This is a genomic window from Belnapia sp. F-4-1, assembly GCF_000802185.1.
Taxonomy (GTDB): Bacteria; Pseudomonadota; Alphaproteobacteria; order Acetobacterales; family Acetobacteraceae; genus Belnapia.
The window spans coordinates 806150-860702 of sequence record NZ_KN676113.1 but is presented as its reverse complement, the minus strand read 5'-3'; the positions used below and the strand labels follow the sequence as shown (position 1 = coordinate 860702).

The window sequence follows — 54553 nt, the reverse complement described above, 5'->3', positions numbered from 1 at the left end:
GACGTGCTGGTCATCGGCGGCGGCGTCCTCGGCCTCTCGACCGCGATGTACCTGGCCCGCGACGGCGCCGACGTGCTGCTGGCCGAGCGCGGCGAGGCCGGCATGGCCGCCAGCACCGCCAATGCCGGCAGCCTCCACGTCCAGCTCCTCACCTACGATTTCGACGGCGAGCAGGAAACGGGCCCCTCCCTCGACCGCCTCCCCCTCGGCCCGCGCAGCATCGCCCTCTGGCGCGAGATCGCCGCCGAGGCGGGGGAGGGGCTTGGCATCCGCACCGAAGGCGGCCTGATGCTGGCCGAGACGGAGGCGCAGTTCCGCTGGCTCCGCGCCAAGGTCGCGGCGGAGCGGGCAAGGGGGATCGAGAGCCACCTCCTCGGCGCCAACGAGCTGCGGAGCCTCGCCCCCTATCTCGGCCCGCACTTCATCGGCGCCGGCTTCGCCCCCGCCGAGGGCCAGATCGACCCGCTGCGCGGCACCCTCTCCCTCCGCCGCCTCGCCGCCCGCGCCGGTGCCCGGCTGCGCGAGGGGGTGGAAGTCCAGGCCATCGCCCGCGAGGGATCGGGCTTCACGGTGACGACGCCGGGCGGCGCCATCCGCGCCGGTCGCGTCGTCAATTGCGCCGGCGCCTATGCCGGCCGCATCGCCGCCATGCTCGGCGTGACGCTGCCGGTGATCGGCTCCGTCCAGCAGGTGATCGCAACCGAGGGCGCGGCGCCCACCATGCGCCACCTCGTCGCCCATGCCGGGCGACACCTCTCGCTGAAGCAGGGCGATGGCGGCCATGTGCTGGTCGGCGGCGGCTGGCCCGGGGTGCTCGATGCGCGGGGCGCTCCGCGCAACCTGCGCCGCTCGATCGAGGGCAATCTCTGGGTCGCCGGCCGTGTCCTGCCCGGCCTTGCGGGCATGCAGGCCATCCGCGCCTGGACCGGCCTCGCGGTGGAGGTGGACCGCGCCCCGTTGCTCGGCGAGGCGCCTGGGGTGCCCGGCCTCTTCCACGCCGTCACCAGCAACGGCTACACCCTGGCCCCCATCGCCGGCCGGATGACGGCGGATGCGGTGTTGGGTCGTGGGGAAGTTCCCCCAGAATTTACCCTGGCGCGATTTGGTTGAGTGGCGAACTCAGGGAAATAGACGAGGGGTTCGGGGAGAATACCTTCTCCCCGATTTTTTCTTTTTCGTGGGAGTGGATCAGATGCAACTCGGCATGGTCGGCCTCGGCCGCATGGGCGGCAACATCGTGCGGCGGCTGCTTCGCGCCGGTCATGACTGCGTGGCCTTTGACCGCGACCCCGCTCCCGGCGCCGTGCTCGCCAAGGAGGGCGCCCGCGCCGTCGACAGCCTGGAGGCCATGGTCGCCGCCATGCAGGCCCCCCGCGCCATCTGGATCATGCTGCCGAACGGCGCCCCGACCGAGGCCGCCATCGACGCGCTCGCCGCCCTGCTCTCCCCCGGCGACGTGCTGATCGACGGCGGCAACAGCATGTGGAAGGACAGCGTCCGCCGCGGCACGGCGCTGCGGGCCAAGGGCCTCCACTTCCTCGATATCGGCACCTCCGGCGGCGTTTGGGGCCTGGAGCGAGGCTATTCGATGATGATTGGCGGCGAGGACGAGGTGGTCCGCCGCCTCGACCCCATCCTCGCCGCGCTTGCCCCCGGCAAGGCCGCCGCCGCCCCGACGCCCGGCTACACCGGCGACCCGCGCCCCGAGCAGGGCTATGTCCATGCCGGCCCCAACGGCGCCGGCCACTTCACCAAGATGATTCACAACGGCATCGAATATGGCATGATGCAGGCCTTCGCCGAGGGCCTCGACATCCTCAAGCACGCCGACAGCGACGTCCTCCCCGAGGACCAGCGCTTCACCCTCAACCTTGCCGAGATCACCGAGGCTTGGCGTCGCGGCAGCGTCGTCGCCTCCTGGCTGCTCGACCTGACGGCCCAGGCGCTCGCCGGCGATCCGCAGCTGGAGAGCTTCTCCGGCCATGTCTCCGACAGCGGCGAGGGACGCTGGACCGTCCAGGCCGCGGTCGAGACGGCGGTCGCCGCCCCCGTCCTCTCCGCGGCGCTCTACACCCGCTTCACCAGCCGTGACGAGGGCCGCTTCAGCGGCAAGGTCCTTTCCGCCCAGCGCAAGGGCTTCGGCGGCCACCTGGAAGCTCCCAAGAAATGAGTCATCTGGTTTTGGTGATGGGCGTCTCCGGCGCCGGCAAGAGCACGGTCGGCACTCTCCTCGCGGAGCGGCTCGGCGTGCCCTTCGCCGATGCCGACAGCTTCCACCCGCCCGCCAACATCGCCAAGATGAGCCGCGGCGAGCCGCTGACGGATGAAGACCGCTGGCCTTGGCTGGATGCCATCGGCGCCTGGCTCGATGCCCATGCGCCGGGCGGGGGCGTCGCCACCTGCTCGGCGCTGAAGCAGGCCTACCGCGACCGCCTGCTTGCCGGCCGCCCGGCGGTGCGCCTGCTCCACCTGAGCGGCGACCCGGCCCTGATCGGCGCCCGCCAGGCGGCACGGCCGGACCACTTCATGCCGCCGAGCCTGATGGCCAGCCAGTTCGCCACGCTGGAGCCGCCGGCACCGGACGACCGCACCATCGTCCTCTCGGTGGAGCCGCTGCCGGAGCAGATCGTGGAGGCGGCGCTCGCGGCCCTGGCCCGGCCGTGAAGCTCCGCTTCATCCTCTGCCACCCCGCGCCGGACCTGCATGGCGAGCTGCGCGAGGGGCTGCTGGCGCGGGAGCTGCGCGCCCTCGGCCATGACGCCGCCGTGCTGCGTGCCGAAGCCTCCGCCGCGCCGCGCAGCGTGGTCTTCGACGGCGGCGTTCCCATCCATTACTTTCCCTCCGACGCGCCGGAGGTCCAGGCGCATCGGCAGGGCTCCACGGCCATGGTGGAGTGGCTGCGCGCCGACGCGCCGGATGCCGTGCTGTTCAAGGGCATGGACTACGACATCGTCGCACAGTGCCTGGAGGCGCTCGACCGCGCGCGCTGCCGCATCGGCTTCGTCATCGGCGGCACCAGCATCCACCGCAACCTGGCCGCGGCGGATTTCGTCCTGGCCGAAAGCGAGGGGCAGATCGAGGCCATCGCGCGCCGCCTCGGCCGCGTCCTGCCGGCGGTGCGGCTGCCGAAGCATATCGACTGGCCAGGCGCCGACGCCGCTTATGCCGCCACCCGTGCACCCGAAGCGAAGGCCTACGACCTTTGCAACGTCGGCAGCTTCGAGCCGCGCAAGAACCAGGCGGCGCTGGCGCCCCTGTTCGCCGGCTGCCGCATCGCACTCGTCGGCGACGGCGAGACCCGCGCCAGGGTTGCCGCCCTAGCCGAGGGCCATCCCCTGGTCCGCCTCACCGGCCACCTGCCCCAGCCGGAGGCATTTCGCGTCATGGCGCAATCCTGGCTGATGGCGCATGCCTCTACCTGGGAGGGAGTACCGCGGGTGATCCTCGAATCGCTCGCCTGCGGCACGCCCGTCATCGCGCATGACTTCGCCATCCAGGCACGGTTCGACACCCCGGCCGTGCGCCTCGTCCCTGCCGAGGCCCTGGTGTCGGCCATCCGCGCCCTGCTGGCCGACCGCCCGGCCCTTCTGGCGCTTGGCGAGGAAGCCCGCCGCTACGCACTGGAGCGGCATGGGCCCGGCCTGCTCGCCCCCGCCGCCGCCACGCTGCTCGCCCTGGCGCAGGGTAGGGAAGCCTAGCGCCGGCTCGACACCGCCATCGCCGCCAGCTGCCGGGCACGCTCCGACTGCTTGCCGAAATCCTCGGCGAGGGCGAGCAGCGAGGCCTGTTGCGGATGCTCGGCGAGCAGCCCCGCCAGCCGCCGGCATTCCTCCGCCTTGACCTTGAACCAGTCCGCATCCCAATGGCTCTCGAACCCGGCGGGCCCCGATTCGGTGTCCGGCATGTCGCCCTGTCCTTTCCGAGAAGTGGAACCAGCGCTCCCCAACGGCCAGGCCGGGCGAAGGTTCGGCCCCCGTTGCGGCATTGCGCCGCGCGGGTGATTTCGCCGGGCCGGAGTTTGCTCTAAGCCGGAAGGCCGAAGCAGGAGCAAGCCCATGGCCCTCGACGCCGCCACCCGCGCCAAGCTGGAACGGATCACCACCGCCACCATCACCACGGTCCTCTTGAAGAAGGGCCTCCGCAACATCTGGCTCCGAGGCACTCCGCCCTTCACGCCGGCCGCCAAGGGCAAGCGCCTCGTCGGCCCCGCCTTCACCCTCCGCTTCGTCCCCGCCCGCGAGGACCTGGCGACGCCCGAGAGCTGGTCCTCGCCGAAATCGACGCGCGCCGCCATCGAGGCCATGCCGGAGGGTGCCATCGTCGTCGCCGATGCGATGGGCGTGACCGATGCCGGCATCTTCGGCGACATCCTCTGCGCGCGCCTCGTGAAGCGCGGCGTCACCGCCCTGGTGACGGATGGCGCGGTGCGCGACGTCGCCGGCGTCATCGGCACCGGCCTGCCCGTCTACTGCTCCGGCGGCGCCGCCCCGCCCTCCGTCGCCGGCCTCACCTTCGTCAACTGGGAGGAGCCGATCGGCTGCGGCGGCGTCGCCGTCTTCCCGGGTGACGTGATCGTCGCCGATGACGACGGCGCCGTCTGCATCCCCGCCGCCTTGGTGGACGAGGTGGCCAATACGGGCGAGGAGCAGGAGCGGCTCGAAGCCTGGATCGTCGGCAAGGTCGAGGCCGGCGAGTCGCTGCCCGGCCTCTACCCGCCGAACGCCGAGAACAAGGCCCGCTACGAGTCCGAGAAGTCGAAGTGAAGCCCACCCCGCCCGGCCCCGCGCACTTCTCCTTCTGGACGGAGGAGAAGCTGCGGATCGCCGATACCGACCTCAACGGCCATATCAACAACGGCGCCTATGGCGCCTTCTTCGAGGCCGGGCGGGGGGAGCTGCTGACCGAGATCGCCGGGCCGCCGCAGACCCGCGTGGTGGCCATGGCGCTGGCCCGCGTCGAGATCGACTACCTGCGCGAGCTGCACTACCCCGGCCGGGTGCGGATCGGCACCTGCGTCGCCCGCATCGGCGGCAGCAGCTTCAGCCTGCAACAGGGCCTCTTCGCCGGCGAGGCCTGCCATGCCGCCGCGCTTTCGGTCATGGTGGTGCTCGACCGCGAGACGCGCCGCGCGGCGGCCATCCCGCCCGCGTTGCGCGCGGCCTTGGAGGCATGGCATCAGGGCCAGTAGCTGATCGCTGCGAAGATGTCGGTGGCCACCGTTCTGAGTAGTTCGCGGCAACACCATGCAAGGATGCCCGGCAAGAAACAGTTTTGGCGAACATTCCGAACCGTTCGTTTCACGGAGCCCACCGGTAGCGAGGCAGCAGGCTGCAGGATTGCAACCGGTTCGGTTCCCAGAATGCCGCTTTCTAAAACGTTATAATATGCATGGTTGCGAGTTGTTTTCGCGATAGTTGCCAAGATCTTCGTTAACAGAATCTATACTGTGAGCTCCCTTGAATTTCTCGACGGCCGCTGAGGCACAACCAATTGCGTTGCCGGGACGTTGGTCGTAGATGTTCGGGCTGGTGGCGGGCAGGAAGTGAATGGCTGCGGGTGTTCAAAAGGTTCCGACCGGAATCGAAGGCTTCGACGACCTGACGCTGGGCGGCCTGCCCCGCGGCCGGCCGACGCTCGTCTGCGGCTCCGCCGGCTGCGGCAAGACTCTCTTCGCATCCACCTTCCTCGCCAAGGGCGCCCGCGACCACGGGGAGAACGGCGTCTTCGTCAGCTTCGAGGAGCGGCCGGACGACATCGTCGACAACGTCGCCTCGCTCGGCTTCGGCTTCGATGAACTCATTGCTGACGGCCGGATCTTCATCGAGCACATCACGATCAACCCGGCCGAGCTTGCCGAGGTCGGCGACTACGACCTCGAAGCCCTCTTCATGCGGTTGGAGCTGGCGGTCGAGGCGGTCGGCGCCAAGCGGATCGTGCTCGACACCATCGAGAGCCTCTTCTCGGCCTTCACCAACGTCGCCGTTCTCCGTGCCGAGATCCGCCGCCTTTTCGACTGGCTCAAGGAAAGGGGGCTGACCGCCGTCATCACCGGCGAGCGCGGCGAGGGCGCGCTCACGCGCCAGGGCCTCGAGGAATACGTATCGGACTGCGTGGTCCTGCTCGACCACCGCGTGGAGAACCAGGTCTCGACCCGGCGCCTGCGGATCGTGAAGTATCGCGGAACCGCGCACGGCACGAACGAGTATCCCTTCCTGATCGCGGCGGACGGCTTCAGCGTCCTGCCGGTCAGCGCGCTCGGCCTCGGGCACATGGTCCATGAAGGGCGCATCTCGAGCGGCATCCCCGACCTCGACGACATGCTGACGGGCGGCGGCTTCCACCGCGGCAGCAGCATCCTGCTCAGTGGCGTTGCCGGCTCGGGGAAGAGCTCGATCGCCGCATCCTTCCTCGCCGCGGCCTGTGCCGCCGGCGAGCGCGCCCTCTACTTCTCCTTCGAGGAGTCCGGGGCGCAGACCGTGCGGAACATGCGGTCCATCGGCCTTGACCTCGGCCGCTATGTCGAGAACGGGCAGCTGTCGATGCACGCATCGCGGCCGACCTTCTACAGCCTGGAGATGCACCTGGCGATCATGCTGCGCGACGTCGCGCGCATGCAGCCCTCCCTCGTCGTGCTCGATCCGATCTCCGCCTTCCTCGATGCCGGCGACCACCGCGACGTGCAGGCCATGCTGCTGCGGGTCATCGACTACCTGAAATCCCATGGCATCACCGGCCTCTTCACGCATCTCTCGCACGAGCATGGGTCCGTGCAGACCGATGCCGGCCTGTCCTCCCTCATGGATGCCTGGGTCCTGCTGCTGAACCGCGAGGCGAACGGCGAATTCAACAGGGAGCTTTACCTCCTCAAGGCGCGCGGCATCTCGCATTCCAACCAGGTGCGGGAGTTCGTGATGACCGATCACGGCATTTCCCTCATCCGGCCCTATCTGGGGGAGCAGGGCGCGTTGACCGGCTCGGCCCGCCGTGCCGAGGAGGCGCGGCTGCGCCGCGAGCAGGCGCAGCGCCGCCTGGATGCCGAGGTGGTCGAGCAGAGGCTGGAGCAGCGCCGCCGCCGCACCCTCGCCCAGATCGATGCACTCCGTGCCGAGCTGGAGGCAGAAGAGCTGGAATTCCGCAGCGTCGCCGAGGGCAGGCGGCGCTTCGATGCGCAGGCGCAGTCCGACAGGCTTGCAATGGCGAAGTCCCGGAGAGCGCAGGCGGCAGATGTCGGAGACGAATGAGATGAATGGGGCGGCACCGCTCCGGCTGACGCTCTACGTGGCCGGGCAGACACCGAAATCCGTCGCCGCCATCCGGAACCTCGAGCGGATCTGCGGCGAGCACCTGGGGCCCGGCCGGTACCTCATCGACGTTATCGACCTGCGCCAATCGCCCCACTTGGCGCGGGAGCACAACATCGTCGCCATCCCCACCCTTGTCCGCCAGCTTCCCGTGCCGATCCAGAAGATCATCGGCGACCTTTCCGACACGCAGAAGGTCCTAGTGAGCCTGCAGATCGACACCAGCCGATGAACGTCGAGGGGGGCGAGGTCGCGGAACTGCGCCAGCGCCTGGCGGAGGCCGAGGAAACCCTGCGGGCCATCCGCGAGGGCGAGGTGGACGCCTTCGTCGTGGATGGCGCGGGAAAGGCGCAGGTCTTCCACCTCGACAGCGGCGACTCCTTCCGGGCCTTCATGGAAGCGATGGACCTGGGTGCCGTTGCTCTCGATGCAGAGCGGCGGCCGGTCTACGCCAACGCTGCCCTCGAGACCCTTCTCGGCTGCTCCGCCGACGCTCTCCAACGCGATGGGCTGTTCCCGGCGCTGGGCCCGGCCGCGCCGAAGGTGCAGGCGCTGCTTGATTCGGCCGCTTCGGGCAAGCTGAGCGCGCCGATCGGCCTCGTCGTCGGCGGACGGGCGCGGCATGTGGTGGTCACCGCTGCGCCCCTCCAACTCGCCTTCGCCGAGGGCTTCGCCCTTACCTTCACCGACATCACCGACCGCGTCGAGGCGGCGGCGGCGGAAGAGAGCGAGCGCATCGGCCGCGCCGTCATGGCCTCCGCCAACGAGGCGGTGCTGGTCTGCGACGAGACCGGCCGCATCACCCATGCCAGCCCCGCGGTCAGCCGCATCCAGGAGGTCTCGCCCGTCGGTCGCGCCTTCGAGGAGGCCTTTCCCCTCGTCTTCGCGCCCGGGGCAGCCACCATGGGCGCCGAGGACCTGGTTGCGATCGCGGCGAGCGGCAGTTCCGTCCGCGGCATCGAAGCCTCCATGGCAGTGGAAGGACACACGCTGGAGCTTCTGATCAACGCCGCGCCGCTGCATGGGTCGGGCGGCAAGGTGCATGGATGCATCTTCACGCTGGTTGATCTCACGGAGAGGAAGGCGCTCGAGAAGCGGCAGGCCCTGCTGATGGGCGAGCTCAACCATCGTATGAAGAACATGCTGGCCCTGGTCATCGCGATCAGCAGCCGGACGCTCGCCACGGCCAGGGACCTGCCCGACTTCCGCGTGCGCTTCACGCAGCGTATCTCGGCCCTTTCCGTGACGCAGAACCTGCTCGCCGAGAAGAGCTGGACCGGCCTCACGGTGGAGGAGCTGATCCGCAACGAGCTCGCGCCCTACGTCGCGCCGCAGGGGCCGCGCGTGACGCTCACCGGGCTTGCCGAGCAGGTCACGCGGGACACGGCCGTCTCGCTCGGCCTGGTCCTGCACGAGCTGATCACCAATGCGGTGAAATACGGCGCGCTGTCGAATGAGGCAGGCCGCGTGGCCGTCACCGGCCAACGGCAGCCCGATGGCAGCTTTGCGATCACCTGGCAGGAAGAGGGCGGCCCGCCGGTGAAGCCCCCCAGGCACCATGGCTTCGGCCAGTCCGTCATCGCGCGCGGCCTGGGCCAGGCATCCGGGAGCGCGCGGGTGGAGTTCCGGCCGGAGGGCGTGCTGTGCCGCATGACCCTCGCGGGCACGAGCCTCGCATAACGCCGCCGCGCTGCCGCGGATGACCGGCGGCTGGACAGGAATGTCCGGATTTCCGCCGCGAACGCTGCCCCCGGCCAAGGCCGCGGTGGATGAGCGGGGTGGCCATGGGCGAGGGGCGCAGCGGCGTCTTGCCCCGGGCCCAGGCACCGTCCACCCTGCAATGATGACGAGGGTCAGTCACGAGGCGCTCTCGCCGGACATCTGTTGACGGGCCCCGACCCAGGAAAGGCTGCCACCCATGAAGCGCCGTACCCTGCTCGCCGCCAGCCTCCTTGCCGCGCCCGCGCCCGCGGCCGAGGCCTGGCCTTCCCGCCCTGTCCGCATCGTCGTTCCCTTCCCGCCGGGCGGCACGGTCGACATCCTCGGCCGCCTCACCGCGAACTGGCTGCAGGAAGCAACGGGGGGCAGTTTCGTCGTCGAGAACCGCTCCGGCGCCGGCGGCAATATCGGCGCCCAGGCCGTGGCCCGTGCCGCGCCGGACGGCACCACCCTGCTGATGGGCTCGCCGGGCACCCAGGCCATCAATGCCCACCTCTACCCGAACCCCGGCTATGACGGCATCGCCGACTTCGCCCCGATCTCGCTGGTGGCGGAAGTACCCAACCTGCTCGCCGCGCATCCCTCCCTCGGCCTCAGGACCATCCCGGACCTCATCGCCCGGGCAAAGGCGGAGCGATTGGCCTATGGCGAGACGAGCATCGGCGGCAGCACGCATCTCTCGGCCGAGCTTTTCCGCCTCCAGGCCGGGATCGAGGGCGAGCACATCACCTATCGCGGCAGCGCGCCGATGCTGGGCGACCTGCTGCCCGGCCGCATCGCCTGGGGCGTCGATAACCTGCCCTCCATCCTGCCGCATGTCCGCGGCGGCGCGCTGACGGCGCTCGGCGTCACCAGCAAGGTCCGCTGGTCCGGCGCGCCGGACATTCCGGCCATCGCGGAAAGCCTGCCCGGCTATGAGGTGACGGCCTGGTTCGGCCTGCTCGCCCCGCGCGGCACGCCACCCGAGGTGATCGCCACGGCGAACGCCGCCCTGCAACGCATGCTGGCCACCCCGGCCGCGGCCCAGCGCCTAGCCGAACTCGGCGCGACGCCCATCCCCGGCACGCCCGAGGCCTACCGCGCCCATATTGCCGCCGAACACGCGAAATGGGGCGATGTCATCCGCCGCGCCGGCATCCGCCTGCAATAAGGTCCATACGGTCTCGTAAAAGGTCCTTATCCCTTCTACACAATCCTGTTATGTCTTAAATAACAGACAAAGCTCGCCGGTCAGTGATTGGCGTGGCGTGTTCTCAACCTGTAGGTGATATCCCCAGGCAGTCCATCACGCCGAAGATCCTTTTCGCCCGCCGGAGGCCATCCATGTCCGCCCTTCGTCAGATCCTCATCGTCGAGGATGACCCCGCTCTGCGTGCCACCTTGGCCGAGCAGATCCTGCTCGACGGTGAGTTCAGCGCCGACGAGGCCCAGAGCGTGGCCGAGGCCGAGGCCATGCTGTCCCGCGCGGATGCGCGCTACGACGCCATCCTGCTCGATATTGGCCTGCCCGATGCCGATGGCCGCGAATTCTGCGCCAGCCTCCGCCGCGCCGGCCGCCACATGCCCGTCATCATGGTGACCGGCGCCGATGGCGAGGAAGACGTCGTCCGCGGTCTCGACTCCGGCGCCAACGACTACATCGCCAAGCCCTTCCGCCCGTCCGAGCTGCTGGCCCGCGTTCGTGCTCAGCTCCGCATGTACGACAACTCCGAGGATGCCAATTTCCTCATCGGCCCCTATGTCTTCCGCCCGAGCCTCCGCCTGCTGACCGAGGCGACGCGCAACCGCAAGATCCGTCTGACCGACAAGGAATGCGCGATCCTGAAATTCCTCTACCGTGCCGGCGGCAAGCCCGTCGCCCGCCAGGTGTTGCTGAACGAGGTCTGGAACTATAGCAGCGCCGTCTCCACCCACACGCTGGAGACGCATGTGTATCGCCTGCGCCAGAAGATCGAGGCGGACCCGGCCCAGCCCCGCCTCATCATCACCGACCATGGCGGCTACAGGCTCGACGCGACGGCATTCTCCTCCGCGGCGCGCTGACGCCGGCCCGCCCCCCCGGCCCGCGCCCTGGAGCGCCAGCACGGCCTGCGCCAGGGCGACGGGATCGAAGGGTTTATGGAAGACGCGCTCCCGTTCAGAGAAGGTGTGGCCGAGAAACAGCTCGGGGCTGCCGGTCTCGTAGACCACCCGCAGCTCCGGCCGCAGGACGCGCGCCTTCTTCGCCAGGACAAGCCCGCTGTCGCCGAGCCCGAGATCGAGGTCGGTCACCAGCACGTCGATGGGCTGCGCTTGGTTCGCAATGATAGCCAGCGCATCCTCGGCATTGTCCGCCTCAAGGAAGTCGAGCCCGACCGCCTCGAAGAAATCGGCGAGGGTGAGACGCACCATGGCGTCGTCCTCGACCAGCAACACCGTCATCCTCCGGGTCCTTCTGCCACCTGAAGTTCCGCGACTTCAGGTTGAGATAATAGACCCGTCCAGGCCGCGAGAGTCATCACGCCCCCGAAAGCCCACACGCACGTTACCCGTATAAGTTGTATGCTTGCTCATGAACAAACGTTCGTTCAGGAAATCGCCTTCGTGATCTGCCGGCCCCGGCCCGCGTCAGGATGTAAGGGTGGATGGGCGGAAACGGCGAAATCCCAACCTCCATGCCGCAAATCTTCGGCGGGATCTTCTGCGCCATCGTGCTTCCCGTCCCGGCCCCGCCGATTCGAGACGGCTACGGCACATGCTGAGCAAGATCGCTGACAGTCTGAATCCCGTTTAGTGAGATAAAAATCGCAATTTGGCCATTGCGAGTCTCGGCCCGGGCTCGACCCAGCCCGCTGCATCGGCTAACACGCGGCCCCTTTCCGCTCGGGGGCACATCCGCTGCAACCCATCATCGGCATCGATTTCGGGACCACCAACAGCGTCGTCGCGCGCCTCCTGCCCGATGGACGTGTCGAGGCCGTCCGCTTCCCCTTCGGCGGCGAGTTGCTCGACGTCTTCCGCACCGTCCTCTGCTTCACCGCCGGGGCGGGCGGCGCCCCGCGCCATGCCGCCGGCCCCGCCGCCATCGAGGCCTATCTCGAAGACCCGCTGGCCAGCCGTCTCATCATGTCGATGAAGTCCTACCTGGCGCAGCGCAGCTTCAGCGAGACGCGTATCCTGACGCGCAGCTTCACGCTGGAGGCGCTGATCGCCCAGTTCCTCCGCGCCCTGCTGCCCGCCGAGCCCGGCGCCCGCATCGTCGCCGGCCGCCCCGTCCGCTTCGCCGGCGACATGCCCGACGACGCGCTGGCCGAAACCCGCCTGCGCGCCGCCTTCGCCGAAGCGGGCTGGGAGGATGTGGACCTCGCCCTCGAGCCGGAAGCCGCCGGATACCGCTTCGCCCATACCCTCGGCGGCGCGGCGACGGTGCTGGTCGGCGATTTCGGCGGCGGCACAAGCGACTTTTCCGTCCTGCGCTACGAGCCGGGCGGCGTCACCGCGCTCGGGCATTCCGGCGTCGGCATCGCCGGCGACAGCTTCGACTACCGCATCATCGACCATGTCGTCTCGCCGCGGCTCGGCCGCAACGACAGCTACCGGGTGATGGGCAAGCCGATGCCGATCCCCGCCGCCTGGTATACCGGCTTCGCCCGCTGGCACCGCCTGTCGCTGATGCGCGCGCCGCGCGTGCTGCGCGACATCGCCGAGGTCGCCCGCACCGCCGACCACCCGGAGCGCCTGCACCACCTCATCACGCTGATCGAGGAGGAGGCCGGCTATGCCCTCTACCGTGCCGTCTCCGGAGTGAAGGCCGCGCTCTCCCGTGCCCCGCAGGCGATGCTTGCCTTCCGTCACGAGGACTTCACGGTGGAGGCGGAGATCGTCCGGGCCGATTTCGAGTCCTGGATCGCCCCCGACCTTGCCCGTCTCGGCGCCGCCATCGACGCGGCGCTGGCCGAGGCCCGCCTGCCACATGAAGCCATCGACCGCGTCTTCCTTACTGGCGGCACCTCCCTAGTCCCCGCCGTCCGCCGCCTCTTCGCGGACCGCTTCGGCGTGGAACGGCTGGCCGGCGGCGGCGAATTCGTCTCGGTCGCGGAGGGGCTGGCGCTGATTGGCCAGGCCCGCGCCACGGCTTGATCCACAGGGCAGGTGGCCTCCGCCGGCGCCAGGCCCCGCCTCAACGCCTGGAAATCCCCAAACTCCAGCCCCGGCCCCCGGCTTCTCAGCCCCTTGACCGTCCCGTAACGGCACGATTCCAGGGATTTGAAGCCTCGCCGGCTCCACATCCCCATGGCCAAGGCGGGCTTACTCGCCTGGGCCGCCCGCCATCATGGGCCGGTTTCGCAACGTCATCGGGTGCGGCGAGATGGCACCTGCAGGAGTAAGAGCAATCACATGAGCCCGGAACAAGCCAGCCTCGTGCAGAACAGCTTTCGCCAGGTGGTGCCAATCAGGGAGAAGGCCGCCGAGCTGTTCTACGGCAGGCTCTTCGAGACCGACCCGACCACGCCGCCGCTCTTCGCCGGCAAGGACATGCGGGAGCAGGGTGCGAAGCTGATGACGACGCTCGGCATGGTGGTCGCCGGGCTCAAGCGGCCAGAGGAGATCGTCCCCGCCGCCCAGGCCCTTGCCCGGCGGCATGTCGCCTATGGCGTGACCGAGGCGCAGTACGCGACGGTTGGCGCGGCGTTGCTGTGGACGCTGCGGCAGGGGCTCGGCGAGGGTTTCACGCCGGAGGTGGAGGCCGCCTGGACGGCCGCCTACACGCTGCTCGCCGGCGTGATGATCGAGGCAGCCAAAGCCGCCTGACCCTTCAGCCCCGAAACCCGGCCAGGACGAAGAGAAGCAGCAGGAAACCGATGAAGGCGGTGCCCTGCAGCACATAGGCGCCAGCGCTCATCCGCTCGTCCTCTGGGCGGGCGGCTGGATGGGCCGAGCGGGCGGCGAGCGGCGTAGCGTGGGACATCACGAAGCTCCGTTTTGGGATGGACCTGCCATCCACACTGCAGCCCCCGTGCCATGCATTTTGCAATTACGCTTGCGGTCAGATCCCGCCGCGCGCCTCGGCGATCTGCGCCTTCATGCGGCGGATGACGGCCGGCATGCCTTCGAAGACGCTCTGGCCGATAAGAAAATGGCCGATACTGACCTCCACCACCTCCGGCATGGCAGCGATGGGGGGCAAGGTCTCATAGGAAAGCCCGTGCCCGGCATGGCATTGCAGCCCGGCCGCCGCCGCGGCCTTGCCGCCCTGGCGCAATCTTGCAAGATGCAATTCACGTTCAGCGGGAAGGGAGTCGGCATAGGCGCCGGTATGAAGTTCAACGGCTTGCGCCCCCATCCGGGCCGCGGCCTCGATCTGCCGCGCATCCGCCTCGACGAAGACCGAGACCTCGATCCCCGCCCCGGCCAGCCGGGCAATTGCATCCTGCAAGGGCCGGCCCGCGGCGATCACGTCGAGCCCACCCTCCGTCGTCAGTTCCTGCCGCTTCTCGGGCACGATGCAGCAGGCGGGCGGGCGCAGGCGAAGCGCGATGCCGACCATCTCCTCCGTCGCCGCCATCTCGAAATTCAGCCGCGTCGCCACCTCGGCCGAGACGCGCTCCAGGTCCCGGTCGCGGACGTGGCGGCGGTCCTCGCGCAGATGCATGGTGATGCCGTCCGCCCCGGCCGCCATGGCGATGCGCGCCGCCTCCACCGGGCAGGGGAAGCTGCCGCCGCGGGCATTCCTCAGCGTCGCCACATGGTCGATGTTCACGGAGAGGCGCATCGGCGTCATGGGCTGGCTTTCCTGCGATGAACGGCGATCTCGGCGGCCAGCCGGAGCGCGGCGATGAGGCTGCCCGGATCGGCCAGGCCCCGCCCGGCGATGTCGAGCGCCGTGCCATGGTCCGGGCTGGTACGGACGATGGAGAGGCCGAGGGTGACGTTCACCCCACCCGCCATGTCGAGCGTCTTGATCGGGATCAGCGCCTGGTCGTGATAAAGGCCGAGCGCCACGTCATAGCCCGGCCGCGCCTTGGCGGTGAACATCGTGTCCGGCGGGATGGGCCCGCGCGCGTCGATCCCCTCGGCCCGCAGCATGGCGACGGCCGGGGCCACGATGTTGCGGTCCTCGGTCCCGATCGTCCCATCCTCCCCCGCATGCGGGTTGAGCCCGGCGATGGCCAGCCGCGGCGCCGCGATGCCGAAATCCTGCCGCAGCCCGGCCGCCGTCAGCCGCGCCGTCTCGGCGATGAGCGCCGGGGTGAGCCGGGCGATAGCCTGCTTCAATGGCTCGTGGATCGTCACCGGCACCACCCTGAGCTCCGGGCAGGCGAGCAGCATCACCGGCGGCCGGCCGGTGCCGGCGATCTCGGCCAGGTACTCGGTATGACCGGGATGGGCGAAGCCGGCGGCGTAGAGGGCGGATTTCTGGATCGGGTTGGTCACCACCCCGGCGGCGCGGCCGGCCTTCGACAGCGCCACCGCCTCGCCGATGGCGGCGATGACGGCGGGGGCATTGGCCGGGTCCAGCCGGCCCGGAACGGCGGGGCGGGGGAGGGGCCGGTGCAGCACCGGCAGCGCCTCGGCGAAGGCCTCGCGCGCTTCCTCGGGCGCGGCGATGCGGCGGACCGGGACGCCCCCGATCCGGTCGGCATCGTCGATCAGGAAGAAGGCCGGGCCGTTGGCACGCAGCGCGGCCCAGGCGCCGGCGGCGATCTCGCCGCCGATGCCGGCGGGCTCGCCCATCGTGAGGGCCAAGGGGGGCAGGTTCATGCCTCCGATGTAGTCCTCCCGATCCCGCCTGCCCAGGTCAGCGCGCCCGCTCGATGTTCCAGATCACCGGGAAGCCGAAGTCGATCACGCCCCGCAGCTCGGCCCGCCAGACCGCCGGGGCCTGGAACTGCCCGTCGAGCGGGAAGGTGACGTTCTCGATGGAGAGCCGCTGCAACTCCGCCGCCAGCTCGCGGCGCTTGGCCGGGTCGCTCTCGGCGGCGAAACGGTCGAGCACCGGCGTCATCTCCGGCACGCAATAGCCCCAGGGCTGGTTGTTCGAGCAATTGTAGCCGATGCCCATGTTGGAGAGCGGATCGGCCATGTCGAAGCCGGTATAGACCACCGAGATGAGGTTCCAGCCGCCCTCCGCGATCGGCTGCCGCCCGACCCAGCGCTGCGCCAGCGAGGACCAGTCGGAGGCCTGGACATCGAGGTTGAAGCCGGCGCGCTTCAGCCGGTCGATGACGACGAGCGCCATCGGGTTGATGAGCGCGCTGTCGGCCGGCTGGAGGTAGACGATGCGCTCGTTGTTGTAGCCGGCCTCGCGCAGCAGGGCGCGGGCGCGCTCGAGGCTCGGCCTGCGGATGGCCTCGCCACCGGCATCGGTGCTGTAGCGCGTGCCGCAGAGATAGACCGAGACGCAGCCCGGGTCCGACATCCCCTCCGGCAGGCCGTGGCTGGCGACGATCTCCTCGCGGTCGAGCGCCGCCTGCAGTGCGCGGCGCATCGGCAGCCTGTCGAAGGGCGGGAGGTAATGGTTGATGCTGACGCCGCCGACGATATGCGCGATGCCGCCGGGACGGGCGATGACGAGGTTCCGGTCGCGGCGGAAGGTCGGCAGGTAGTCGATCGGCGCATATTCGAGATAGTCCACCTCGCCGCGGGTGATGGCCGCCGCCCGCAGCGCGATGTCGGGCAGGGTGACGAACTCCACCCGCTCCATCTTCGCCAGCTTGCCGCCGGCGAGACCATCGGCCGGCTCCGGGCGCGGGACGTAGCGCGGGTTGCGGCGGAAGAAGGTGCGCTCGCCGGGCACCCATTCCTCCTTGATGAAGAGGTAGGGCCCGCTGCCGACCACCTCCGGCACCGCCTGGGTCGGCGGCGTCGCCGAGGCGATGCGCGCCGGCATGATGAAGGGGACATGCACGCTCGGCTTGCCGAGCGCGTCGATCACGCCGCCGAAGGGCCGCGCCAGCTGCAGCACGAAGCGGTTCGGCGCCTCGGCGCGGAACTCCTTCGTCGCCGCGATCAGCCGCCGCCCGATGGCATCCCGCGCACCCCAACGCTTGAGCGAGGCGATGACGTCATCGGCGGTGACCGGCGTGCCGTCGCTGAACTCGAGGCCGGGGCGCAGGGTGAAGGTCCAGGCGAGGCGATCCTCGCTGACCTGCCAGCCCTCCAGCATCTGCGGCCGGTACTCGCCCTTGCCGTCCATGGCGACGAGCGTGTCGTAGACCATGTAGGCGAAGTTGCGGGTGACGAAGGAGGGGCTGGCGATCGGGTCGAGATTTTGCAGCCCGACATTGAGGACGAGGCGCAACGGCCGCTCGCGCGGCTGCGCGGCGGCGGAGAGGGCGAGGCTGCCGGCGGCAAGCGCGCCGAGAAGGAGGCGACGCAGCATCATCCGTCACTCTCCCTCATGCGCCGCGGACCAGGCCTCGGCGACCTCGGTGCCCGTGGCGAACCACACATCGGGGAAGGTCTTGATCCACTGGATCATCTCGCGCAGCAGCGCGACGCGGCTCGGCCGGCCGCTCACCTGCGGGTGCATCACCAGGTTGTAGAGCCCGCCCCAGCGATAGATCTCGCGGAACTCCTCCTGGAAGATCTCGCGGATATGGCTGTTCGGGAAGATCGGCCGCGGCGACTTCACCGAGAACAGCGCATGCGGCGCGTCGTCCAGGCTCCAGTGCCAGGGCAGCTCGATCGGGCCCGGGCTACCGTCCGGCATGACGTGGCGGTAGGGGTTGATGTGGTCGAGCAGGGAGCTGTCGTAGAGGAAGTCGTGCTTCTTCAGCAGCCGGATGAGGTTGTCGCTGGTCTCGCCGGCGGGCGAGCGGTAGCCCTTCGGGACGACGCCGAGGGTGCGCTCCAGCGCCTCCAGCCCCCGCTCCATCTCCTCGACCTCCTTGTCGGGGAAGGCCGGGTCGATCCAGCTGTGGGAGTAGCTGTGATGCGCGATCTCATGCCCCTCGCGCAGGATCATCTCGGCGCGGGCGGTGTGCTTCTCCGCGGTCCAGCCGACGACGAAGAAGGTGGCCTTCACGCCCTCCTGCCGCAGCACCTCGAGGATCATCGGCACGCCGACCTTGGCGCCATAGGCGCCCTGGCTAAGGATGCCGGGGCGGCGGGCATTCTCCGGGTCGCGCGATAGCCAGAGCGTCTCCGCATCGAAGTCGAAGGTCAGCATCACCGCGACCTTGGCGCCGCCCGGCCAGTTCACCCGCATATCGATCATCGGTCGCCCCTTCGATGGTTTCAGCCAGCCTCGCGCGGCGGGTGCCGTGCCGCAAGCCACCCGCCATCGACGGCGATCACCTGCCCGGCGACATAGGCGGCATCCGCCGAGGCGAGGAAGGCGATGACGGCGGCCACCTCCTCCGGCCGCCCGGCGCGGCGCAACGGCGTCGGCTCCAGCACGGCGCGGCGGTAATAGTCGCTGCCGAGATGCCCCTCGGTCATCGCCGTCTCGATGACGCCGGGGGCGACGGCATTGACGAGGATGCCCTCCGGCGCCAGCTCGCCCGCCAGCTGCCGCGTCATCTGCGCGATGCCGGCCTTGGCGACGGCATAGGCGGTGGTGCCGGGATAGCCCGCGATGCCGAAGGTGGAGGAGACGGAGACGATCCGCCCGCCCGGCCGCGCCAGATGCGGAATGGCGGCGCGCGTCAGCCGCAGCACCGAGGTCAGGTTGGTCTCGATGAAGCGCTCGAGAAGGTCGTCATCCGAGTCCAGCAGCGGCTTCGAGCCGCCGATGCCGGCATTGTTGACCAGGATGTCGAGCCGGCCGAAGGCATCGAGCGCGGTGTCGACCACCGCCTCGCCCGCGCCGCGCGCGGCGAGGTCGATGCGCAGCCCGACGCCGCCCACCGCCTCGGCCCGCGCCATCACCTCCGGCGCCCGGTCGGCGAGCAGGACCTGCGCGCCCTCCTCGGCCAGCCGCGCCGCGGTGGCGGCGCCGATGCCGCGCGCGGCACCGGTGACGATGGCGGCACGGCCGGCGAAGCGTCCGGTGGTGTCAGGCAAGCCGGCCTCCATCGACGGGGAGCGCGACGCCGGTGACGAAGCCGGCCTCGGCGCTGAGCAGGAAGAGCACGGCATCCGCCACCTCATCCGCACGGCCGAAACGGCCGAGCGGGTGGCGGGCACGGAAGACGGCCTCGCGCGCGGCGCGGGCCGCCGAATCGCCGGCGCTGGCGAAGGTTTCCTCCAGCATCGGCGTCTCGATCGAGCCGGGGCAGACGCAGTTGACGCGGATGCCCTCCGGCGCATGGGCGACCGCGAGGCTGCGCGTCAGCAGCACCACCGCGCCCTTGCTTGCCGAATAGGCCGGCATGGTGGGCGAGCCGACCAGCCCCGCCGCTGAGGAGAAGGCGACCATGGCCCCGCCGCCGGCCTCGCGCATCAGCGGGAAAGCGGCGCGCGCCGCGAGCCAGGTGCCCTTCACGTTGACGGCGAAGAGCCGGTCCCATTCCGCCTCCTCCACCTCGGTTACCGGGCGGACGGGGCCAAGCATGCCGGCCGCCGTCACGAGCAGGCGGAGCGGGCCGAGGATCGCGGCCTGGGCGACGGCCGCCCCGACATCGGCGGCGCTGGAGGCATCGCCGGCCAGGGTGAGGGCACCGGGGCATTGCGCCGCGGTCTCGGCGAGGCCTGTCGCGTCGCGGTCGAAGAGCATCAGCCGCGCCCCCTCGCCCGCCAGGCCGATGGCGGTGGCGCGGCCGAGGCCGGAGGCGGCGCCGGTGACGAGGGCCACCTGATCGGTGAAGCGGTCGGGCCTCATGCCGGGAGCCCCCGGCAAGCGGCCTGCCCGCCGGGTGCGGCGACGCTGCGATGGTTGAGGGCGAGGAGGATCACGTCCCGCCATCCCGCCAGGCCGGTGCCAACCAAGACCACGTCATGCATCCCCCGTCCCCGCGCCGATGAGCCGTCCCAAGCTAAGCAGCCGCAGCCGGCCTCGGCTAGCCGGGGCCTTGCGCGCCGGCTGGCGAAGGGGGAAGAGCATCGCCAAGATCAAGCCGGGAGAGACCGTCCATGACCGAGATGACCCGCCGCGCCGGCCTTGTGCTGGCGGCCGGCCTGCTGGCCGCGCCTGCACTGGCCCAGGGGGGCTTCCCCAGCCGGCCCGTCACCATCGTCGTGCCCTTCGCCCCGGGCGGCAGCACCGACGTGATGACGCGGCTGATGGCCGAGCGCATGACGGAGGCGCTGGGCCGGCCGGTGCAGGTGGAGAACCGGCCGGGCGGCAACACCATCATCGGCGCCGAATACGTCGCCCGCGCCGAGCCGGACGGGCATACGGTGCTGATGGCGGCGGGCACGACGCTGACCATCAACCCGCTGATCTACCGCCGCCTTGCCTACAAGCCGGAGGATTTCGCGCCGGTCACGCTGGCCTCCACCTTCCCCTTCGCGGTGATCGCACGGAAGGACGGGCCGGCGGATATCGCGGCCCTCGTGGCGGCGGCGAAGGCGCGGCCGGGGCGCATCACCTACGGCACCAACGGGCCGACCACGCTCACCAACATGGCGATGCTGATGGTGCTCGACCGGCTGGGCGTCGAGATGCAGGACGTGACCTATCGCGGCGATGCGGCACAGCTGAACGACTTCCTCGCCGGCACCCTCGACCTGCTGGTGGTGGCCGGGGCCACGGCGCTGCCGGTCCACCGCAACGACCAGGGGCGCATCCTCGGCTGGACCAGCGCGCAGCGCGTGGCCTCGACGCCGGATGTGCCGGCCTTCGCCGAGAGCGTCCCCGGGCTGGTGGCGGAAAGCTGGTTCGGCCTGCTCGCCCCGGCGCGCACGCCGGCGGCGGCGGTGGAGCGGCTGAACGCCGCGGCGGTGCAGGCGCTGCAGGATGCGCGCATCCGCGAGCGGCTGACCAATGACGGGCAGTTCCCGAAGGGCAGCACGCCGGAGGAATTCGCCCGCTTCATGGCGAGCGAGACGGAGCGGTGGCGGCCGATCCTCGGCAAGCTCGACGTGCCGCAGAACTGAGCCCGGCTTGGCGGGCGCTGGCGCGGCGCGTAGCCTGCCGCCGCCAACCAAGGGAGCGTCCGGCACCATGATCCACGTCCTCGCCATCATCACCGCGAAGCCCGGCATGCGGGAGCAGGTGCTCGCCGCCTTCCGCGCCAACATGCCGGCCGTCCATGCCGAGCAGGGCTGCATCGAGTACGGCCCGGCCATCGATGCCGAGGGCATGGGCGCCATCCAGACCCCGGTGGGGCCGGACAGCTTCGTCGTGATCGAGAAGTGGGAAAGCATCGACGCGCTGAAGGCGCATGGCGCCGCGCCGCACATGAAGGAGTATGCGGCGAAGACCAAGGAGATGCTCGCCAGCCGCGTCATCCATGTGCTGACGCCGGCAGCCTAAATCCCCGCGACATCGCTGCGCGGCGTCGCGGGGACCCCGATGGGTCCTCGCTTCCGCAAAACCTTCCGCGGCAAAGCCGCGGAAGGGTATCCGAGGCCTATCGCCTGAGCGCGGCGAGCACCTCTTCCGTGTGCTCGCCAAGCTTCGGCGCGGGGCGCGACGACCAGGGGCGGGCGCGGTCGATGTTGATCGGCAGGCCGAGCACTTTCACGCCGCTCTCCGGCAGGGTCTGCACCATGTCGACGGCGGCGAATTGCTCGCTCCCCGCCAACTCGCCGATATCGTTGACCGGGGCGCAGGGCACGCCGACCGCCTCGAGCGCCGCGATCCAGTGGTCGCGCGCATTCCCGCGCAGCGCCTCGGCGATGAGGGGCAGCAACTCCGTCTTGTTGCGCACGCGGCCGGCGCTGCGGGCGAAGCGCGGGTCCTCGGCCCATTCGGGATGGCCGAGCACCTTCGCCGCGCGGGCGAAGAGCCGGTCATTGCCGGCGGCGAGGCAGAGCGGGCGGTCGGCGGTGTCGAAGACCTGGTAGGGCACGATGACGGCGGCGCCGGTGCCGTGGCGCGTCGGCACCTCGCCCGTTGCGATGTGCTGGTTGACCTGGCCCTCGACCCAGAAGGCGGCGGTCTCCAGCAGCGAGGTGTCGATCAGGCAGCCGCGCCCGGTCTGGTCGCGCTGGCGCAGGCCGGCGAGGGCGCCCACGGCGCAGAACAGGCCCGTCGCCTTGTCGTTGATCGAGGCGCCGCAGAAGGTCGGCGGGTCCTGCGGCCGGCCGGTCATGCTCATCATGCCGCCGAAGGCCTGCAGCAGCGGGTCGAAGCCCGGGCGCATCCGCATCGGTCCCTGGTAGCCGAAGGCCCAGATGGAGCAGTAGACCAGGCGCGGATGGCGCTCGAGCATCGCCTCCGGCCCGATGCCGATCTCGTCCACCACGCCGGGGCGGAGGTTCTGGATCAGGATGTCGGCCGTCTCGCAGAGCGCGTGCAGCGCCTCGATATCGGCCGGGCTCTTCAGGTCCAGGATGACGCTGCGCTTGTTGCGGTTCTGGCTGTGGAAGTAGAGCGAGGTTTCGCCATCCGGCCCGTAGGGAGGGCCCCAGATCCGGGCGTCGTCGCCGCCATCGGGCTTCTCGATCTTGATCACGTCGGCGCCCAGATCGGCCAGGATCACCCCGGCGAGCGGGCCCGCCAGGGCCTGGCCAACCTCGATCACCCTGACGCCTTCCAATGGCAAGCTCATTCCCTGGACCTCCCTCGATAGGTGGCTAAGCATAGGCGGGGACGGCGGGCAGGGGTATCCTCGGCAGCGGAAACGCCAAGGAAACGGTGCCATGAGCAGCGCGAACTCGCATTACGCCCCGGTCCGGGAGGACTGGCTCGCCCGCCATGCCGAGGAGCCGCTCGACCCCGGCCTGCCGATCGTCGACCCGCACCACCACCTGTGGGACCGGCCAGGCTGGCGCTACCTGCTGCCCGAGCTGCTGGCCGACATCAATCAGGGCCACAACATCGTCTCCACCGTCTTCGTGCAGTGCCGCGCGATGCACCGCGCCCATGGGCCGGAAGCCTGGAAGCCGGTCGGCGAGACGGAATTCGTCAACGGCATCGCGGCGATGAGCGCCAGCGGCGACTATGGCCCGGCCCGGATCTGCGAGGGCATCGTCGGCCATGTGAACCTGATGACCGGCGCGGAGGCGCGGGAGGTGCTGCAGGCGCATATCCGCGCCGGCGGCGACCGCTTCCGCGGCATCCGCCACATCACCAGCTGGGACCCCGATCCGGAGGTGATGAACCCGGCCTACCAGCCGCCGCGGGACATCTATTTCCGTGAGGATTTTCGTGCCGGCTTCGCGCAGCTGGCGCCGCTCGGCCTCAGCTTCGATGCCTGGCTCTACCATCCGCAGATCCCGGACCTGACGGCGCTGGCCCGCGCCTTCCCGGAGACGCAGATCGTGCTCGACCATGTCGGCGGGCCGCTCGGCATCAGGGCCTATGCCGGCAAGCGGGATGCGATCTTCACCGAGTGGCGCGCCGCCATGGCCGAGCTGGCGACCTGCCCGAATGTCTCGGTGAAGGTCGGCGGGCTTGGGATGCGCATCAACGGCTTCGGCTTCGATGAGGCGCCGGAGCCGCCGACCTCCGATGCGCTGGTAGCCGCCTGGAAACCCTATGTGGAGGCCACCATCGAGCTTTTCGGCGCCGGGCGCTGCATGTTCGAGAGCAACTTCCCGGTGGACAAGGGCAGCTACGGCTACGGCGTCTTCTGGAACGCCTGCAAGAAGCTGGCCTCCGGCGCCTCCGCCGAGGAGCGCCAGGCGCTCTTCAGCGGGACGGCGAGCCGCTTCTACCGGCTCGCCTTGGCGTAGATGCCCATGGCGTTGTAGGGCGCATAGGGCGGGAAGGCGCCGATCGCCGCCATGTCCACCTCGATCAGCGAGGGGCCGGGGGTGGCGACGGCGCGTTCCACTACGCCGCCTAGCTCGGCGATGGAGGAGACCTTGAAGCCCGGCAGTCCGGCGACGGCGGCAAGCTGCTGGAAGTCCGGCCCCTGCAGGTCGCCGAAGAACATCCGCCCGTCCTGCAGCGCGCCCTGGATGTGCTTGATGACGCCGTAGCCGCGGTCGTTCATCACCATGACGATGAGCTCCGCGCGCTCCTGCACGGCGGTCCAGAGCTCGGTCTGGTTCAGCGCGAAGCCGCCATCGCCGACCATGGCGATGGTCTTGCGGGTGCCCCCCGCCATCGCCGCGCCGATGCCGAGCGGCAGGCCCGGGCCGATGGCCGCGCTCACCGGATGGACCGCGTCGCGCGGGCCGTAGACCGGGAAGATGCGGTTGCCCCAGGAGGAGTTGCTGAGCGTCACGTCGCGGACGAAGAGCGCGTCGCGCGGCAGGGCGGCGCGCAGCGCGGCGGGGAATTCGGCATAGGGGCCGAGCGTGTCACGGTACTCGGCCGTCGCGCGGCGCCGCATCCCGGTGAAGTCGGCGGCGAAGCCGGGTTCAACCGCCATGCGGCCGGCGAGGCGCTCGGCGAGGCCTTGCATCACCAGCGCGGCGTCGCCGCAGACGAAGGCCGTGCTGGGATAGGTGCGGCCATTGGCGCGCGGGTCGACATCCGCCTGGACCAGCGTCTTCGGCAGCTTCAGCGAGAAGTCCATCGTCTCATGCCCGCGCAGACGGCTGCCGACGACGAGCATGGCATCCACCGTGCTGTAGAATTCCTGCACGCGGGGCGAACCGTTGCCGTGCATCCCGCCGAGGGTCATCGGATGGTCCTCGGGGACGATGCCGCGCCCGTTCCAGGAGGAGACGGCACCGAAGCCGAGCTCCATCAGCCGCATCGCTGCGGCGCCGGCCTCCTTCGCGCCATTGCCGAGCCAGAGCATGGGGCGCTTGGCCTGGGATAGGATGGCGGCCGCCTCGTCCAGCGCCGCCGGGTCGGGCGGCAGGGCGGGCGGGATGGGCAGGACCAGCCGGTCCAGCTCCGCCGGGCGGGGGATGGCGGTGCGCTGGATGTCGATCGGGATCTCGATGCTGACCGGGCCGCGGGGCGGCGTCAGGGCCAGGGTCGCGGCGCGCGTCAGCACGCCGAGCGCTTCCTGCGCGGAGCGGATGCGGAAGGCGGATTTGCAGACGGCGGCGAGCATCGCCGTCTGGCCGGGCAGGTCATGCACCGTGCCCATGTCGCGGTCGATGTATTTCGTCGCGGTCTGGCCGGTGATGTGCAGCACGGGACTGCCGGCGAACTGCGCCTCGGCGAGGCCGGGGACGGTATTGGCTGCGCCCGGCCCGGTCGAGGAGAAGACCACGCCGAGATGGCCGGAGGCGCGCGCATAGGCATCCGCCATATGCCCGGCCCCCATCTCGCCGCGGGCCATGACGTAGCGGATGGCATTGCGCCGGCCGATGCCGTCCAGCATCGGGATGTTGTGGACGGAGACGATGCCGAAGCAGGTGGTGACGCCGATGCGCGCCAAAAACTCGGCGACCAGGTCGCCGACGGTGTAGCTGCTGTCTGCCATGTTTCCGCTTCCTCCGGGTTTGGAGGAAGTCTGCCAGCGATCAGGCGGGGAGGAAACGCAGGCCGCTCGCTCGTGCCCCATTCACGGTGAATGCAGCGATGCGGCCATCGGCGCCGCGCTCCGCCAGCGCATCGACCCAGCCCTGGAACAGCGTGCCGGGCGTGCGGATGCGGAAGGCGTCGCCCGCGATCGCCTGCAGGGGCCAGGGGCCGGCGCTGGCGACCGGGCCGCGGACCTGAACGGCGAGGCCGCCTTCCTCCGGCGCGATGGTCCAGGTGGCGCCCAATTCCTCGCAATGCCAGGTGCCGGCTAGGCCCTCCGGCAGGCTGGCCTCGGCCGGGGCGCGGTGGAAGCGGGTGAGGGTGCCGGCATCGGTCTCGAGGGTGAGGCTGTCGCCCTCGGGCAAGCTGACGGTGAAGGGGAAGACGCCGCGCATGGCGGCGAGGCGGCCATCGCCGGTCGGCGCCAGGGGGAAGGGGACGCCGTGCTGCGTCGCGGTCGGCCCTTCGGCGAATTCGACCGTCGTGCCGCTCTCCGGCGCGACCCAGCGGCCGATGAGGCCGTCGGGGCGGGGCATGGGCGGCACGGGGTGGACGCCGGGCGTGCCCTCCAGCGCCGCATCGAGCAGGCGATGGGCGAGGGCATGGGTGTCGATCCCGCCATGGTTGGCGATGGCGATCACCGTCATCTCCCGCTCCGGCACGCGGAGGAAGCAGGTCTTGTAGCCGGGCCAGAGGCCGCCATGGTCCACGGTGCGGAGGCCGCGATAGCTCGTCACCTCCAGGCCGCGGGCGTAGAGGTTCGGCTGGCCATTGGCGAAGGGGAGGGGCGCCACCAGCGCCTCGGCGAGGCCCGGGATGCGGCCGATGGTGAAGTTCCGGTCCCACAGCGCCAGATCCTCGACGCAGGAGACGAGGCCGCCCTCGCCGCCGAGCGGGAAGCCGTGCTGCGCGCGGAGGAAGCCCTCGCCTTGCGGCAGGTAGCCGGTGGCGAGGCCGGGCACGACCTCGGCGATGCTCGGCGTGTGGCGGGTGCGGGTCATGCCGAGCGGGGTGAAGATGCGGCGGGCGAGGAATTCACCGAAGGGCTCGCCGCCCACCTGCTCGACGATCCGGCCGAGCAGGAGGAAGCCGGTGTTGGAGTAGCGGAAGCGCGTGCCGGGGGCGAAGTTGAGGCCCCGCTGCCGGCCGATGGCGGCGAGCAGATCTTCGGTGCGGCAGGGGTGGGAAAGGTCGGCGCCGCCGAGGCGCATCAGCTCCAGCATGTCGCGCAGGCCGGAGACGTTGTGCATCAGCTGGTCGATGGTGATGCGGGTGCCGAGATCGGGCAGTTCCGGCAGGTGGTCGTGAATGGAATCCCCGACCGAAAGGCGCCCTTCGGCAGCCAGCAGCAGGATGGCCGCGCAGGTGAATTGCTTGCTGACCGAGGCCACGCGGAAGCGGGTCTCCGGCCCGATCGGCACGCCGAGCTCAAGGCTGGCGAGGCCGGCGCTTTCATGGAGCACCAGCGCGCCCTCCCGCACCAGCCCGAGCGTCGCGCCGGGCGAGCCGGGCCGGTCCCAGGGCGCCAGCAGGCGGCGGGCCTGGCGGCGCAGCGCCAGCTCGTCGAGCGCCGCCATCAGTGCAGGCGCGGCGGCTTGAGGAAGGCGCGCCGGTCGATGGAGGTGATGGTGAGGTCGTGCGGCATCGCCTCCCGCGCGATGGTCATCGGCACCCTTGCCCCGGCCGAGCCGCAGGCCCAGACCGCGCGCCAAAGGCTGGCGAGGTCGGAGACCTGCTGGCCGCCGACCGAGACCAGCCGGTCGCCCTCCAGCAGCCCGGCCTTTTGCGCCGGGCCGTTGCGGGCGGTGGAGGAAACCAGCACGCCCTCCTCGTCCTCCCCGGCATAGAGGCCGAGCCAGGGCCGCGCCGGGCGGTTGGGGCGGCCGTAGTTGAGCAGGTCGTCCAGCACCGGGGGCAGCAGGCTGGCGGGGACGACCATGTTGAGATCGACGCGGCGCCCCTTGCCGTCCTGCTGCTGCATGACGAGGGAGCCGATGCCCATCAGCCGCCCGTCGCCGCCGATCAGCCCCGCGCCGCCCCAGGAAGGATGGGCGGGGGCGGTGAACAGCGCCTCCTCCAGCATGTACTCCCAGTAGCCGGCGAATTCCTGCCGGGCGGCGATGGTGCAGCGCAGCGCGTGCTTGCGGCCGCCGGCGCTGGCCAGCACGGCGACATCGCCGGGCTGTGGCGCCTCGCCCGACTCGAGCGGCAGGGCCGGCAGGTCGAGCCGGCCGAGCGCCTGGATCAGGCCGAAGCCCGTCTCGAAATCATGGGCCAGGGCATGGCCAGGGATGGCACGGCCGTCATGCGTGGTGAGCCAGATGCTCTCCGCCTCGGTCACGATGTAGCCGATGGTGGCGATCAAGCCGTCCGGCCGGATGACGACGCCGCTGCCGACCCGCTCCGTCCCCAGGCTCTGCGCGGTGAAGGCATCCGGCGGAACCAGCGCCTTCACCCCGACGACGGATTGCAGCACCACGTCCAGATCGAAGGCGTGATCGGTCGGGTCCGGCTGCAATTCCGGCGGGATTTCCCATTCGCTGGATGCCATGCATGCCTTCCGTTCGGTGGGGTGGTGTCCTTCCGACCAATATCGGCGGTCGGGGGCGCTTCGCCAACGCGGGAGATGCAATCCACGGCAATCGGATGACAATCCCCGATCTGGGTGTTATATTATAACAATGGTCCCAGCTCCCCGCCGTGCCGTGCTCACCCTGCCCGCCCTCCTGCTGCCGGGGAGAGGTCGCGCGCAAGGGCGACCAGAAGGGCGACCGGTGGTGGTCGCCTCCTTCTCCATCCTCGGCGACATGGCCCGGCAGCTGGCCGGGGATGCGGTGGAGCTCCGGGTGCTGGCCGGGCCGGAGACGGATGCGCATGTCTTCCAGCTAAGGCCCTCGGAGGCGCGGGCGATCGAGGGGGCGGCGCTCGTCATCCGCAACGGGCTGGGCTTCGAGCCCTGGCTGGACCGGCTGCTGCGGAGCACGGGCTATCGCGGCAGGATGGTGACGGCGAGCGAAGGCATCGCGGCCCGCGGCACCGATCCGCATGCCTGGCAGGATGTGGCGCGGGCGCGAAGCTATGCCGCAGGCATCGCGCGCGGGCTAGGCGGGGTGCTGCCAGCGGGGGCGGTGCGGGCAGCGGAGTATGACGCGCGGCTCGCGGCGCTCGATGCCTGGGTGCTGGGCGAGATCGCGCGGGTGCCGCCGGAGCGGCGGGTACTCGTCACCAGCCATGAGGCCTTCGATTACTTCGCCGCGCGCTACGGCGTGCGGGTGCTGGCGCCGCAGGGCATCGCGCCCAATGCGCAGCCCTCGGCGGCGCAGGTGGCGGCGCTGATCCGGCAGATCCGGGCGGAACGGGTTTCGGCTGTCTTCATCGAGGGGCAGGGCAGCCAGGCGGTGATGGAGCGGCTGGCGCGGGATGCGGGCATCGCGGTGCGGGGGCGGCTCTATGCCGATACCCTTTCGGCCGCGGATGGGCCGGCGCCGACCTATGAGGCGATGATGCGGCACAACCTCGGCCTGCTGGTCCCGGCCATGCTGGGGGCAACCCGGCCCTGAGTCCGGGCGTATCCGCCCCATGGACCTGCCGCCCGACTGGATCGACCCGCCCGACCTCGCCACCGCCCGTGCGGCGCAGGTGGCGCTCGCCGCGCGGGTGGTGACGGAGGATGCGCTCGGCCCGGTACGGCGGATCGGCGGTGTCGATATCAGCAATACCCGCTTCGATCCGGAGAACCTCATCTTCGCCGCCGTGGTGGTGCTTACCTGGCCGGGGCTCGAGGTGGTGGCGAGCGCCTCGGCGGTGCGGCGGGCGACGATGCCCTATATCCCGGGCTTCCTCGGCTTCCGCGAGGTGCCGGCGCTGCTGGAGGCCTGGGCGACGCTTGGCGAGCGGCCGGACCTGGTGCTGGTGGATGGGCATGGGGTGGCGCATCCGCGGGGGCTGGGGATCGCCTCGCATCTCGGGGTGGTGCTCGATGTGCCGAGCATCGGCGTCGCCAAGTCGCCGCTGGTCGGGCGGCCCGAGGGTGAGCTGGGGGCTGAGCCGGGAGCGGCGGTGCCGCTGGCCTGGAAGGGGCGGGCACTGGGCACGGTGCTGCGGACGCGGCGCCGGTCCAACCCGCTTTACATCTCGCCCGGCCACCGGGTCTCGCCGGCGGCGGCGGTGGAGTGGGTGCAGCGCTGCGGCACCGGCTACCGGCTGCCGGAGCCGACGCGGCAGGCGCATCTGGCGGCGAATGCCGCGCGGCGGGCGCATGGGGTCGCCAAGCCGGAGGCGTCGGAGTAGACCGCGCCCCATGCATCGTCTCTGGATTGCCCTGGGCGCCGTCGCCGGGCTCACCGCCGTCGGCCTCGCGGCCTGGGCCGCCCATGGGGCGCCGGCCCGGCTCGACCCGGCGCGGCTCGGCATGCTGGCGAACGGCATCCAGATGCAGGGCTGGCATGCGCTGGCCCTGTTGGCCACCGGCCTCTGGGCGGAACGGCATCGCGGGGTGCTGGCGCATCTCGCCGGGGCGGGCTTCGCGCTCGGGCTGATCCTGTTCTGCGGCGGAGTCTATGCCGTGGCGATCGGCGGCGTCTCGCTCGGGTCGGTGGCGCCGGTTGGGGGCATGACGTTGATGGCGGGCTGGGCGCTGCTCGGCCTCTCGGCGCTGGTCCGACGGTGACCGGGGCGGCCTATCTCGCGGCCGAGGGCTTCGAGGCGGAACTGGCCGAGGAGCTGCGCCTGGCTGGCGGCAGCATCAGCGCCTGGCATGGACGCCTCGCCCTGTCGCCGGAGGCGCCGCTGAGCCTGGCCTGGGCGCTCGAGACCTGGACGGCGCCGGAGGAGGTGCCGGCCCCTTCGGTGAAGGCGGCGGCGGATGCGCTACGGGCTATCCAGCGGAACTGGGCGCTCTATGCCCATGGCCAGCATCGCCGGGCCGCGCTGATCGCCGAGCGGCTGCCGCCGGTGAAGGCACGGCCGTTGCGCTTCCCCGAAGCGGCGCCTACGGGGCATCTCGGCGCCTGGACCTTGCTGGCGCCGGACCGGATGCTGCTGAGTGCGACAAAGACCAGCCCCTTCGTCAACGGCGCGGTGCAATTCGTCGAGGACCGGGAGGGGCCGCCGAGCCGGGCCTATCTCAAGCTCTGGGAGGCGCTGACCCGCGCCGGGCGCTGGCCGCTGCCGGGCGAGACCTGCCTCGATCTCGGTGCCTCGCCGGGGGGATGGACCTGGGCGCTGGCGCAGCTCCGCGCGCAGGTGACGGCGGTGGACAAGGCGCCGCTCGACCCGGCGGTCGCGGCGCTGCCGGGCGTCACCATGCGGCAGGAGAGCGCCTTCGGCCTTGACCCGCAGCAGATGGCGCCGGTCGATTGGCTGTTCAGCGACGTGATCTGCTATCCGCAGCGGCTGCTGGCCCTGGTGCGGCGCTGGCTGGAGGCGGGGCGGGTGCGGAATATCTGCTGCACCATCAAGTTCCAGGGCGAGACGGACCATGCGGCGGCGGCCGAATTCGCGGCCATTCCCGGCGCGATGGTCTTCCACGGCGCGCACAACAAGCATGAGCTGATGGTAGTGCGTCTCGGCTGAGTTGGCACGCCGGATGCTCTGCAGGCTGCCACTGCGGATCGGCATGGGGCCGGCGGCAGCGGGGGTTCGCAGAGGATGCAGATTTCAAGCCCGGGCAGCGCGGGCAACGCCGCCCTGATCCAGCAGATGTTCAGCCGCGCCGACAAGGACCGTGATGGAAGCATCTCGCTCGCCGAGTTCCAGGCCCTGGGCAAGCCGGCGGCTTCTGCCGCGACGGGGGCAATGGATGCCGCCTTCAAGGCCTTCGATTCCAATGGCGACGGCAAGCTCAGCGCGGCCGAGATGGCGAAGGCCCGGCCGCACCAGCATCATGGCGGCAGCCGGCCGGCATTGGGTGCGGAGGGGATGTTGGCGCTGCTCGGCGCGCAGGAGGGCGGCCAGGCCGCGGCCGGCGGCGGAATCGAGGGGTGATGGCGCAGATGCTGCAAGCCTATGGCGGCAAGGTGGCCGCCTGACCTGACGAGCCTGCCGCCCACCGGGCGCTGAGGCTGGACCTCTCGCCACCCCGCGTTACGATGCCACGCATCGGATCTGCCGGGGGTACTGCCATGCGCGCCTTATTCGTCGATGCCAACCCGTCGCTCGCGGCGGTGACCGAGCGGCTGCTGCGCCCGGGCGACCCGGAGGTCACCATCCACCACGACCCCGAGATCAAGGCGGCCGACCTGCCGCGGCTGCTAGCCGGCTACCAGATTGCCATCGACGACCACACGCCCTTCCCGACCGAGATCGTGAAGCAGTGCCCGGAGCTGAAGCACATCGTCTTCCTCGGCACCGGCGCACGCAGCTACATGAACCCGGAGGAGCTTGAGGCGCTCGGCGTCACCGTCCACATCATCAAGGGCTATGGCGACACCGCGGTGGCGGAGATGGCCTTTGCCCTGATGTGGGACGCGGCGCGCAAGACGGCACATATGGACGGCGCCATCCGCGCCGGCGGCTGGCCGCGGGTGGTGGGCACCCAGCTCACCGGCAAGACGGTCGGGCTGATCGGGGTGGGGGGGATCGGCGCCGAGATGGCGCGGCTCTGCGCCGGCATCGGGATGAAGGTGATCGCCTGGAACCGCTCGGCCAAATCGATGCCGGGGGTGGAGTTCGTCCCGCTCGAGCAGCTGCTGGCGGAGAGCGACGTGGTTTCGCTGCACCTGCTGCTGAACGATGAAACCCGAGGCTTCCTGTCCCGCGAGCGGCTGGCGCAGATGAAGCCGGGGGCGATCCTGGTGAATACCGCCCGCGGCGCCATTGTTGATGAGATGGCCCTGGCTTCGGCGCTGGAGGCCGGGCATCTGGGCCATGCGGGCCTCGATGTCTTCACCGAGGAGCCGCTGCCGGCGGGCCATCCGCTGGCCCGCCTGGAGAATGCGACCCTCACTTCCCATGCCGCCTTCCGCACCCCGGAGGCGAGCGACAACCTGATCGGGGCTGCGCTCGACCATTGCCGGCGGATCCTGGCCGAGGGGAAGTAACCCCTCACAGCCAGAGGAAGGCACCGTGGTCCAGATCGGCGAGGTTCACGCCGGTCAGGGTGATCTTCATGTCGGCGTTGCCGTCGCCGCCGAGATCGATGAGCAAGGCCTTGGTCGTGTCCTCAAAGCGGGCCTGCGTCGATCCTGTCGCCGCGAGGGTGGCGGCACCGAGGAAGGTGAAGTTGCCGGTCAGCATGCCGGTGAAGACCAGCAGGTCATTCGCCGGACTGAAGTCCGTGATGGTGTCGCCGCCGGTGACGGGCGAGTCGTTCATCGAGCCGTAAGTGAAGCGATCCAGCCCGGCGCCGCCCGTCAGCACGTCAGCGCCGAGCCCGCCGCTGATCTGGTCGCCCCCGTCGCCTCCGGTCAAGGTATCGTTGCCGACGCCACCGGTGATCCTGGCGGCGACGGAGCCCGTGACCGTGATGACGTCGGTGCCGCTGCCGCCGGCAATGACCTCGACATTGGTGGTGGTGAGCGAGTTGGCGCCGTGGGCAAGCGTCAGCCGATCCGTCCCAACGCCGAGGTCGATGCTGGCGCCGGAGACGGCTGCGCTGAAGGTGACGACGTCGGCGCCGGTGCCGCCTGTGACGGTCTCGATGCCGGCGAGGGTGAGGGTGTTGGCGCCGTTGGCCAGGGTCAGGCTGTCGGTGCCGGCGCCGAGGCTGATGCTGGCGCCGGAGATGGCGGCGCCGAGGGTGACGTCGTCGTCGCCGGTGCCGCCGATGATGGTCTCGGTGCCGGTGACGGTGACGGTGTTGGCGCCTGCGCCGGACAGGGTGAGCCTGTCGAGGCCGGCGCCGAGGCTGATGCTGGCGCCGGAGATGGCGGCGGAGAAGGTGATGGCGTCGGCGAGGGAGCCGCCGGTGACGGTCTCGACGCCGGCGAGGGTGAGGGCGTTGGCGGCGTTGGCGAGCGTCAGGCTGTCGGTGCCGGCGCCGAGGCTGATGCTGGCGCCGGAGATGGCGGCGCCGAGGGTGACGTCGTCGTCGCCGGTGCCGCCGATGATGGTCTCGGTGTTGGATACGGTCAGCGTGTAGCCGCCATCACCCAGCATCAGCCGGTCAATGCCGGCGCCGAGGTTGACGGTGCCGCCGGAGATCGCGCCAGTCACCGTGACAAGGTCGTTGCCGGTTCCACCGATCAGGCTGTCGAAGCTGCCGAGGGTGATGATGTTGGAGGAGTTTCCAAGCGTGACGGTGCCGGACATGGGCTGATTCCTGCGTTCTGATGGCAGAGATCGGCGTCTTGCCGACGGGTGGCCCCTTTAGGCCGATGCGGCATGATAATGGACGAATGGTGACCCGCCGTTTAACGCCGCGGGAGCGAAGCGGCGATTTCTTCGATCACGCTCGCCCAGTCGCCCGGTGCGGGCTGGCGCCATAGCCGCAGGCTTTCATACCAGCAGCATTGGTTGTCCTGCCGGCCCCAGCGCCAATCCGGCGCGTGGGGCAGCAGCAGCCAGCAAGGCCGGCCGAGTGCGCCGGCAAGATGGGCCACTGCGGTATCGGCCGCGATCAGCAGGTCGATCTGCGCCAGCGCCGCCGCCGTCTCGGCGAAATCCGTCAGGGCGGGTGCGGCGTCGATCACCCGGGTGCCGGCCTCCGCCGTGGCCAAGTCGGCCGCCCGTGGCCCAACCTGCAAGGATACCCAGCGCAACCCTGCCCGGTGCAACAGCGGCGCCAGCAGGCCGAACGGGATGGAGCGATTGCGGTCATTCGCATGCCGCGGATTGCCGGCCCAGACCAGGCCGACCAACGGGCCTTCGCCCCGCAGCCTAGCGGACCAGCGAGCTGCGCCTCCAGCCTCGGCGAACAGGTAGGGCCGGGTAGGGGAGGGCATCGGCTCACCGAGCAGGTGCGGCAGGCTCAGCAGCGGCGCATGCGCGGCATGGGGCGGCAAGGGCGATCCGGCGGGCAGGACGAGATCAGCGCCAGGCAGGTCGTGCAGCAGAGGCAGGAGAGGCGGCTGGACCTCCAGCACCAGTCGGCCAGCCCTGCGGCGGGCGGCTTCGATATAGCGAAGGAACTGGATCGTATCGCCGAGCCCCTGTTCCCAGTGCAGCAGCAGCGTGCCTTCGATCGGGCTCCCGTCCCAGGCAGGGCTGCCGAAGCGCCGCCGTGGCGAGAGGAAGCCGGGCGCGCGCCAGCGCCATTCATGCTCGCGCCAGCCCTCCGCCCAGCGGCCCATCAGCATCAGCAGAAGCGAGCGGTTGTAGCGCAGATCGGCATGGTCTGGCGCCAGGGCGAGGGCGCGGTCCAGCAGCGGCAATGCCGCCTCCAGCTGTCCCATGGCTTGCAGGGTGGTGCCGAGGTTGTTCAGCGCCTCCACCGCATCGGGCTTCGCGACGAGCGCATCGCGATAGGCGGCCTCGGCGCCGGCCAGGTCGCCACGGGCCTGGCAGGCTTGGCCGAGGCCGTGCCAGCGCTCCCAGCCCGGGCGCAAGGCGGCGGCGCGGCGGAGATGGAGAAAGGCCTCATCCGCCTCGCCCTGGTCCAGCAGCAGCCGCCCCAGATTCCAGCCGGCATCGGCATGGTCCGGCATGGCGGCGAGGGCTTGGCGGTAGCGGCGCAGCGCCGCCGCCTGCGCCCCCTGGCGGCGCAGCAGCACCCCGGCATTGTTTGCCGCATCCGCCACAGCGGGATCCTGCGCCAGCACCTGATCGTAGAGGGCGATCGCCTCGGCCGCGCGTCCGGCGGCGGCGAGGCGATGCGCCTCGGCCAGCAGCGGCGCGGTCATGCCGCGGCGGGGCGCAGATCGGCCTGCCAATCCGCCGAGCGGACCGGCGGCAGGCCGTTGACGGTGAAGCCGGGCGGTGCCGCCAGCAGGTTCACCGCGACGATGCCGCGGAAGAACTCCACCGGCCTGCCGTAGAAATTGTCCGGCTGCACATAGGGCACGACATGCCAGTAGGGCGCGTAGCCGAGCGCGGACACCTCCTCCAGCAGGGCCGGCACGCCGTCCTTCAGCTCGGCCTCGAGATAGAGCAGCGGGCGGTGGCGGGCGATGGTCTCACGGGCGCCGCGCAGCACATGCGCTTCCATCCCCTCGACATCCGCCTTGATGAGGCGGCAGGCCGGCAGGCCGAGGCCATCCACCGTCATCACCGGCACCAGCATGCCGCGGGCGGCATCGGCTGCCTCGTCGCGGCGCGACGGGTCGAGGGCGACGCTGCCGAAGCTGTGGCGGGCGTTCGGGTCCATGCGCGGCACCTCGATGGTGCCGGGCGCCTCGCCGAGCGCGGCATTCCAGCATTCCAGGTGGTCGAGCTCGTTGAGTGCGGCATTGGCGACGAGGTTGCGATGGACATGCGGCTGCGGCTCGAAGGCGTGCACCCGGCCGCGCGGGCCGACCTGCCGCGCCATGGCGATGGAAAGGCTGCCGATATTGGCGCCGGCATCCACCGCCACGTCGCCCGGCCGCAGCAGGCGGGTGAAGAGTGCCACCTCGTGCTCGGCATACTCGCCATAGGTATCCAGCAGACGGCCGACATTGGTGTCCTGGCTGTTGAACAGCATCAGCCCCTGGCGGCAGGATTTCAGCCGCATCCGGCCGGTGGGCGGGATCAGGCTGCGGTCGGCCGCCCCGTGCAGCATCGGCGCTGCCACGGCTTCCGGGCGTCGGCGCAGCACCAGCTCGATCGCGCATTCGGCGACGGGACCCATGGTCTGGTCGCCCGCCAATTCCGGGCGAAAGAAGTCGCGCACCACCTGAATGCGCTCCAGCTCCACCAACCCGCCGAACTCCCGTGCCAGGTCGACGATATTGACCGATTTCGGCGCCCAACTTTCAGCCTTGAAGGCGGTGAAGCTCCATTTGTGGTCGCCATTGGCGCGGCTGGGCCAGTGGCCACGCTCGTACATGTCCTCGTCCGGGACGGTGATGACGAGATGGCCACCGGGCTTCGTCACCCGGATCCAGTGCCCGAGGGCGGTGCGCGGATCGGCCATGTGCTCCAGGCAATGACTGGCATGGACGAGGTCGAAGCTGGCATCGGCGAGGCCGGCCAGGTATTGCGCATCGCCATCCGGCCTGTCCCATTCGCGGACGCTTCGCAGCAGCGGGAAGACGCCGAGATGACGGGAGAGTCCGTCGGGCCCGGCGCCGATATCGAGCGCATCGCCCACCATGTAGCGGGTGAGGAAGGCGGCATCGGCGATGCGACGCTTGGCCGCCTTGGATTGCTCATGCATGGGGGCTACTCCGCGGCCAGGGCCGGCTGGGGGACGAGTTGCGCGAGGTCAGCGGCCAGGGCCGCGAGCGGGGCGGACCAGTCGCCCGGCCGCGCCTGGCGCAGCAGGCGGCCGGAGGCGTACCAGGGTGTGTCCTCCCGCCCGAGCATCCAGCGCCAGTCCGGCGCGAAGGGCAGCAGCAGGCGGAAGGGCCGGCCAAGCGCGCCGGCGAGATGGACGACCGATGTATCGACCGAGACCAGCAGATCGAGCTGCGCCAGCGCCGCTGCCGTCTCGCCGAAATCGGTCAGCAGGGGCGAGAGATCCTCGACCTGTCCCCCGAGGCCGAGCCCCGCGATGTCCGCCGCCCGCGGCCCGGCCTGCAGCCCGTAGAAGCGCAGCCCCGGCATGGCGAGCAGTGGGGCGAGGGCGGCGAGGCCGATGGAGCGGTTGGCATCGTTCCTATGAGTCGGCCGCCCGGCCCAGGCGAGACCGACCCGCGGAGCGCCGCCATCCTCGGGCAGGCGCCCGGCCCAGCGCGCCGCGGCTGTGGCGGGTGGGGTGAGGTAGGGGGCGGGCGGCACCGTCTCCGGCAGGGTGCCGAAGGCGCGGGGCAGGCTGAGCAGCGGGCAATGCAGGTCGAAGCCCGGCAGGGGCGTGCCGGCGGCGATGGCGCTGGCCGGGAGGCCGGCGGCGAGCGGCAGCAGCGCCTCCGGCAATTCCAGCAGCACCCGGGCGCCGCGGGCTGCGACGAGGGGCAGGTAGCGCAGCATCATGATGCTGTCGCCGAAGCCCTGCTCGGCATGCAGCAGCAGGGTGCGGCCCTCGATCGCCTCGCCAGCCCAGAGCGGCTGGGCGAAGTCACGCGGGCGGGCCGGGAAGCCGGGGACATGCCAGCGCCACTCCGCCCCGTCCCAGCCCGAGGCCCAGTCGCCGGCGAGCAGGTCGGCGACGGCGAGGTTCCACCGCGTCTCGGCCTGGTCCGGGGCGATGGCGAGGGCGGTGCGGTAGGCGGCGCGCGCTTCATCCGGGCGGTTCTGGCCGCGCAGCGCCCGGCCGAGATTGGAATGGGCCACGGCATAGCGCGGGTCGAGCGAGAGGGCTCGGCGCAGCGCCGCCTCCGCCTCTTCCGTCCGGTCGAGCAGGAGGAGGGCGGTGGCAAGGCTGTGCCAGGCCTCCGGCTCGGCTGGTGCGAGGCTGGTGGCGTGGCGCAGCGGGGCCAGCGCCTCCTCCGCCTGTCCGCGATGCTGGAGGGCAAGGCCGCGATTGGTCCAGCCGACCCACCAGCCCGGCGCGGCCTCGGTGGCGGCGGCGAATTCCGCCTCCGCCTCGGCGGCCAGTCCGCGGTCCAGAAGGAGGCCGCCGATGCCGGTACGGGCGGCGGCGAGGCCGGGGGCGAGGAAGCGGGCGCGGCAGAGGGCGGCCATCGCCTCGCCGCGGCGGCCGAGGGCCTGGAGGGCGAGGCCGGCGCCCGCCCAGGCCCTGGCTTCTTCCGGCGCGAGGGCTATGGCGTGATCGAAGAGGCAGAGGGCCCGGCGTTGGTCCCCGGCCGCCGCGCACTGGCTGGCGGCAGCGATGAGCCCGGCGGTGTCCCGCGCGGGCACCGGCGGCAATGGCTTTTCCATATCCGCTCCTGCGCCGGCGCGCCGGGGAGCGGTGTGCCCCAGGATCGTGCCGGACGATGTCCGGCCACGACCCTAGGGGGACGAAGGCTTAGGAAGCGTTAAACCGTTCCAGGGGCGTTCCCGCCTCAGCGGATATAGAAGCCGAAGCCTGGAGGCGGCGGCGGAGGCGCGTAGTAGCGTGGCGGCGGCGCGTAATAGGCGGGCGGCGGCGGGCGGTAGTAGACTGGCGGCGGGGGCGGCGCGTAGTAGCGCGGCGGCGGGCCCCAGTAGCGTGGGGGCGGCGGCCGGTGGTAGTGGCCATAGCCATGGCCATGCGGGCGGCCATACCAATAGGGCTGCGCCTCGCTCGCCGCGGGCGCCAGGGCCAGGCCGGAGATGAGGCCGGCCAAGGCGAGAATGGTCAGTCGAAGGGCGCGCATGGCGACCGATCCTCCTTGCTAGCAGGGAATGTAGCGCCCTGCTTGCGGCGGAAACGCGGCAATCCCGCGGCCCGCCCGGGGCGGCGGATCACTCCGCCGCGAAGACCCTGTCGAATATGGTGCGCACATGGGCGAAGTCACGCGCCGGGTCCATCGCCGCATCCAGCGCCGCCCCGTCCATTACCGCCGCGACGCCCGGCTCCGCCAGGAGGTTGTCGCGGAAGCGGCGGGACTCCGGCCGGCCGAGCGCCCGCCAAGTGGCCATGGCGGCGGCCTGGACGGCGGCATAGGCGGCCTCGCGGCTCATCCCCGCCTGGGTCAGCGCCAGCAGCACCTTCTGCGAATGGACGACGCCGCCGAGCCCCTCCAGGTTCTCCGCCATCCGCTCCGGATAGACCGTCAGCTTTTCCATCATGCCCGTGAGGCGGGCGAGGGCGAAGTCGAGGCCGATGGTGGCATCCGGTGCGATCACCCGCTCGACGCTGGAATGGCTGATGTCCCGCTCGTGCCAGAGCGCGACATTCTCCATGGCCGGGACGACATGGCTGCGGACCAGCCGGGCGAGGCCGGTCAAGTTCTCCGACAGCACCGGGTTCCGCTTGTGCGGCATGGCCGAGGAGCCCTTCTGCCCGGCATGGAAGAACTCCTCGGCCTCCCGCACCTCGCTGCGCTGGAGGTGGCGCACTTCCGTCGCCAGCCGCTCGATCGAGGAGGCGACGACGCCGAGCGCGGCAAAGAAGGCGGCATGGCGGTCGCGCGGGATCACCTGGGTGGACACCGGCTCAACGGCCAGCCCCAGCTTCTCGGCGACATAGGCCTCCACGCGCGGGTCGACGCTTGCGAAGGTGCCGACCGGGCCGCTGATGGCGCAGGTGGCGATTTCCACCCTCGCCGCGACCAGCCGGTCACGGTTGCGGCGGAATTCGGCGTAATACCCGGCCAGCTTCAGGCCGAAGGTGGTCGGCTCGGCATGGATTCCGTGGCTGCGGCCGATGGTGGGCGTGAACTGGTGCTCGAAGGCGCGGGCCTTCAGCGCCGCCAGCAGCGCGTCGAGGTCGGCGATCAGCAGGTCCGCCGCCCGGGTCATCTGCACAGCGAGGCAGGTGTCGAGCACGTCGGAGCTGGTCATGCCCTGGTGCATGAAGCGTGCCTCGGGCCCGATCCCCTCGCCCATCCAGGTGAGGAAGGCGATGACGTCATGGCGGGTGACGCGCTCGATGGCGTCGATCGCCTCCACCTCGGCGGGGCCGATGGAGGCGGCGCGGGGCGCGCCCTTCTCGCGGATCACGCGGGCCGCGTCTTCGGGGATGGTGCCGAGCCGGGCCATGGCCTCGGCGGCCAAGGCCTCGATCTCGAACCAGATGCGGAAGCGTTCTTCCGGCGACCAGATCGCGGCCATCTGCGGGCGGGTATAGCGGGGGACCATCCGGGCCTCGGGCGTCAGGGGCGGGAAGCGCGCGGTTTGGACCCCGCAGGCGCGGATGGCAAGGCCGCCACCCTGCTGCCGATTGGGCTTGCAGAAAGATTGACGTATATTTATCTGCGCCCGGCTCCTCAAGGATTGCATGCTCATGCCCGAATGGCTCGTCCCACTCGCCCAGGTGTTGTTCATCGACCTCGTCCTGGCGGGAGACAATGCCATCGTCGTCGGCATGGCCGCGGCCGGGCTGCCCGCGGAGCAGCGGCAGAAGGCGATCCTTTGGGGCATCGCGGCGGCGACGGTGATGCGCATCGGCTTCGCCGCCATCACCGCCCAGCTCCTCGCCATCGTCGGCATCACCCTGGCGGGCGGCGTGCTGCTGCTCTGGGTCTGCTGGAAGATGTTCCGCGAACTCCGCTCGCATCACGAGGCCCCGTCCGAGGCGACGCTCGCCGAGGCCGAGGCCACGGCGCCGCCGAACAAGACGCTCGGCCAGGCTATCATCCAGATCCTGGTCGCCGACGTGTCGATGAGCCTCGACAACGTCCTCGCCGTGGCCGGGGCGGCGAAGGAGCACACCTGGGTGCTGGTCGGCGGCCTCGCCATCTCGGTGGTGCTGATGGGGGTGGCGGCGACGCTCATCGCCAACCTGCTGAACAAGCACCGCTGGATTGCCTGGGTGGGGCTCGCCGTCATTCTCTACGTGGCGGTGGACATGATCTGGCAAGGGACGCATCAGGTCGCCGACCAGGTGCCCGGCGCCTATGCCTACCTGCTGCTGCCGCTCGGCTACCTGGCGGTGCCGCATGTCTTCCCGGCCTGGATCTGGGCGGCGGCGACGGCGCTGCAGGTGGTGGTGGTCGCTGCCCTGGCGACGGCGACGGTGACGTTGCTGCGCCGGGCCGCCGACAGGGATTGATGAAAAATTGGCAATGTAAAGAGGTACTTGGCGCCCGTTCCTGAGACGGGCGCCGACTTCACAGGCTGGAATCGCTCCCCTAGGGTGCGCCGCGCCGGAATCCCGGCCGTTGTCGCCACTGTCACCCGGCCGGAGCCTGCCGCATGGATCTGTCGTCTTTTACCGAGAGCTGGAATTGGCTGCTGCTGGGGCAGATCCTCGGCGTCAACATCATCCTCTCGGGCGACAATGCGGTGCTCATCGCCCTCGCCGCCGCCGGGCTGCCGGCCGAGCAGCGCGCCAAGGCGATCATGTTCGGCATGGTGCTGGCGGTGGTGCTGCGCATCTTCCTCAGCCTCGCCGCCGTCTGGCTGCTGGCGGTCCCGGGCTTGCTGCTGGTGGGCGGGCTGGTGCTGCTGTGGATCGCCTACAGCTTCTTCAAGGAGCTGCGGAACGAGGACAAGGCCGATGCCGAGGGTGCGCACGCCCCTCATGAGACCAAGACGATGGGGACCGCGCTGCGCCAGATCGTCATCGCCGACGTCTCGATGAGCCTCGACAACGTCCTCGCCGTGGCCGGCGCCGCGGTGGGCAACATGCCGATGCTGATCGTCGGCCTCGTCATCTCCATCCTGCTGATGGGCGTGGCGGCGACGCTGATCTCGAAGCTGCTCGAGCGCTACCGCTGGATCGCCTATCTCGGCGTGGCGCTGATCGTCTGGATCGGCGTCAAGATGGTCTACGAGGACGCGCATCGCCTGGTGGGGATGTACGGTACCGGCCACGCCGCGCTGGAGCGCAGCCCGGCCCTGGTCGTCGGCCGCGAGGGCTGAGCGGGTGAGGCCGGGCCAGGCGGCTGTCGCGGCGGCGCTGCTGCTCGCCGGCTGCGCGATGCCGGCGGAGACGACGCCGCCCGCCGCCCGCCCCGCCGTGCCTACCGACCTCGCCGCCCGCCTGCCGGAGCAGGCGGCCGGCTTCCTGCGCGGCGCCACCACACCCCTGTCGCGTGGCGACGCGGGGCGGGAGGTCGGCTACCGCACCGCGGGCATGGTCGCGGCCGGTGCCACCGTGCAGCTCTACCGCCTGCCGGGCGTGACGCTGCCCGAGGGCGCCGGCAGCGCCGATGCCGAGGCGGCCTTCAACGACCTGCTGCAGGAAGCGCTCCGCCCCGTCCCCCCGCGGCGGATGCGGGAGGAGGCGCGCTTCACGCTGCCCGCCAGCGGCCCCGCGATGCTGCGCTGCGCCGAAACCTCCGGCTCCTACGGGCGGGAGCGGGTGCAGGGGCTGGTTTGCGCCGGCGGGGTCGGCGGCGGCGTGCTGCGGCTGCGCGTGGCGGTGCCCCGGCAGGACGCGCCGCCGGCGGATGCCCGCGCCTTCGCCTCGGCCATCCTCGCTGCGCTGCGCACCCCCTGACACCAGCCCCTCGCGGCCCCACTTGCCGGGCATGACCAGCCCCGACCCGATGCGCGTCTTCGACCGCCGCCTGGTGCGCCTCCGCCGCGACCGCGCCGCCAGCACCGTCGCGCAGGTGGCGCCGGTGCTGGAGGAGGCGGCCGACCGGCTGCTCGACCGGCTGGACGACATCACCCGCCGCTTCACCCGGGCGCTCGACCTCGGCGGACGCGGGGTGGTGGCGCCGCGGCTCCGGGCGCGGGGCATCCCCTTCGTGGTCTCCATGGACCTTTCGGCGCGCATGGCGGCCGGGGCCGGCGGCCTGCCGGTGGCGGGCGACGAGGAGGCGCTGCCCTTCGCGCCGGAAAGCTTCGACCTGGTCGCCGCCAACCTGGCCCTGCATTGGGTGAACGACCTGCCGGGGGCGCTGGTGCAGATCCGCCGGGTGCTGCGGCCGGATGGGCTGTTCCTGGCCTCGCTGCCGGGCTTCGGCACCCTGCAGGAGCTGCGCGAGGCGCTGGCCGGGGCGGAGAGCGCGTTGCGCGGCGGACTGTCGCCCCGCGTCTCGCCCTTCCCCGAGCTGCGCGACTTGGCCGGGCTGCTGCAACGGGCCGGCTTCGCCCTGCCGGTGGCGGATGGCGAGGGCCTGCCGCTGCGCTACCGCACGCCGCTCGCCCTGCTGCGGGACCTTCGGGCGGCGGGCGAGGCCAATGCCGTCCTCGCCCGTGACGGGCGCATCCCGCCCCGTGCCCTGCTGCCGATGGCGCTGGCCGGGCTGCCGCAGGAGCCGGAGGGCATCCCGGCCACCTTCCGCCTGCTGATGATGACCGGTTGGGCGCCGCATGAGAGCCAGAGCCAGCCTGCCCGCCCGGGCAGCGCCAATGCCCGGCTCGCCGATGCCCTCGGCGTCGAGGAGCGCAGCGCCGGCGAACGCGCCGGCGGCTGACCTCGCGCGTCCGCGACCGTTCCTGGTGCTTTGCAAGTATTGCGCCGGGGGCGCCCCGCGATCATCTTGGGGCCAACCGCCGAACGCAGAGACAGTCGAGACCATGGACCAGCAGGGCGGCGACGCGCGCCGCATCACCCTTCATTCCGTCGATGACTTCGCGGGCATGCGGCGGGCCGGCCAGCTGGCCGCGGAGACGCTCGACCTCATCACCCCGCATGTGCGGCCTGGCGTCTCCACCGCCGAGCTGGACCGGATCTGCCACGAGCACATCCTGTCGAAGGGCGCGGTGCCGGCGCCGCTCGGCTATCGCGGCTATCCGAAGTCGATCTGCACCTCGATCAACCATGTGGTCTGCCACGGCATCCCCGGCGAGCGGGTGCTGATGGACGGCGATGTGGTGAATATCGACGTCACCGTTATCCTCGATGGCTGGCATGGCGACACCAGCCGGATGTATGTCGCCGGCACCGCCTCGACCAAGGCGCGGCTGCTGCTCGACGTCACCTATGAGTCGCTGATGCGCGGCATCGAGGTGGTGAAGCCCGGCGCGACGCTCGGCGATATCGGCCACGCCATCCAGAGCTTCGTGGAGCGCAACCGCTTCGCCGTGGTGCGGGATTTCTGCGGCCATGGCATCGGCCGGCGCTTCCACGAGCCGCCGAACGTGCTGCATTTCGGCCGCCCCGGCGAGGGGCCGGTGCTCCGCCCCGGCATGTTCTTCACCATCGAGCCGATGGTGAACGCCGGCCGGCCGGAGGTGAAGATCCTCGACGATGGCTGGACGGCGGTGACGCGGGACCGCAGCCTTTCCGCCCAGTTCGAGCACATGATCGGCGTCACCGAGACGGGGGCGGAGGTCTTCACCTTCTCCCCCGCCGGTCTGCACAAGCCGCCCTACGAGGTCTAGCGGCTTTTCGTTCCGATAAAGTATCGTGTAGTCTGGCCCCATGCAGATGGGGCCAGGGATGCCGAGGGGCGGGAAAGCGAAGGGCTTCGCCGATACGGGGCTGCTGGCGCTGCCGCTCGAGATGCCGGGGGCCGAGCCGCCCGGCCATCTCGGCCACCGCGCCCGCATGCGCCAGCGCCTGCTCACCGCCGGGCCCGAGGCGCTCGCCGATTACGAGCTGCTGGAGATGGTGCTCTTCCTCGCCCTGCCGCGGCAGGACACCAAGCCGGTCGCCCGCGCGCTGATGGCCCGCTTCGGCAGCTTCGCCAATGCCATCGCCGCGCCGGCCGCCGAGCTCTGCCAGGTCGAGGGGGTGAAGGAAGCCGGTGCCGCCGCGCTGAAGACGGTGCAGGCCGCCGCCCTTCGCCTGGCACGGGCCGAGTTGCTGGACCGTCCGTTGCTGAACTCCTGGGAGCGGCTGCTCGACTACCTTGCCGCCAGCCTCGCCCGGGCGCGGGTGGAGGAGGTGCATGTGCTCTTCCTCGACGCCCGCAACCGGCTGATCGCCGACGAGGTGCAGGGCCGCGGCACGGTGAACCACAGCCCGGTCTATCCGCGCGAGGTGGTGAGGCGCGCGCTGGAGCTGCAGGCGACGGCGCTGGTCCTGGTTCACAACCACCCTTCGGGCGACCCGACCCCCTCGCGCGCCGATTTGCAGATGACCGCGGAGATCAAGGCGGCCGCCGCCGTTTTCGACATCCAACTGCATGACCATCTGATCATCGGCAACGGGCGGCAGGTTTCCCTCCGGCGGGAGGGGCTGCTCTGAGCGTAACCCAGGGGCAGATGTTGTGATGTTGACCCGACCCACCGGCCAGCGGCAGGCTCGCGCCATGCGCAAGCTCGTGCTGCCCGTTGCAATCTGCCTGATCGCCGCCGGGTTCGGCCCGGCCTGGTCGCAAGGCAAGCCGCCGCCGCTCGGGGTGAATCCGGCGCCGGCGGAGCCGGGCGGCAAGCCGCCGCCGCTCGGTGCTTCGCCTGCCCCGTCGGGCCCGGCCGTCGCCGCAGTGCCGGGCGGCAAGCCGCCACCCCTGCCCCCTGGCAGCGGGCCATTCGGCGCGGCGCCGGGCGGACCGCGCGCCGTCTCCTCCGGCACCGGCTTCGTCGTCGCGCCCTCCCGCATCCTCACCAACCATCATGTGGCGCGGCAATGCTCCGAAATGCGCGTCCGCACCTCCACCGGCGCGGAGCTGACCGCCCGCGTCGGCGCGACCGACGAGCAACGCGACCTCGCCCTGCTGACCGTACAGGGCGGCGACCCTGGCCCGGTGCTCAGCTTCCGCAGCGGGCCGGAGCTGCGGCGCGGCGAGGGTGTCGTTACCTATGGCTTCCCGCTGGCCGGCCTGCTTTCCTCCGGCCCGACCCTGACCACGGGGGAGATCTCGGCACTGGCCGGGCTGCGCGACAACCAGGCGCAATTCCAGATCAGCGCGCCGGTGCAGCCGGGCAATTCCGGCGGCCCGCTGCTCGACCTCGGCGGCAATGTGGTGGGCGTCGTCGTTTCCAAGCTGAATGCCCAGCGCATCGCCCAATCCACCGGCGACATCCCGCAGAACGTCAATTTTGCCGTGAAGGGCAACGAGGTGGTCGATTTCCTTCGCCGCAACGGCATCCAGCCACGGCTGGCGCCGACTGCCGGCTCGGCGCTGCGCAGCGCGGCCGAGGTCGGGGAAGTCGCGCATCCCTCGACCGTCTTCCTCCGCTGCATGCGGTGATGCCTCGACGGCTCCCACGTGCTAGCGTCAGCGGTATTGGGGGCGTGCCGAAACGGTAGCCGGAAGGGACTTAAAATCCCTCGGGCGCGAGCCCGTGCGGGTTCGAATCCCGCCGCCCCTACCACTTTTCGGTGTATTTTCCTGTCGGCTTCTTATCCGCTGGTGTAGATGCCGGTCCGGGGGGATGGTGTCGATGCGGTCGGTCCGGGAGGTCATGCGAAGCGGGTGGACTGCCGCTCTCAGCCTGCTCGTGGTGCTGGGCTTCTGCGTGCTTGCCATCGCCGTCATCCTGGAGATGCGCTCCGATCGCTGGGCCGAGGCGACCGAGGCGGCGCTGAACCTCAACCGCGCGGTCGGCCAGGACATCGCCCGCACCCTCGGCACGCTCGACCTCGCCCTGCTCGACGTCGCCGAGCGGCTGCAGCAGGACCAGGGCGTCTATCGCGAGCGCCTGCTCCACACCCCCGTCTTCGATCGTGCGGCCACGGCGCGGCATCTCGGCTCGGTCATGGTGCTCGATGCCGAGGGCGTGGTGGTGAGCGATACCGGCGGCATCGGCCTGCAGGGACTCAGCATGGCCGACCGGGACTATTTCAGAGTGCATCAAGCCGGTCCCGAAGCCGGGCTCTTCCTCAGCCGGGCCTTCATCGGACGGAGCAGCGGAGAATGGCGGCTGGCCCTCAGCCGCCGCTGGAACCGCCCGGATGGCAGCCTTGGCGGGGTCGTGGTCGCCGCGCTGAAGCTCGACTACTTCAGGGACATCTTCGGCAGCCTCGCCCTCGACCCCGGCGGGCGGATCACCCTGTTGCGCCAGGACGGCATCGTCCTGATGCGCATGCCCGAGGAGCCGGGGCTGATCGGCCAGGATCTCAGCCAGGGCACCGCCTTCCGCGCCATCCCGAACGCGGCCGAGGGGCATTACCGAAGCATCTCCGGCCGCGACAAGGTCGAGCGCTTCTACGTGTTCAAGCGCATCGAGGGCCTGCCGCTGATCCTCAATCTCGGTATTTCGATCGAAGCCATCGAGGCCGAATGGCGGCCGCGGGCCTTCGTCATCGGCGGGACGACGCTGGTGCTGGTCACGGCGCTGCTCGCCGCCCTATGGCGGCTGCGGCTTGAGCTCGGCCGGCGCCAGGCGGCGGAGAATGCGGCGCGGCAGAGCGAGGCGGAATTCCGCCTGCTGGCCGAGAATACCAGTGACATCGTCTCCCGCATCGGCTCGGACGGCATCCGCCGCTATGTCTCGCCCTCCGCGCTCCGCCTGATCGGGCGAGACCCGGCGCAACTGATCGGCCGTCCGGCGACGGAGGACATCCACCCCGAGGACATGCCGGCGGTGCGCACCGAGATCGCCCGATTGCGCACCCGCGAGACGGAAGAGGCGATGATCACCTACCGGAGCTGGCGGGCCGACGGGACGGAGATCTGGCTGGAAGCGACGCTGAAGGTGGTGAAGGACGAGGCGAGCGGCGCGCTGGATGGCGTGGTCGCCGTGGCCCGCGACATCACCGAGCGAAAGGCGCTCGAGACCCAGCTCGCCCGCCTGGCACGGTTCGATGCGCTGACGGGCGTCGCCAACCGCCGCGCCTTCGACGAGGCGCTCGGGCAGGAATGGGCGCGCTGCATGCAGGCGGGGCTGCCGATCGCCCTCATCATGGTCGATGTGGACCGGTTCAAGTCCTACAACGACCATTACGGCCATCAGGGCGGCGATGCCTGCCTCCGGGTGGTCGCGGCCACCGTCGGAGCGACGATCCGCCGGGCCGGCGACCTCGTCGCCCGCTATGGCGGCGAGGAATTCGTCGTGCTGCTGCCGGAGACCGATGCCGAGGGCGCCGAGGCCGTCGCCGAACGGTTGCGCTATGAGGTCGAGGCGCTCGGCCTGCCACATGCCAGCCGCGGCCTCGAATGCGGCGTCGTCACCGTCAGCGTCGGGCTGGCCGGCATGCAGCCAGCCTCCTGCCGCATCGCCCGCGGGCCGGAGGCGCTGGTCGAGGCGGCGGACCAGGCACTCTACCGGGCCAAGCAGGACGGGCGGAACCGCGTCATGCGCGCGCCCCAGATCGACCCGCTCGGCCCCGTCACCGTCGCCTGACGGACGCTCTCAGAAAGCGGGTACCACCGCGCCCTGGAAGGTGGCGGCGACGAAGTCCTTCACCTCCTGCGTCTGGTAGGCCGCGACCAGGCGCCGCACCCAGGGCGCGGCCTCGTCCTGTCGCCGCACGACGATGAGGTTGGCATAGGGGCTGTCGCCGCTCTCCAGCGCGATCGCGTCCTTCACCGGGTTGAGCCCGGCGGGGACGGCGAAATTGGTATTGATGGCCGCCGCATCCACCTCCTGCAATACGCGCGGCAACTGCGCCGCCTCCAGCTCCAGGATGCGCAGCCGGCGCGGGTTCTCGGTGATGTCGGCGACAGTCGCGCGGAAGTCGCTGCCCGGGCGCAGGCCGAAGGCGCCCCTGGAGGCCAGCAGCACCAGGGCGCGGCCGCCATTGGTCGGGTCGTTCGGGATGGCGACGCGCCCGCCCTGCGGCAGCTCCGACAGCGCCTTGATCCGCCGCGAATAGACGCCGAGCGGGAAGATCAGCGTCTTGCCGACGCCGACCAGCGCCAGGCCGCGATCCTTCACCTGCTGGTCGAGGAAGGGCTGGTGCTGATAGCTGTTGGCATCGAGGTCGCCCGCCGCCAGCGCCGCATTCGGCTGGATGTAGTCCTGGAACTCGGTGATCCGCAGGACAAGGCCGTCGCGCGCGGCGATCTCCTTCACCTTCTCCAGCACCTGGGCATGCGGCCCGGCCGTCGCGCCGATGCGGATGGGACGGGCGGCGCTGCCGATCTCCTGGGCGTAAGCCAGGGACGGCGCGGCGAGGGCGGCGAGCAGCAGCGGGCGGCGGCGGATCATGCGAGGGGGTACTCCGTCAGCGGTGGGAGAGCCGGCGCACCAGCCAGTCCCCGATGGATTGCAGGCCCTGCACCAGCAGGATGAGAATGAGGACGACGCTCGCCATCACTTCCGGCATGAAGCGCTGGTAGCCGAAGCGGATGCCGAGGTCGCCGAGCCCGCCGCCGCCGATCGCCCCCGCCATGGCAGAGAAGCCGACGAGCGAGACCAGCGCCACGGTGACGGCGGCGACGAGCCCCGGCAGTGCCTCGGGCACCAGCACCTTCCAGACGATCTGACCGCGCGAGGCGCCCATGGCCAGCGCCGCCTCGACCACGCCGGGATCGACCTCGCGCAGCGCATTCTCGAAGAGCCGGGCAAGGAAGGCCGTCGCAGCCAGCGCCAGCGGCACGATCGCCGCTCCGGTGCCGATGGAGGTGCCGGCGACGAGGCGCGTGAAGGGCACGATGGCCACCATCAGGATGATGAAGGGCGTCGAGCGCGCGGCATTGACGACGAGGCCGAGCGGCCGGTTCAGCCAGGGCCGCGGGGTGAGGCCATTCGGCCCGGTCACATGCAGCAGCAGGGCGAGCGGCAGGCCGAAGGCGATGGCGAGCACCGTGCTGACGCCAACCATGACGAGGGTCTGGCCTAGCGCCTCGATCAGCAGGTCCTGCATCATGGGGGTGAGCCAGCTCATGCCGCGATCTCCTCGATGACGAGGCCCAGGCCCCGCATCCAGGCAAAGGCCGCCTCCAGCGCTTCGGCAGGGCCATAGGCGGCGAGCGCCATCACGCCGAAGGGTTCGCCGGCGATGCTGTCGATGCGGCCGGCGGCGATGTCGAGGTCGATGCCGAAGTCCCGGCTCGCCTCGCTGATGACGGCGCGGGTGCTGTGCGGGCCGAGGAAGAGCACCTGCACCAGCCGCCGCGCCTCGCCCGGTCTTGGCGCGGGCAGGCGGGCGAGCGTCTCGGACGGCACGCCATGGCCGATCACCTCGGCCACGAAGCGGCGCGTGGTGGGCTGCCTCGGACGGGTGAAGACCTCGAGCACCGGCCCCTGCTCGATGACGCGCCCGGCCTCCATCACCGCGACGCGGTCGCAGATCGACTTCACCACCGCCATCTCATGGGTGATGAGCAGCACGGTGAGCTGCAAGCGGTCGCGCAGGTCGCGGATCAGGGCGAGGATCTCGGCCGTCGTTTCCGGGTCGAGCGCGCTGGTCGCCTCGTCGCAGAGCAGGATGCGCGGGCGGCTGGCGAGCGCCCGGGCAATGCCAACGCGCTGCTTCTGCCCCCCCGAGAGCTGGGCCGGATAGGCATCCCGCTTCGCCTCCAGCCCGACGAGGGGCAGCAGCTCGGCGACGCGGGCGGCGCGCTCGGCGTGGGGCATGCCGGCGACCTCAAGCGGAAAGGCGATATTCTCGGCGACCGTCCGGCGGTGGTGCAGGTTGAAATGCTGGAACACCATGCCAATCCCGCGCCGGGCCTTCCGCAGCGCCGCCGCGTCGAGGCCGAGCAGGTCCTGGCCGAGCACGGTGACGGCGCCGGCGTCCGGGCGCTCCAGCAGGTTGACGGTTCGCACCAGGGTCGACTTGCCGGCGCCGGATCGGCCGACGATGCCGAAGATCTCGCCGCTGCGCACCTCGAGCGAGACCTCGGCCAGCGCCAGCGTCCCGCCCGTGGCGAAGCGCTTGCTGAGGCCGGCAAGGCGGATGGCTGGGTCGTCCACTGGCAATTCGGGCATGTCACGCATGATCGTCGTGGTATGGGTTGGAGCGCGCGGCATTACTACCCGCGCAATGTGCAGATCAGCCATCGCCCATGGGCGGGTTCAGAAGGCAATACTGGTGCGGAGGGCGAAGACGTTCATCAGCCCCCGATCGGCGTTGTAGGCCGGGTTGGCGATCAGCTGGTAGTCGAGCGCCAGGCCCAGCCCTGCGCATCGGCCGAGAAGTCGAAGGCCCCGGCCCCGACCAGGGCCCAGTTGGTGAACTGGGTCCGCGCGTCATGGGCGGAGGGATTGTTGTCGAAGATGCCCCAAACCGAGAATTCGCCGTTGCTGAGCGTCAGCCGCCCTCGCAACATCGGCTCGTTGAAGCCCAGCGAGTCCTCGTCATCCGGCACGGTATTGCCGGAGAGGGCGATGGTCTGGCGGAAGGCCTCGTTGTTCGGAAAGGCGGCGCCGGTGGAGTTGGACAGGCCGAAGCAACGGGTGACCGAGGCATCGACGATCACCTTCGCTCCGCGCCAGAGCCGCCGCCCAAGCAGGAGGTCGGTCGAGAGCGTATTCCGCGCATTGGGGGCCGCGCTCAGGCTGCCCGCGCCGAGGTAAGGCGAATCGAAGGTTCCTGCCGGCGCCAAGTGTCACCATCTGCGGCTTGAGCCGGCGCGGGTAGGCATGATCTACCGGCAGGCAGGGCTTTGGAAAGTGGACCATGCCGGCCAGTCGCAGTACCGTACCCGCCCTGTTGCGCGCCATTCTGACCGCTTCGCTTCTGGTCCTTCCGTCCCTTGGAAACGGTGCGCGGGCGCAGATCGAGGAGCGCGGCCCGCGCTCGGACGGCCCCATCGAGTCCTCCCTGCGCAATACCCTACCCGACGGCGGCGACCCCCTTGGCGTCGTCCGCAGGCTCTCCGACCGGGGCATCGAGTTCCGCCTGTCCTACATCAACGACGTGCTCGGCAATGTGCGCGGCGGGCAGCGGCGCGGCTGGGTGAACCAGGGCCTCTTCGAACCCTCCCTCCAAGTCGATTTCGAGCGGCTGGCGGGCCTCACCGGGCTGCGGGGGTATGTGAACGGCTTCTTCATCCACAATTCGGGCCGCATCCGGCGCGACTATGTGGGCGGCGTGAACACCATCGCCGCCATCGAGGCGATGCCGCGCATCCGCCTCTCGGAGGTCTGGCTGGAACAAAGCCTGTTCGGGGACGCCGTGCGGCTGCGCGCGGGCCAGCTCGCGGCCGATGTGGAGTTCCTCTACTCCGACCTGTCGGTGATGTTCCTCCAGAGCGACTTCCCGACTATCAGCGCACTCAACTTGCCGGGCGGCGGGCCGGCCTTTCCGCTCGCGACACCCGGCGCGATGCTGGGCTTCAGGCCCAATCCGGGATTCGAGATGAGCGCTGCGATCTTCAACGGCGACACCGGCCCGCCGGGCCGCGACGGCGTCGATGACCAGGTACGCAACCGCTACAACACCAATTTCCGGGTGCGCGACCCGGCGCTCCTTTTCGCCGAGGCGCGGTGGCGCTGGAACCAGGAGGCGAATGCGACCGGCCTCGCCCGTACCCTCAAGCTCGGCGGCTGGGGCCATCTGGGCCAGTTCGAGGATCTGCGCTTCGCCGCGGACGGCTCGCTGCTGGCCGACCCGGGGAGTGTCGGCGTGCCGCTCCGCCGCCGCGGCACCTGGGGGCTCTATGGCATCCTCGACCAGCAGCTGTGGCGGCCCGCGGGCGGCGATGCGCTGTCGGGCGTCTCGGTCTTCGGGCGCGTCTCGGTCGCGCCGCAGGACCGCAGCACCATCGGCTTTTATGCCGATGGCGGGGTCGTCTTCGCCAACCTCGTGCCGGGACGGCCCAACGACCGCTTCGGCCTGAGCTTCATCTTCGCCGAATATGCGCAGGCGGTGCGCAACTACGACCGCGACCTCGCCAGGCTCTCGGACGACGCGCGGCCGCGCCGCAGCTTCGAGGCAAATCTCGAGCTGACCTACCTCGCCGAAATCCGCCCAGGCTTCGACTTGCAGCCGGTCATCACCCATGTCTGGCAGCCGAGCGAGAGGCCGGGCGGGCGCAACGCCCTCGTCGTCGGCCTCCGCACACGCCTCCTGTACTGACAGGCGCCGGGACGGAACAGCACGATCGGATATGCGGGTCCTGGCGCAAGCGCCGATGTGCGGCTAGAGCAGGTTTCCTGCCTGACTATCGCTTGTGATCCAGGGCTGCGTGGAGATGCTTCAGCAACGCCTTGGCACGAGGGCGATGGGCATGTCCGAGGCGCTGTCGGTCGACTTGCGGGAACGCGTGGTGGCATCGATCGCGGCGGGGTCGTCCTGCCGGGCAGCGGCGGTCCGCTTCGGGATGAGCGCGGCCAGCGCAGTCCGCTGAGCGGCGCTGGTGCGGCAAGTGGATTCGGGTGCGCCCGGGCCGCTCGGCGCAGATCAAGGAGCATGCGGCGCTGATCCTTCACCTTATTGGCCAGGAGTCGGACATCACGCTGCGGGAGATCCGGGCCGAGCTGGCCGGGGCTGGTGTGCTTGCCGGCATCGGCACGCTGTGGCGTTTCTCGGGCGGGCTGGCATTGGCGACGGCCGCGCTGCCATAGCCCTGCGCTCCGGCCGGGCCGGCCAGGCTCAGCAGGGCCAAGGCAGTCCCGGCAATCGTCCCGCGGAAGAAGGTGCGGAGCAGGGTCGGCCGGGCGACAGTCGCATCCCGGGGGCAGTCCTGTGGGCGGTTACGCCGCCTTCGGCAGGGCAAGGGCGACGCGGCAGAGGCGGGTGGCCACGACGCCGCTCCAGGGGTTCCGGGGTGCCGGTGCGCCCTCGCCCAGGGCCAGGGCGGCCGCCGGCATAGCGGGGTGTTCCGCCGCCTCGTGCCGCTTCACGAAAACATCACGCGCCTCAGCCAAGGTCGTGCCGAGGCCTGCATCGCGGGTGATCGCGCCATTCGCCATCGCTCGTCTCCATCCTGCCCGGGGCCGGGGCTGAGGCGAGCGGGGGGGGCGCCGCCTAGGCCGCGCCTCCCGTCTCGCCTGGCACCGGGCCAGGGGCGGGTCTTGCTGTTCCGGGCGGCACCGCAACCGTCGCCGCGGGGGCGAACGGGGCAGTGCCACGCCTAGGGTGGGGGGCCATCGGTCTCTCTGTCGTCGGGTTGCCGGCGGGAGGCCCCGCGGCGGCGACAGGGGCCATACAGCCCCCGGCGCCCGAGTTCAACACCGGTAACGCGGCAGGTACGGTCGCGTTGACCCTCAGTCGAGCTTGACGTTGTTGGCGCGGATGATGGCGCCCCAGCTCTCGGTCTCGCTCTCGAGCCAGCCGCGGAAGGCGGCGGGACCCTCGGCGCGGACCTCGCCGCCGAGATCGCCGATGCGCCGTGTCACTTCCGGTTGGGCGAGGACGGCGCGGAGCACCTCGTCCCAGCGGGCGACCATCGCCTGGGGCGTGCCGCCCGGCAGCAGCACCCCCTGCCAGGTGCCGCTGTCGACCGCGGGCCAACCCAGTTCGCGGAAGGTCGGCAGCGTCGGGAAGGCGGCGAGGCGATGCGCGCCGGAGACGGCGATGCCGCGCAACGTGCCGTTCTGCACGAAGGGCTGGGTCGCCGTCGCGCCGTTGATGATGAGATTCGCCTCCCCGCTCGCTGCCGCCGAGAGCGCCGCCGCCCCGCCGCGATAGGGCACGAAGACCGGCTCCGTGCCCCAGGCCTGGGTCAGCATCAGCGCGGTCAGGTGGTTGGCGGCGCCGATGCCGGAATGGGCGACGTTCACTTTGGAGGGGTTCGCCTTGGCATAGGCGGTGAGCTCGGCAGCGTCCTTGGCCGGCAGGCTCGGATGCACGGCGAGGATGTAGGGTGCGTAAATCAGCATGGTCGCCGGCGCCAGGTCGCGCCGGACGTCGAAGGGCAGGCGGGTGAAGAGGCTCGGCGCCGTCGCCAGGATGCCGGCATCGATCAGCAGG

At 70.9% G+C, this 54553-nt stretch carries 55 protein-coding genes, 1 tRNA gene and 2 pseudogenes (2 of these 58 cut by a window edge); 33 read left to right on the top strand and 25 right to left on the bottom strand.

Annotated elements, in window-relative coordinates; all coding sequences use genetic code 11:
• The 4 genes from LH62_RS04310 to LH62_RS04295 form a co-directional block, all read left to right on the top strand.
• On the top strand, positions 1-1110 hold the 3' portion of the coding sequence (locus LH62_RS04310; RefSeq protein WP_201445418.1) for an FAD-dependent oxidoreductase. It extends 1812 nt beyond the left edge of the window; only the last 1110 of its 2922 coding nucleotides appear in the window; the start codon falls outside the window, past its left edge; it ends in the stop codon at positions 1108-1110.
• 82 nt (positions 1111-1192) lie between these two features.
• Positions 1193-2170 carry a phosphogluconate dehydrogenase (NAD(+)-dependent, decarboxylating) gene (gene gnd / locus LH62_RS04305; protein ID WP_043359488.1) on the top strand — a complete coding sequence of 326 codons (978 nt, stop codon included), beginning with the start codon at positions 1193-1195 and terminating at the stop codon, positions 2168-2170.
• Positions 2167-2664, top strand: coding sequence for a gluconokinase (locus LH62_RS04300; RefSeq protein WP_043359485.1), 498 nt, complete (start codon positions 2167-2169; stop codon positions 2662-2664). Before gnd ends, LH62_RS04300 begins: the two co-directional genes overlap by 4 nt.
• The gene (locus LH62_RS04295) at positions 2661-3698 is read left to right on the top strand and encodes a glycosyltransferase family 4 protein (RefSeq protein ID WP_043359483.1); all 1038 of its coding nucleotides are present in this window, start codon (positions 2661-2663) and stop codon (positions 3696-3698) included. Before LH62_RS04300 ends, LH62_RS04295 begins: the two co-directional genes overlap by 4 nt.
• Here the strand turns inward: LH62_RS04295 and LH62_RS04290 are convergent.
• Positions 3695-3904: a hypothetical protein gene (locus LH62_RS04290; RefSeq protein ID WP_043359481.1), complete on the bottom strand. Its 210-nt coding sequence runs from the start codon at positions 3902-3904 to the stop codon at positions 3695-3697. The genes LH62_RS04295 and LH62_RS04290 overlap by 4 nt on opposite strands.
• A gap of 151 nt (positions 3905-4055) precedes the next feature.
• On the opposite strand from LH62_RS04290, the gene LH62_RS04285 reads away from it, so the two are divergent.
• The 7 genes from LH62_RS04285 (at position 4056) to LH62_RS04255 (ending at position 11063) form a co-directional block, all read left to right on the top strand.
• Positions 4056-4763 carry a ribonuclease activity regulator RraA gene (locus LH62_RS04285; protein WP_043359479.1) on the top strand — a complete coding sequence of 236 codons (708 nt, stop codon included), beginning with the start codon at positions 4056-4058 and terminating at the stop codon, positions 4761-4763.
• Complete coding sequence (locus tag LH62_RS04280; protein ID WP_043359476.1) at positions 4760-5188, top strand: thioesterase family protein; 429 nt, start codon at positions 4760-4762, stop codon at positions 5186-5188. Before LH62_RS04285 ends, LH62_RS04280 begins: the two co-directional genes overlap by 4 nt.
• Positions 5189-5546: 358 nt before the next feature.
• Positions 5547-7241, top strand: coding sequence for a circadian clock protein KaiC (kaiC, locus tag LH62_RS04275; protein ID WP_043359474.1), 1695 nt, complete (start codon positions 5547-5549; stop codon positions 7239-7241).
• Entirely contained in the window at positions 7225-7533 is a 309-nt protein-coding gene (locus tag LH62_RS04270; RefSeq protein ID WP_052213697.1) for a circadian clock KaiB family protein, read from the top strand. The genes kaiC and LH62_RS04270 overlap by 17 nt, the downstream gene beginning before the upstream one ends.
• The gene (locus LH62_RS04265) at positions 7530-8981 is read left to right on the top strand and encodes an HWE histidine kinase domain-containing protein (protein ID WP_043359470.1); all 1452 of its coding nucleotides are present in this window, start codon (positions 7530-7532) and stop codon (positions 8979-8981) included. Before LH62_RS04270 ends, LH62_RS04265 begins: the two co-directional genes overlap by 4 nt.
• A gap of 238 nt (positions 8982-9219) precedes the next feature.
• Positions 9220-10170 carry a tripartite tricarboxylate transporter substrate binding protein gene (locus LH62_RS04260; RefSeq protein WP_043359467.1) on the top strand — a complete coding sequence of 317 codons (951 nt, stop codon included), beginning with the start codon at positions 9220-9222 and terminating at the stop codon, positions 10168-10170.
• A gap of 173 nt (positions 10171-10343) precedes the next feature.
• Positions 10344-11063 carry a response regulator transcription factor gene (locus tag LH62_RS04255; protein WP_043359465.1) on the top strand — a complete coding sequence of 240 codons (720 nt, stop codon included), beginning with the start codon at positions 10344-10346 and terminating at the stop codon, positions 11061-11063.
• 99 nt (positions 11064-11162) lie between these two features.
• On the opposite strand, the pseudogene LH62_RS32620 reads toward LH62_RS04255, so the two are convergent.
• Positions 11163-11411: pseudogene (locus LH62_RS32620) on the bottom strand (hypothetical protein); the annotation flags it as partial.
• 486 nt (positions 11412-11897) lie between these two features.
• Here LH62_RS32620 and LH62_RS04245 point away from each other — a divergent pair.
• Complete coding sequence (locus LH62_RS04245; protein ID WP_043359461.1) at positions 11898-13139, top strand: Hsp70 family protein; 1242 nt, start codon at positions 11898-11900, stop codon at positions 13137-13139.
• Between the two features lie 258 nt (positions 13140-13397).
• Positions 13398-13811, top strand: coding sequence for a globin family protein (locus LH62_RS04240; RefSeq protein ID WP_043359458.1), 414 nt, complete (start codon positions 13398-13400; stop codon positions 13809-13811).
• 4 nt (positions 13812-13815) lie between these two features.
• Here LH62_RS04240 and LH62_RS30990 read toward each other — a convergent pair whose 3' ends face one another.
• From LH62_RS30990 to LH62_RS04210, 7 genes are all read right to left on the bottom strand, one after another.
• Positions 13816-13968, bottom strand: a complete 153-nt coding sequence (locus LH62_RS30990) for a hypothetical protein (RefSeq protein ID WP_160299770.1) — start codon at positions 13966-13968, stop codon at positions 13816-13818.
• A 78-nt stretch (positions 13969-14046) separates the two neighbouring features.
• A complete protein-coding gene (locus LH62_RS04235; protein WP_043359456.1) occupies positions 14047-14781 on the bottom strand; it encodes a pyridoxine 5'-phosphate synthase in 735 nt (244 codons plus the stop codon).
• Positions 14778-15761: a 4-hydroxythreonine-4-phosphate dehydrogenase PdxA gene (pdxA, locus tag LH62_RS04230; protein WP_043359454.1), complete on the bottom strand. Its 984-nt coding sequence runs from the start codon at positions 15759-15761 to the stop codon at positions 14778-14780. Before pdxA ends, LH62_RS04235 begins: the two co-directional genes overlap by 4 nt.
• 37 nt (positions 15762-15798) lie before the next feature.
• Complete coding sequence (locus tag LH62_RS04225) at positions 15799-17385, bottom strand: ABC transporter substrate-binding protein (protein WP_052213696.1); 1587 nt, start codon at positions 17383-17385, stop codon at positions 15799-15801.
• Between the two features lie 3 nt (positions 17386-17388).
• On the bottom strand, positions 17389-18219 hold the full coding sequence (locus tag LH62_RS04220) for a polysaccharide deacetylase (protein ID WP_043359453.1): 831 nt from the start codon (positions 18217-18219) through the stop codon (positions 17389-17391).
• A gap of 20 nt (positions 18220-18239) precedes the next feature.
• Positions 18240-19007 (bottom strand): SDR family NAD(P)-dependent oxidoreductase, encoded by a 768-nt coding sequence (locus tag LH62_RS04215; protein WP_082012792.1) that lies wholly within the window; start codon positions 19005-19007, stop codon positions 18240-18242.
• Entirely contained in the window at positions 19000-19764 is a 765-nt protein-coding gene (locus LH62_RS04210; RefSeq protein ID WP_043359449.1) for an SDR family NAD(P)-dependent oxidoreductase, read from the bottom strand. The genes LH62_RS04215 and LH62_RS04210 overlap by 8 nt, the downstream gene beginning before the upstream one ends.
• Positions 19765-20015: 251 nt before the next feature.
• Between LH62_RS04210 and LH62_RS04205 the strand changes: the two genes are divergently transcribed.
• A complete protein-coding gene (locus LH62_RS04205) occupies positions 20016-20981 on the top strand; it encodes a tripartite tricarboxylate transporter substrate binding protein (protein ID WP_052213695.1) in 966 nt (321 codons plus the stop codon).
• Positions 20982-21048: 67 nt separating this feature from the next.
• Complete coding sequence (locus LH62_RS04200) at positions 21049-21360, top strand: putative quinol monooxygenase (RefSeq protein WP_043359446.1); 312 nt, start codon at positions 21049-21051, stop codon at positions 21358-21360.
• A 97-nt stretch (positions 21361-21457) separates the two neighbouring features.
• On the opposite strand, the gene LH62_RS04195 is transcribed toward LH62_RS04200, so the two are convergent.
• Complete coding sequence (locus tag LH62_RS04195) at positions 21458-22600, bottom strand: CaiB/BaiF CoA-transferase family protein (protein WP_043359445.1); 1143 nt, start codon at positions 22598-22600, stop codon at positions 21458-21460.
• 91 nt (positions 22601-22691) lie between these two features.
• On the opposite strand from LH62_RS04195, the gene LH62_RS04190 reads away from it, so the two are divergent.
• The gene (locus LH62_RS04190; protein ID WP_043359444.1) at positions 22692-23726 is read left to right on the top strand and encodes an amidohydrolase; all 1035 of its coding nucleotides are present in this window, start codon (positions 22692-22694) and stop codon (positions 23724-23726) included.
• On the opposite strand, the gene LH62_RS04185 is transcribed toward LH62_RS04190, so the two are convergent.
• From LH62_RS04185 to LH62_RS04175, 3 genes are read right to left on the bottom strand one after another with little or no spacing between them, the layout of a single operon-like run.
• A complete protein-coding gene (locus tag LH62_RS04185) occupies positions 23705-25381 on the bottom strand; it encodes a thiamine pyrophosphate-binding protein (protein WP_043359442.1) in 1677 nt (558 codons plus the stop codon). The two genes, LH62_RS04190 and LH62_RS04185, sit on opposite strands and share 22 nt — an antisense overlap.
• A gap of 40 nt (positions 25382-25421) precedes the next feature.
• Positions 25422-26999 carry a serine hydrolase gene (locus LH62_RS04180; protein WP_043359440.1) on the bottom strand — a complete coding sequence of 526 codons (1578 nt, stop codon included), beginning with the start codon at positions 26997-26999 and terminating at the stop codon, positions 25422-25424.
• Positions 26999-27973 carry a S1C family serine protease gene (locus LH62_RS04175; protein WP_043359438.1) on the bottom strand — a complete coding sequence of 325 codons (975 nt, stop codon included), beginning with the start codon at positions 27971-27973 and terminating at the stop codon, positions 26999-27001. The genes LH62_RS04180 and LH62_RS04175 overlap by 1 nt, the downstream gene beginning before the upstream one ends.
• A 223-nt stretch (positions 27974-28196) precedes the next feature.
• Between LH62_RS04175 and LH62_RS04170 the strand changes: the two genes are divergently transcribed.
• The 6 genes from LH62_RS04170 (at position 28197) to LH62_RS04145 (ending at position 32462) form a co-directional block, all read left to right on the top strand.
• Positions 28197-28982, top strand: a complete 786-nt coding sequence (locus tag LH62_RS04170; RefSeq protein WP_236552468.1) for a metal ABC transporter solute-binding protein, Zn/Mn family — start codon at positions 28197-28199, stop codon at positions 28980-28982.
• 19 nt (positions 28983-29001) lie between these two features.
• Positions 29002-29712, top strand: a complete 711-nt coding sequence (nfi, locus tag LH62_RS04165) for a deoxyribonuclease V (protein WP_043359434.1) — start codon at positions 29002-29004, stop codon at positions 29710-29712.
• 10 nt (positions 29713-29722) lie between these two features.
• Positions 29723-30091, top strand: a complete 369-nt coding sequence (locus LH62_RS04160; protein ID WP_043359433.1) for a DUF423 domain-containing protein — start codon at positions 29723-29725, stop codon at positions 30089-30091.
• Positions 30088-30996: an SAM-dependent methyltransferase gene (locus tag LH62_RS04155; RefSeq protein ID WP_043359431.1), complete on the top strand. Its 909-nt coding sequence runs from the start codon at positions 30088-30090 to the stop codon at positions 30994-30996. The genes LH62_RS04160 and LH62_RS04155 overlap by 4 nt, the downstream gene beginning before the upstream one ends.
• Before the next feature lie 75 nt (positions 30997-31071).
• Positions 31072-31407: an EF-hand domain-containing protein gene (locus LH62_RS28030; RefSeq protein WP_052213693.1), complete on the top strand. Its 336-nt coding sequence runs from the start codon at positions 31072-31074 to the stop codon at positions 31405-31407.
• A 137-nt stretch (positions 31408-31544) separates the two neighbouring features.
• Entirely contained in the window at positions 31545-32462 is a 918-nt protein-coding gene (locus LH62_RS04145; RefSeq protein WP_043359428.1) for an NAD(P)-dependent oxidoreductase, read from the top strand.
• Between the two features lie 4 nt (positions 32463-32466).
• Here LH62_RS04145 and LH62_RS04140 read toward each other — a convergent pair whose 3' ends face one another.
• From LH62_RS04140 to purB, 6 genes are all read right to left on the bottom strand, one after another.
• The gene (locus LH62_RS04140) at positions 32467-33672 is read right to left on the bottom strand and encodes a calcium-binding protein (RefSeq protein ID WP_043359427.1); all 1206 of its coding nucleotides are present in this window, start codon (positions 33670-33672) and stop codon (positions 32467-32469) included.
• A 101-nt stretch (positions 33673-33773) separates the two neighbouring features.
• On the bottom strand, positions 33774-35201 hold the full coding sequence (locus LH62_RS04135) for a tetratricopeptide repeat protein (RefSeq protein ID WP_052213692.1): 1428 nt from the start codon (positions 35199-35201) through the stop codon (positions 33774-33776).
• Positions 35198-36655 (bottom strand): FkbM family methyltransferase, encoded by a 1458-nt coding sequence (locus tag LH62_RS31820; RefSeq protein ID WP_236552467.1) that lies wholly within the window; start codon positions 36653-36655, stop codon positions 35198-35200. The genes LH62_RS04135 and LH62_RS31820 overlap by 4 nt, the downstream gene beginning before the upstream one ends.
• 5 nt (positions 36656-36660) lie before the next feature.
• Positions 36661-38259 (bottom strand): tetratricopeptide repeat protein, encoded by a 1599-nt coding sequence (locus tag LH62_RS04120; protein WP_144404370.1) that lies wholly within the window; start codon positions 38257-38259, stop codon positions 36661-36663.
• Between the two features lie 125 nt (positions 38260-38384).
• Positions 38385-38678 carry a hypothetical protein gene (locus LH62_RS04115; RefSeq protein ID WP_043359424.1) on the bottom strand — a complete coding sequence of 98 codons (294 nt, stop codon included), beginning with the start codon at positions 38676-38678 and terminating at the stop codon, positions 38385-38387.
• An 88-nt stretch (positions 38679-38766) separates the two neighbouring features.
• On the bottom strand, positions 38767-40104 hold the full coding sequence (gene purB / locus LH62_RS04110) for an adenylosuccinate lyase (protein ID WP_043359422.1): 1338 nt from the start codon (positions 40102-40104) through the stop codon (positions 38767-38769).
• Between the two features lie 139 nt (positions 40105-40243).
• On the opposite strand from purB, the pseudogene LH62_RS04105 reads away from it, so the two are divergent.
• From LH62_RS04105 to LH62_RS04065, 9 genes and pseudogenes are all read left to right on the top strand, one after another.
• Positions 40244-40852 (top strand): annotated as a pseudogene (locus LH62_RS04105) (TerC family protein); the annotation flags it as partial.
• Positions 40853-41160: 308 nt separating this feature from the next.
• Entirely contained in the window at positions 41161-41829 is a 669-nt protein-coding gene (locus tag LH62_RS04100) for a TerC family protein (protein ID WP_082012340.1), read from the top strand.
• 4 nt (positions 41830-41833) lie between these two features.
• Positions 41834-42409: a hypothetical protein gene (locus tag LH62_RS04095; RefSeq protein ID WP_043359420.1), complete on the top strand. Its 576-nt coding sequence runs from the start codon at positions 41834-41836 to the stop codon at positions 42407-42409.
• Positions 42410-42440: 31 nt separating this feature from the next.
• Positions 42441-43334 carry a methyltransferase domain-containing protein gene (locus tag LH62_RS04090; protein ID WP_043359418.1) on the top strand — a complete coding sequence of 298 codons (894 nt, stop codon included), beginning with the start codon at positions 42441-42443 and terminating at the stop codon, positions 43332-43334.
• A 103-nt stretch (positions 43335-43437) separates the two neighbouring features.
• Positions 43438-44244 carry a type I methionyl aminopeptidase gene (gene map / locus LH62_RS04085; protein WP_043359417.1) on the top strand — a complete coding sequence of 269 codons (807 nt, stop codon included), beginning with the start codon at positions 43438-43440 and terminating at the stop codon, positions 44242-44244.
• Positions 44245-44365: 121 nt separating this feature from the next.
• Positions 44366-45052, top strand: coding sequence for a DNA repair protein RadC (gene radC / locus LH62_RS04080; RefSeq protein WP_236552635.1), 687 nt, complete (start codon positions 44366-44368; stop codon positions 45050-45052).
• A 64-nt stretch (positions 45053-45116) separates the two neighbouring features.
• On the top strand, positions 45117-45998 hold the full coding sequence (locus LH62_RS04075) for a S1C family serine protease (RefSeq protein ID WP_052213689.1): 882 nt from the start codon (positions 45117-45119) through the stop codon (positions 45996-45998).
• 38 nt (positions 45999-46036) lie between these two features.
• Positions 46037-46122, top strand: a tRNA-Leu gene (locus LH62_RS04070).
• A 90-nt stretch (positions 46123-46212) separates the two neighbouring features.
• Positions 46213-48093, top strand: coding sequence for a diguanylate cyclase (locus LH62_RS04065; protein WP_160299769.1), 1881 nt, complete (start codon positions 46213-46215; stop codon positions 48091-48093).
• 9 nt (positions 48094-48102) lie between these two features.
• On the opposite strand, the gene LH62_RS04060 is transcribed toward LH62_RS04065, so the two are convergent.
• The 4 genes from LH62_RS04060 to LH62_RS04045 form a co-directional block, all read right to left on the bottom strand.
• Positions 48103-48900 carry a MetQ/NlpA family ABC transporter substrate-binding protein gene (locus LH62_RS04060; RefSeq protein WP_043359413.1) on the bottom strand — a complete coding sequence of 266 codons (798 nt, stop codon included), beginning with the start codon at positions 48898-48900 and terminating at the stop codon, positions 48103-48105.
• 16 nt (positions 48901-48916) lie between these two features.
• On the bottom strand, positions 48917-49579 hold the full coding sequence (locus LH62_RS04055) for a methionine ABC transporter permease (RefSeq protein WP_043359411.1): 663 nt from the start codon (positions 49577-49579) through the stop codon (positions 48917-48919).
• A complete protein-coding gene (locus LH62_RS04050; protein ID WP_043359409.1) occupies positions 49576-50625 on the bottom strand; it encodes a methionine ABC transporter ATP-binding protein in 1050 nt (349 codons plus the stop codon). Before LH62_RS04050 ends, LH62_RS04055 begins: the two co-directional genes overlap by 4 nt.
• A 161-nt stretch (positions 50626-50786) precedes the next feature.
• Positions 50787-51242 (bottom strand): hypothetical protein, encoded by a 456-nt coding sequence (locus LH62_RS04045; protein ID WP_052213687.1) that lies wholly within the window; start codon positions 51240-51242, stop codon positions 50787-50789.
• A 74-nt stretch (positions 51243-51316) separates the two neighbouring features.
• Between LH62_RS04045 and LH62_RS04040 the strand changes: the two genes are divergently transcribed.
• Positions 51317-52717, top strand: a complete 1401-nt coding sequence (locus LH62_RS04040; protein WP_052213686.1) for a carbohydrate porin — start codon at positions 51317-51319, stop codon at positions 52715-52717.
• Positions 52718-53016: 299 nt separating this feature from the next.
• Positions 53017-53205, top strand: coding sequence for a hypothetical protein (locus LH62_RS28025; protein WP_052213685.1), 189 nt, complete (start codon positions 53017-53019; stop codon positions 53203-53205).
• A 129-nt stretch (positions 53206-53334) separates the two neighbouring features.
• Here the strand turns inward: LH62_RS28025 and LH62_RS04030 are convergent, their stop codons facing one another.
• Positions 53335-53553 (bottom strand): hypothetical protein, encoded by a 219-nt coding sequence (locus tag LH62_RS04030; protein ID WP_043359408.1) that lies wholly within the window; start codon positions 53551-53553, stop codon positions 53335-53337.
• A 294-nt stretch (positions 53554-53847) separates the two neighbouring features.
• Positions 53848-54553, bottom strand: partial view of a tripartite tricarboxylate transporter substrate binding protein gene (locus LH62_RS04025; RefSeq protein ID WP_043359406.1) — the 3' portion only. 260 nt of this gene lie beyond the right edge of the window; the window shows 706 of its 966 coding nt (coding positions 261-966); its start codon lies off the right edge, out of view — the gene reads right to left on this strand; the stop codon is at positions 53848-53850.

What these genes read in the sequence shown, in the direction of transcription:
- LH62_RS04090 (WP_043359418.1), top strand. Translation starts at nt 42,441, where the DNA reads ATGACCAGCCCCGACCCGATGCGCGTCTTCGACCGCCGCCTGGTGCGC.
- LH62_RS04190 (WP_043359444.1), top strand. Translation starts at nt 22,692, where the DNA reads ATGAGCAGCGCGAACTCGCATTACGCCCCGGTCCGGGAGGACTGGCTC.
- LH62_RS04200 (WP_043359446.1), top strand. Translation starts at nt 21,049, where the DNA reads ATGATCCACGTCCTCGCCATCATCACCGCGAAGCCCGGCATGCGGGAG.
- LH62_RS04120 (WP_144404370.1), bottom strand. Translation starts at nt 38,259, where the DNA reads ATGGAAAAGCCATTGCCGCCGGTGCCCGCGCGGGACACCGCCGGGCTC.
- LH62_RS04260 (WP_043359467.1), top strand. Translation starts at nt 9,220, where the DNA reads ATGAAGCGCCGTACCCTGCTCGCCGCCAGCCTCCTTGCCGCGCCCGCG.
- LH62_RS04175 (WP_043359438.1), bottom strand. Translation starts at nt 27,973, where the DNA reads ATGGCATCCAGCGAATGGGAAATCCCGCCGGAATTGCAGCCGGACCCG.
- LH62_RS04135 (WP_052213692.1), bottom strand. Translation starts at nt 35,201, where the DNA reads ATGACCGCGCCGCTGCTGGCCGAGGCGCATCGCCTCGCCGCCGCCGGA.
- LH62_RS04265 (WP_043359470.1), top strand. Translation starts at nt 7,530, where the DNA reads ATGAACGTCGAGGGGGGCGAGGTCGCGGAACTGCGCCAGCGCCTGGCG.
- LH62_RS04210 (WP_043359449.1), bottom strand. Translation starts at nt 19,764, where the DNA reads ATGAGGCCCGACCGCTTCACCGATCAGGTGGCCCTCGTCACCGGCGCC.
- LH62_RS04205 (WP_052213695.1), top strand. Translation starts at nt 20,016, where the DNA reads ATGACCGAGATGACCCGCCGCGCCGGCCTTGTGCTGGCGGCCGGCCTG.
- LH62_RS04030 (WP_043359408.1), bottom strand. Translation starts at nt 53,553, where the DNA reads ATGGCGAATGGCGCGATCACCCGCGATGCAGGCCTCGGCACGACCTTG.
- gnd (WP_043359488.1), top strand. Translation starts at nt 1,193, where the DNA reads ATGCAACTCGGCATGGTCGGCCTCGGCCGCATGGGCGGCAACATCGTG.
- map (WP_043359417.1), top strand. Translation starts at nt 43,438, where the DNA reads ATGGACCAGCAGGGCGGCGACGCGCGCCGCATCACCCTTCATTCCGTC.
- purB (WP_043359422.1), bottom strand. Translation starts at nt 40,104, where the DNA reads ATGGTCCCCCGCTATACCCGCCCGCAGATGGCCGCGATCTGGTCGCCG.
- LH62_RS04255 (WP_043359465.1), top strand. Translation starts at nt 10,344, where the DNA reads ATGTCCGCCCTTCGTCAGATCCTCATCGTCGAGGATGACCCCGCTCTG.
- kaiC (WP_043359474.1), top strand. Translation starts at nt 5,547, where the DNA reads ATGGCTGCGGGTGTTCAAAAGGTTCCGACCGGAATCGAAGGCTTCGAC.
- LH62_RS04065 (WP_160299769.1), top strand. Translation starts at nt 46,213, where the DNA reads ATGCGAAGCGGGTGGACTGCCGCTCTCAGCCTGCTCGTGGTGCTGGGC.
- LH62_RS04235 (WP_043359456.1), bottom strand. Translation starts at nt 14,781, where the DNA reads ATGACGCCGATGCGCCTCTCCGTGAACATCGACCATGTGGCGACGCTG.
- LH62_RS04300 (WP_043359485.1), top strand. Translation starts at nt 2,167, where the DNA reads ATGAGTCATCTGGTTTTGGTGATGGGCGTCTCCGGCGCCGGCAAGAGC.
- nfi (WP_043359434.1), top strand. Translation starts at nt 29,002, where the DNA reads ATGGACCTGCCGCCCGACTGGATCGACCCGCCCGACCTCGCCACCGCC.
- LH62_RS04195 (WP_043359445.1), bottom strand. Translation starts at nt 22,600, where the DNA reads ATGAGCTTGCCATTGGAAGGCGTCAGGGTGATCGAGGTTGGCCAGGCC.
- LH62_RS04145 (WP_043359428.1), top strand. Translation starts at nt 31,545, where the DNA reads ATGCGCGCCTTATTCGTCGATGCCAACCCGTCGCTCGCGGCGGTGACC.
- LH62_RS28030 (WP_052213693.1), top strand. Translation starts at nt 31,072, where the DNA reads ATGCAGATTTCAAGCCCGGGCAGCGCGGGCAACGCCGCCCTGATCCAG.
- LH62_RS04285 (WP_043359479.1), top strand. Translation starts at nt 4,056, where the DNA reads ATGGCCCTCGACGCCGCCACCCGCGCCAAGCTGGAACGGATCACCACC.
- LH62_RS04220 (WP_043359453.1), bottom strand. Translation starts at nt 18,219, where the DNA reads ATGATCGATATGCGGGTGAACTGGCCGGGCGGCGCCAAGGTCGCGGTG.
- LH62_RS04160 (WP_043359433.1), top strand. Translation starts at nt 29,723, where the DNA reads ATGCATCGTCTCTGGATTGCCCTGGGCGCCGTCGCCGGGCTCACCGCC.
- LH62_RS04270 (WP_052213697.1), top strand. Translation starts at nt 7,225, where the DNA reads ATGTCGGAGACGAATGAGATGAATGGGGCGGCACCGCTCCGGCTGACG.
- pdxA (WP_043359454.1), bottom strand. Translation starts at nt 15,761, where the DNA reads ATGAACCTGCCCCCCTTGGCCCTCACGATGGGCGAGCCCGCCGGCATC.
- LH62_RS04140 (WP_043359427.1), bottom strand. Translation starts at nt 33,672, where the DNA reads ATGTCCGGCACCGTCACGCTTGGAAACTCCTCCAACATCATCACCCTC.
- LH62_RS04075 (WP_052213689.1), top strand. Translation starts at nt 45,117, where the DNA reads ATGCGCAAGCTCGTGCTGCCCGTTGCAATCTGCCTGATCGCCGCCGGG.
- LH62_RS04290 (WP_043359481.1), bottom strand. Translation starts at nt 3,904, where the DNA reads ATGCCGGACACCGAATCGGGGCCCGCCGGGTTCGAGAGCCATTGGGAT.
- radC (WP_236552635.1), top strand. Translation starts at nt 44,366, where the DNA reads ATGCCGGGGGCCGAGCCGCCCGGCCATCTCGGCCACCGCGCCCGCATG.
- LH62_RS04040 (WP_052213686.1), top strand. Translation starts at nt 51,317, where the DNA reads ATGCCGGCCAGTCGCAGTACCGTACCCGCCCTGTTGCGCGCCATTCTG.
- LH62_RS04060 (WP_043359413.1), bottom strand. Translation starts at nt 48,900, where the DNA reads ATGATCCGCCGCCGCCCGCTGCTGCTCGCCGCCCTCGCCGCGCCGTCC.
- LH62_RS04240 (WP_043359458.1), top strand. Translation starts at nt 13,398, where the DNA reads ATGAGCCCGGAACAAGCCAGCCTCGTGCAGAACAGCTTTCGCCAGGTG.
- LH62_RS31820 (WP_236552467.1), bottom strand. Translation starts at nt 36,655, where the DNA reads ATGCATGAGCAATCCAAGGCGGCCAAGCGTCGCATCGCCGATGCCGCC.
- LH62_RS04180 (WP_043359440.1), bottom strand. Translation starts at nt 26,999, where the DNA reads ATGGCGGCGCTCGACGAGCTGGCGCTGCGCCGCCAGGCCCGCCGCCTG.
- LH62_RS04185 (WP_043359442.1), bottom strand. Translation starts at nt 25,381, where the DNA reads ATGGCAGACAGCAGCTACACCGTCGGCGACCTGGTCGCCGAGTTTTTG.
- LH62_RS04055 (WP_043359411.1), bottom strand. Translation starts at nt 49,579, where the DNA reads ATGAGCTGGCTCACCCCCATGATGCAGGACCTGCTGATCGAGGCGCTA.
- LH62_RS04225 (WP_052213696.1), bottom strand. Translation starts at nt 17,385, where the DNA reads ATGATGCTGCGTCGCCTCCTTCTCGGCGCGCTTGCCGCCGGCAGCCTC.
- LH62_RS04100 (WP_082012340.1), top strand. Translation starts at nt 41,161, where the DNA reads ATGGATCTGTCGTCTTTTACCGAGAGCTGGAATTGGCTGCTGCTGGGG.
- LH62_RS04050 (WP_043359409.1), bottom strand. Translation starts at nt 50,625, where the DNA reads ATGCCCGAATTGCCAGTGGACGACCCAGCCATCCGCCTTGCCGGCCTC.
- LH62_RS04115 (WP_043359424.1), bottom strand. Translation starts at nt 38,678, where the DNA reads ATGCGCGCCCTTCGACTGACCATTCTCGCCTTGGCCGGCCTCATCTCC.
- LH62_RS30990 (WP_160299770.1), bottom strand. Translation starts at nt 13,968, where the DNA reads ATGTCCCACGCTACGCCGCTCGCCGCCCGCTCGGCCCATCCAGCCGCC.